Origin of the sequence: Acidovorax sp. SUPP3434 (assembly GCF_030159015.1) — a bacterium.
In the GTDB taxonomy this organism is placed as follows: domain Bacteria; phylum Pseudomonadota; class Gammaproteobacteria; order Burkholderiales; family Burkholderiaceae_C; genus Paracidovorax.
On sequence record NZ_BQXL01000019.1, the window covers coordinates 1 to 55,645 of the forward strand.

A 55,645-nucleotide genomic window follows, 5' to 3' on the forward strand; every position below is an offset into this window, starting at 1 on the left:
CACGCCGATCGGGCTGGTGGATGGCAACGGAGAGAAGGCCGGCGAGATCACCTGGGCGGCCAGCTACGGTGCCTGGGGAGACGTGCAGGAGGAATACAACCCGCACTGGATCGAGCAGAGCATCCGGCTGCAGGGCCAGCAGATCGATGCCGAGACGGGATTGCATTACAACCGCTTCAGGTACTACGACCCACACCTGGGGCAGTACATCACGCAGGATCCGATCGGATTATCTGGCGGCGTGCATCCCAGTACCTATCCGGTCAATCCCGTTCAGTACATTGATCCGCTGGGCCTGTTCGAGTGGACCAATATCGAGATGCCGTCCCTTCCATCGTTCGATGGCAAAGGGGATACGGCTGTTTGCAGCTACTACGATGACATGGCGAAAAGCAAGCCCCAATGCAGTTACTACCCTGCCGGGGCATTGATATGCCGGGGCGAAAATATGAGTGTGAACGCGGTGGTCAAAACGGCCCTCGTCGCAGAGTCCGCCATCCAGGGAAAGTCGCTCAAGCAGTCCGAGGTTTTGACGAGCATCCGGGGGAAACTGGTCGCCTCGGACAAGGCGGCGCAGGCCGCGGGCAAGGTCGATCAAAACGGCTGTACGCAAGGCAATGAAATCGATGCGTACCACGACAAGGCCTTCACCGAATCCGGAGTCAGCAAAAACTTCTATGGCGGTAATTTGTGGCCCCAGGGTACATGGCCGAATCCTGTGCCCCTGGATCCCTCGGCATGGAAATACGACCCCAGGAGAATTTGGAATTGATGAAGAACCCGCGTCCCGAAGCATTGCAGGCCCCTTCGAAATGGATGGCTTACGCGTGTTGGATTCCATTCGCCGTTCTGGGCTTGGGCATCCTCGTGTTCTTTCTGTCGATGGTCGCATCGGCCTTTCAGGAACTGCTGCCCAAATGGGTGGCCGCCCATGATTATTTGCCCAAGGCGATGGCCTATCTGCTGCTGGGCGCCCACGTCCTTCTGACTTCGGGCTTGGCTTTTCTCGTCTTCATCCTGTTTTTCATCAGGAACAAGCAGCCGCGGCACGGGTTTTATGTGGGGATGTTTTTTCTCCTTTATTTTCCCTTGCGGGTGTTTTTCATCTTTATGGTGATGCCGCTTTTCCCGCTGTGGTTGGTCCTGGAATGCGGGGAAATCTGGGTGCTGAAAAAGATCTATCGCAAATTCCCGCAGCGGCTGGCACCCCCCTGACGAGAATCGGCCGTCGCAGCGACGCTTGCCGCTGTGATCGGCCGAGTCGGCGGCGCCCTCACTGCGGCAGGATGCCCGGCAGCAGTGGCCGGTCCAGCCGCTGGCGCCACCATTTGAGCGCCTCGCCCATGTGCTCGGGTTTCCAGGCGAGCCAGAAGGTCTCGTCGGGGCGGGGTTCCTCCACCGGCAGCTCCACCAGCACCCCCGTTTCCAGCTCCACCCGGATGCACGCGCGCGGCAGGAAGCCGTGGCCCAGGCCCGCCGCCTGGCAGGCGATCTTGGCCTGCATCGACGGCACGGTGATGCGGCGCTGGCCCGACTGCAGGCCCACAGTGCGGTCGGTGAGCGACCGCGCGCCGTCGCCCACCACCACGGCGGTGTGGTCCAGCAGGTCGCTGCGGGTGATCGGGCGCTGCAGCTGCGCCAGCGGGTGCGTGGCCGTGACGCAGAACACGAACGCCAGGCTGCCCACGGCCACCGCCTTGTAGCCGCCGCCGGCCGGGCCTTCGCCCGCCGCCACGACGATGTCGGCGCGGCCGTCGCGCAGCGCCTCCCAGGTGCCCGTGAGCGCCTCGCAGCCGATGCGCAGGCGCGTGCCGCAGTGCAGGTCCTCGAAGGCGCAGATGTCTTGGTTGAACGCGCTGGTGGGGATGAGCGAGTCGTGCACCAGCCGCAGCTCCGATTCGAACCCCGTGGCGATCTGCCGCATGCGCGATTCGAGCTGGTGCGCGGCCGTGAGCAGCCAGCGGCCTTCCTTGAGCATTTCCTGCCCCGCGGGCGTGAGCGCCACGCGCGGACCGTTGCGGGTGAAGAGGGCGATGCCGAGCTGTTCCTCCAGCTTGCCGATGGCATAGGAGATGGTGGACGGCACCTTGTGCAGGCGCTCGGAGGCGCCGGCGAACGAGCCGTGGCGGGCGATGGCGTCCACCAGTTCGATGGCTTCAAGGGTGAGTTTCAGCATGGGGGCAGGCCGGTGGATTGAATCATCGAAATTATCGATGATGAACGGCCAAACCTTTCAACCTGCGCCCCATCACGGCGCGGGATACTTTCTTCGCCGCAGCACTGAAGCCCAATGAAATCGAGGCGATTTCAGCGACAGGCCCCCAGTGTGAATTTCATCGAAGAAACCGAAAGAAAACGCACCATGCTCGACATCCGCAAAGCCCACCAGCGCGGCAACGCCAACCACGGCTGGCTGCATTCGCACCACACCTTCTCGTTCGGCCATTACCGCGATGCCAACCAGCAAGGCTTTTCGGACCTGCTGGTCATCAACGACGACCGCGTGGCGCCGGGCAAGGGCTTCGGCACGCACCCCCACCGCGACATGGAAATCTTCTCCTATGTGCTGGAAGGCGCGCTGGAACACCAGGATTCGATGGGCACCGGCTCGGTCATCCGCCCCGGCGACGTGCAGATGATGAGCGCCGGCACCGGCGTGCGCCACAGCGAGTTCAACCACTCGGCCGAAGCGCCCGTGCACTTCCTGCAGATCTGGATCGTGCCCGGCGTGACCGGCGCCACGCCCCGCTACCAGCAGGTGCACTTCAGCGAGGCCGAAAAGCGCGGCCGGTTGCGGCTGATCATCTCGCCCGAGGGGGCCGACGGCTCGCTGGCCGTTCACCAGGATGCCCGGGTGCATGCCGGCCTGTTCGACGGCGACGAGGCCGCCGAGCTGGACGTGGGCCCCGGCCGCAACGTGTATGTGCACGTGGCCCGCGGCAGCCTGGAGGTGAACGGCGAGCGCCTGTCCGAAGGCGACGGCGCCCGCATTCGTAACGCTGGCGCCCTGCGCTTTGCCAGGGGCGAAGGCGCCGAGGTGCTGGTGTTCGACCTGCGCCCCAACGAGCTGCCCGCCATGCCGCACTGACCGGTGAGGGGCGGCGGCACCGCCGCCCCGCCTGCCTTCTTTCTTGTCTTTCGATTCCCCGTTTTTTTGTTTTCTCTCCTCCATTCACTCGATCCACCCAGGAGTTTTGCCATGACCGCCACCGCCACCCGCATCAACGCCCCCGCCAAGCCCGTCGCCACCGCCACGCCCGGCGCCACGCTGCTGAACCCGCAGGACCACACGCTGGTGATGATCGACTTCCAGTCGCAGATGGCCTTCGCCACGCATTCGATCGATGCGATCACGCTGCGCTCCAACGCCGGCCTGGTGGCCAGCGCGGCGGCGGGCTTCGGCGTGTCCACGATCCTGACCACCGTGGCGGAAAAGAGCTTCAGCGGCCCGATGTTCGAGGAGGTGACCACGCCGTTCCCCGGCCAGGCGCTGCTGGATCGCACGTCGATGAACACCTGGGAAGACGAGGCCGTGATCCGCCGCATCAACGAGATCGGCAAGCCGCGCATCGTGCTGGCGGGCCTGTGGACCAGCGTGTGCATCGTGGGCCCGGCGCTGTCGGCGCTCGACCAGGGCTTCGAGGTGTACGTGATCGCCGATGCGAGCGGCGACATCTCCACCGAGGCCCACCACCGCGCCATGGAGCGCATGGTGCAGGCGGGTGCGCGGCCCATCACGGCGCTGCAGTATCTGCTGGAGCTGCAACGCGACTGGGCGCGCACGGACACGTACGACATGACGACCGGCATCGCCAGAAAGTTCGGCGGCGGCTACGGCCTGGGCATCACCTATGCCAAGGCCATGTTCAACGCCCACGAGGGTTGAAAAGAGCGCACCCTTCGCGTTGCCGATCCCCCAAGGAGCCTGCCCATGACCCCGCCCACCCCTCCCGACCTGATCCTGTACAACGGCCGCTTCACCACGCTGGACCGCTCCAACCCCACGGCCAGTGCCGTGGCCATCGCGCAGGGGCGCTTCACCCACGTCGGCATGGACCGCGACGTGCTGGCGATGGCCGGGCCGGGCACGCGGCGGATCGACTTGAACGGCCGCAGCGCGCTGCCGGGCCTGATCGACAACCACCTGCACATCATCCGCGGCGGGCTCAACTTCAACATGGAGCTGCGCTGGGACGGCGTCAAAAGCCTGGCCGATGCCATGGGCATGCTGCGGCGCCAGGTGGCGGTCACGCCCGCGCCGCAGTGGGTGCGCGTGGTGGGCGGGTTCACCGAACACCAGTTCGCGGAGAAACGCCTGCCCACCATCGCCGAGCTGAACGCCGTGGCGCCGGACACACCGGTGTTCATCCTTCACCTGTACGACCGCGCGTTGCTCAACGCCGCCGCGCTGCGCGCCGTGGGCTACACGCGCGACACGCCCGCGCCGCCCGGCGGCGAGATCGTGCGCGATGCAGCCGGCAATCCCACCGGGCTGCTGCTGGCCAAGCCCAATGCGGCCATCCTCTATGCCACACTGGCCAAGGGCCCCAAGCTGCCGCACGCATACCAGTCAACTCCACGCGCCACTTCATGCGCGAGCTGAACCGCCTGGGCGTGACGGGCGCCATCGATGCGGGCGGCGGCTTCCAAAGCTACCCCGACGACTACCAGGTGATCCAGGAACTGGCCGATGCCGATCAGCTCACCATCCGCCTGGCCTACAACCTGTTCACGCAAAAGCCGAAGCAGGAAAAGGAAGACTTCCTGAACTGGACGGCCACGTCGCAATACAAGCAGGGCACGGACTACTTTCGCCACAACGGCGCGGGCGAGATGCTGGTGTTCTCGGCGGCGGACTTCGAGGACTTCCGCCAGCCACGCCCCGACATGGCGCCCGAGATGGAGGACGACCTCGAAGGGGTGGTGCGCATCCTGGCGCAGAACCGCTGGCCCTGGCGCATGCATGCCACCTACGACGAGACCATCGAGCGCGCACTCGACGTGTTCGAGAAGGTCGATCGCGACACGCCCCTGGCCGGCCTGAACTGGTTCTTCGACCATGCCGAGACCATCTCGGAAAAGTTCATCGACCGCATCGCCGCTTTGGGCGGCGGCGTGGCCGTGCAGCACCGCATGGCCTACCAGGGCGAGTATTTCGTCGAGCGCTACGGTGCCGGCGCGGCCGAGGCGACGCCGCCCGTCAAGCGCATGCTGGACAAGGGCGTCAAGGTCTCGGCCGGCACCGATGCCACCCGCGTGGCCAGCTACAACCCGTGGGTGTCGCTGTCGTGGCTCATCACGGGCAAGACCGTGGGCGGCCTGCAGATCACGCCCCAGCGCAACTGCCTGGACCGCGAAGCGGCGCTGCGGCTGTGGACTGAGAACGTCACCTGGTTCAGCAACGAAGAAGGCAAGAAGGGCCGCATCCAGGCCGGCCAGCTGGCGGACCTGACCGTGCCCGACCGCGACTTCTTCGCCTGCCCCGAATCCGACATCGCCGACACCACGGCGCTGCTCACGGTGGTGGGCGGCAAGGTGGTGTATGGCGCCGGTGATTTCGCCCGCTTCGACGACGCGGCACCGCCGCCCGCCATGCCCGACTGGTCGCCCGTGCGCACCTTCGGCGGCTATGCCGGCTGGGGCACGCAGGAGGGCGCGCCGCTGCAGGCCGTGGTGCGCCGCGCCGCCGCCGCGTGCGCCTGCGCCAACGATTGCAACGTGCACGGCCACCAGCACGCCACGGCCTGGAGCAGCCGGCTGCCGATTGCCGACCTGAAGGGCTTCTGGGGCGCCCTGGGCTGCGCCTGCTGGGCGGTGTGACCGTGGCGAACGGAATGGACGCGCTGCGCGGCGCCTTCACCGCGCCCTGGGTGCAATCGCTCGCGCTGCTGTGCCTGTGCGCGGCCTACCTGCAGGGCGGCATCGGCAAGGCGCGCGACTTCGCCGGCGCCGTGGCCGAGATGCGCCGTTTCGGCCTGGCGCCCGCCGCGCCCGTCGCGGCGGCCACCATCGCGCTGCAGCTGGGTGCCTCGCTGCTCATCGTCTCGGGCTGGCACCGCTGGCTGGGCGCGCTGGCGCTGGCCGGCTTCACCGTGCTGGCGGCGTTCCTGGCCGACCGCTTCTGGCAGGTGGCACCGCCCGAGCGGCAGCGCGCCGCCAACGCATTCTTCGAACATTGGGGCCTGGTGGGCGGCATGCTGCTCGTCGCCTGGCACGACCTGGGAGGCCTCCATGGCACATGACCATCACCCACACGATTCACCGTCCGCCGCGGCCACCGCCGCGCCCGCACCTTCGGGCAGCTTCGCGCCGCTGCGCCTGCCGCTGTTCGCGGTGCTGTGGTCCGCCACGGTGCTGGGCAACATCGGCAGCTTCATGCGCGACGTGGCCAGTTCGTGGATGGTGACCGAGCTGTCGTCCAGCCCCACCGCCGTGGCGCTGGTGCAGACGGCGGCCACGCTGCCGATCTTCCTGCTGGCGATTCCGGCCGGCGTGCTGTCGGACATCCTGGACCGCCGGCGCTTTCTGATCGCCGTGCAGGTGCTGCTGGCCTGCGTGAGCGGCACGCTGCTGGTGATGGCGCGCACGAACACGCTCACCGTGGAATCGCTCATCGCGCTCACCTTCGTGGGCGGCATCGGCGCGGCGCTCATGGGGCCCACGTGGCAGTCCATCGTGCCCGAACTGGTGCCCCGCAGCGAGCTGAAAAGCGCCGTGGCGCTCAACTCGCTGGGCATCAACATCGCCCGCGCCATCGGCCCCGCGGCCGGCGGCCTGCTGCTGGCCAGCTTCGGCGCGGCCGCGGCCTACGGCCTGGACGTGGCGAGCTACGGCTTCGTGATCACCGCGCTGCTGTGGTGGAAGCGCCCCAAGGCCGAGCCCACCGGGCTGAACGAGCAGTTCTTCGGCGCCTTCCGCGCCGGGCTGCGCTACGCGCGCGCCAGCCGCGAACTGCACGTGGTGCTGCTGCGCGCGGCGGTGTTCTTTCTGTTCGCCAGTTCCGTCTGGGCGCTGCTGCCGCTGGTGGCGCGGCGCATGCTGGGCGGCACGGCGGGCTTCTACGGCGTGATGCTGGGCGCGGTCGGTGCCGGGGCCATCCTCGGCGCGGTGCTGCTGCCTCGCCTGCGCAAGCGCCTGGATGCCGACGGGCTGGTGCTGCTGGCCTCGCTGCTCACCGCGGGCGTGATGGCCGTGCTCACCCTGGCGCTGCCGCGCGAGGCCGCCGTGGCGCTCATGCTGGTGCTGGGCCTGGGCTGGATCATCGCGCTCACCACGCTCAACGGCGTGGCCCAGGCCGTGCTGCCCAACTGGGTGCGCGGCCGGGGCCTGGCGATCTATCTCATGGTGTTCAACGGCGCCATGGCCGCCGGCAGCCTGGGCTGGGGCCTGGTGGCGGGGCAGGCGGGCCTGCCGACCACGCTGCTGGCCGGCGCGGGCGGCCTGGTGCTGGCGGCGTGGCTCTTTCACCGCGTGAAGCTGCCCACGGGCGAAGCCGACCTGCAGCCCTCCAACCACTGGCCCGAGCCGCTGCTGGCCGAGCCTGTGGCGCACGACCGCGGCCCGGTCATGGTGCAGATCGAATACCGTGTGCGCACGCCCGACCTTCCCGCGTTCCTGCAGGCCATGCAGCACGTGGCGAGCGAGCGCCGCCGCGATGGCGCCTATGCCTGGGGCGTGGCGGAGCATTCCGCCGAGCCGGGGCGGGTGATCGAGTGGTTCCTGGTCGAGTCGTGGGCCGAGCACCTGCGCCAGCACGGCCGCGTCTCCAAGGCCGACGCGGACCTGCAGGCCGAGGCGCTGCGCTACCACGTGGGGCCGGAGCGGCCCGTGGTGCACCACTATCTGGCGCTGGATGGGCAGGGCGGTGCGGCGGGGGTGGCGTGATGCCGGCGGGGCGGGTCAGATGCTGCCAAGCCAGACTTCAGATCGAAAAGGGCTCCAGCAAAATATCCACTAGGGCATGTTGCTATTAAATAAATAGCATTCATTTGTCGGCACTGCAGGGCCGATGGCGCTGGGCTGGAGCGGCGTCTGCGTCAGGCCACCTGCGCTGCGATGCGCGCCGCGTGTCATCGTCAACGCTATTCGAGAACGGATGCAAATTTCGGGAAATGAAGAGTGGCTGACGCGACCGCTCGACAAGGCGAGAGCAGATGATTGCCGAACCCTGCAGACCAAGCGTGGGTTTCTCTCCACGACCCAGCAGTGGTTGTTTAGGCCCGCAGCATTCCAGTCCCTCAGCCGTCACCGGCAGGTCCGCTTTCGGCAGGTCGTGCCAGCCGGTCTCAGTGCGCAGGGAACGCCAGCAGGTACTCCCAGCTCATGCTGGTGGTGCGTGGGTCATTGGCCACCGGCACGCGGCGGATCGCCAGCAACTGATTGATGCCCGCCGTGGGCGTGACCGTCGCAGTGCCGTCTTCAGCCGTCGTGACGGGCGCCCCCTTCTCGCCCAGCGACAGCCGGATGCCGGCGATGGGCTTCCCATCGAACAGCACGCGCACACGCATGGGTTGGCCTGCATCGGGCGTGTCCGCCTCCAGGGCCACGATCTCGAATTGTTGCCCCAATTCCTTCTTTGCGATCACGCCCCACTGGATGATGGTCTTGTGGTACTTGAGCGCATGCACACCACTGGTGGCGCCGGGGTTCTCGGTCATGGGCTTGTTCACCATCTGGCCACCCTCGACCTTGCTGAAGAAACCGTTGTCGAAGTGGGCCGCCAGCAACGCGGCCTGGCGCTCGGGCTTCACGCGCACCCCATCGGGCCGCGGTTCCACCGCCACGTCGATCTTGCGGCCACGGCGATCGAAGGCCTGCAGGCTCTTCAGCTTGTGAGCGGGGTAGGTCTCCAGCTGGCCTTCGTGCCCGCCGAACTGCACGAGGTAGCCGCCGCTGGCATCAGGCTCCAGCCAGACGTTGTGGGCCTGCACGGAGCCCAGGCCCAGGGCCAGCGCTGTGATGGCCAGCAGGCGCAGGAGTGGTGTCGGGGTGGTGGTCTTCATGGCGTTCTCCTGGATTGCCTGAGCTTCCTGGATCGGGTGGTCACAGGTCAGAATTGCAGCTTGGTGCCGAGCTTGAAGGTCCGCGGCGCACCAGGTGCGAAGACCTGCGTGCCCCCGATGACCGAGGCCGAGGTGGCATAGGCCTTGTCGCTCACGTTAGCGATGGCGGCGTAGATCTCATAGCGGTTGGCGACTCGGTACGCAGCGCTCAGGTCCACCGTGGCATAGCCGCCATAGCCCACGCTGTTGTCGGCGTTCACCGCGTAGGCGCCCACCCGGCGCCAGGTGGCGGTGGTGGACCAGTCCGCGGCGGGGCGCCAGGTGGCGCTCACCGTGGCCATGTAGCGCGGCACACCGGCCACTTGCTTGCCGATGAGGGCCGCATTGCCGTTCTCGGTGATGCGCGAATGCGCGCTGCCCCAGGTGAGGGCCAGGTCCACGTCGCGGTGTGCCGCCCACAGGGCGCTGGCCTCCACGCCGCTGCGTCGCGTGGCGCCATTGTTCTCGTACACGCCGGGGGCCACGGTGCGGATCTCGTCGGAGGAGGTGAGGCGGAAGGCCGCTACATCCAGCACCAGGCCCTGCACGGGCTTGAACTGCGCACCCACCTCGGTCTGGCGAAAGACGTTGGGGTCCAGCGTGGCGGCGCCGAGTGCGTACTTGGCGAAGGTGCTGGGCAAGGCAAAGCCCTCGGCCCAGCTGGCGCGCAGCTGCACGCCCGGCGCGACGTTGGAGCGCACGCCCAGCTTGGGGCTGGCATGGGACATCCTGGCCAGCGGGCCGCAGGGGTCGGTACCCGTCTCGGCACCGTTGCGCTCGCAATTGCCGGTGAAACGGTCCCAGCGCAGGCCGGCCGAGGGTTTGAACAGAGGGTGGATGGGCGCTTCGATCTCTCCGAAGGCCGAGACACTGTTCAGCTGCGAGGTGCGGTTGTTGATGGCAGGGGCCAGGCGCGCACGGTTGTCCAGCCCGTCGAAGTACAGGTAGTCGGTGGCTTCGCGGAAAGTCTCCAGCCCGGCCACCCAGTTCAGCAGGGTTCCTGCCACCGGGGTACGGCCGTTCAGGCTGGTGCCCGCACCATGGACATTGCGGTCGTAAGTCTCCTCGCGCTGGCGCCAGGTGGTGGCATTGACCGGGCGGCTGAACCAGCGTGTGAAGTCCTGCTGCGTGGTGTAGGCAAACGTCAGCAGCTTCACGTCGGGCGAGAGTGCGTAGTTCACGTCCGCGCGCAGCGTGGCGAAGTGCTTGTTGGCGCCATCGTTCATGGCGCGCGGGTCCTTGCCATAGGGGTTCTGCGCGAACTGCGCGGCCGTGACGTAGCCGGGCGAATCGCCATCGGCCTCGTGCCAGCGGCCCGACAGCGCTACGTCCAGGTCGGCGCTGATGCGCTTGCTCCAGCGGCCTGCCAATGTGCTGCGGTGATCGTCCGACTGTGCCCGGAAGCCATCGGTGCGGTCGTGCTGCGCCGCCAGGTTCAGGTATTCCCCCTCACCCAGTTTGAGACCCCATGCGCCTTGCAGATCCACCGTGCTATGGGAGCCGAGACTCGCATCCACCTCCCGGTACTCTCCACGCTTGCGCGTCTCTATCGCCATCAGCCCGGCGCGATTAAAGTTGCCGTACAGCGCCGAAACGGGGCCCTTGTAGAGCGTGAAGCGCTCGATCTCCAGCGGCACGATGACATTGAGGTCCACATACCCATCGGCGTGCGACATGGCTTCGTTCAGCGGAATACCGTCGAGCACGACGCCCACGTCGCCGCCATGCCCCCCACCGCCAAAGCCGCGCATCACGATGGTGTCTGCCACGCCCGAGAGCTGGTAGTTCTGCACGTTCATTCCGGGCACATGGCGCAGCAGCTCTGTCGGCTGGCTCACATGCTTGTCGCCGATCTCTTCGCTGTCGAAGCTCGTGCTGGAATAGGCGGAGGCAGCCCCCTTGAGCGCCTGACCTTTGATCTCGATGGAGTCCAGGGTGGGCGAGGCTTCCTGAGCCGCCGCACACTGGGCTCCAAGGGCCAGCGCCATGGCGGCGTACAGGGGGCGACCATGCAGATTGCTGGCCTGGTGCAGGAAGGGACCTCGTGTCATGGGTTTTGCGGTATGAAATGAAGATGCAGGACCGGTGGGCCACGCAGGGGCCATCCCGATCATGGGTCTCGCGCAGTTGCGTCATATGCCCGCGCAGGAGGTCGCGGATGGCGCCATGGCGTTGCAGCGCAGTTCCAAGGCTCGCCGAGTATGAAGAACTGCCGTTTGATCTTCAATACGCCGGATGGCGTATCGCAGCCCCCAGCCGAGGCCCCGGTTCATCCAGGCGCCCAGCGGTGGGGCGGCCGCAACGGGACCCGGCTGGCGCGGCGCGCGGGACACCGAGTGAGGACCTCCTTCGTGGAGGCGAAGGCATCGTGCCCGTTGTTGTGGCCGAGGCAGCCGCCATGCGCGGCGACAAGGCCGCTTGCCGCTTACGCCTTCACATCAACCACCGGTTCGAAGCCCCCAAAGATCATGCGTTTGCCGTCAAAGGGCATGGGCAGGTTGCCGGGAACAGAGGGGTCCATGCGCGGGTCTTCCATCATCTTCTTCATCCCTGCATCGCGCGTGGCCTTGTCGGGCCATTCAACCCAGGAAAAAGCCACCGTCTCCTCTGCCGTGGCCTGCACCGCTCTGCGGAAATCGGTGACTTTGCCGTCGGGGACATCGTCGCCCCAGCACTCGATCACGCGGATCGCCCCCAACTCGATGAATATGGGGTCGAGCGTACGGGCATGCTCGATGAACTTTTGCTTGTTGGCGGTAGGGACTGCGATCACGAAACCATCGATGTACGACATGTCATCACTCCTGTTGGATTGATCGTTGGCGCGCTCGTTGGGGCATGCCCCGTATTCCATCCGCTGGCGGCAGGAGAACCAATTCGATCGTCAGGACGGACCGGGGGCAACGGGTCATGAGAGGCGCAAGAACCGCGCAAAGCCTATCGCTTCCGACAGCGCGGCCCTCTCAGGATAGACCCTCGGGGCGCGTACCGCTGCCGCTGCAAGATTCTTCAATCATGCCGTGGGCTGGCCGGCCTGCACACGGACCATGAATGAAGGTGCACCGTGGTCCGGGCGAGTGGCGCCGTGCGCATCAAGCCTCGGACACCGCCGCCACTTCCACCACGCAGTCGTAGAACGTGGGCGCCGCACCGATGTCGGACAGGGCCTGGCTGGTCAGCTCGTTCACGTTGGTGCCGTTCACGCCGAACTTGCGCCACCAGATGCCCAGGCCGTTGACCACGCCGGGGCGGGCGCGGCCGTTCACGGCGGCGTGGCATTCGTAGCTGCCGCGGTCGTTGAACACGCGCACCCGCGTGCCGTCGGCGATGCCGCGCGGGGCGGCGTCGTCGGGGTGGATCTCCAGCACCGGCTGCGTCTCGATGTTTCGCAGGCTCTGCACGTTCACGAAGGTGGAGTTCAGGAAGTTGCGCGCGGGTGGCGAGATCATGGCCAGCGGGTAGCGGCCGCCGGGCTGCGGCAGCTCGTGGTTGGGCACGTGCACCGGCACGGGCGGCAGGCCCTGGGCCGCCAGCCGCTCGCTGTAGAACTCGCACTTGCCCGACGGCGTGTGAAAGCCGCCTTCGGCGAACGGCGCATCGGGCAGGGGCAGGGGGGCGAAGCCCACTTCCAGCAGCTGCCCGAAGTCGATGCGGTCGCCGTAGGCCTGGCGGCACAGGGCCTCGTCGCTGTCGGCAAAACAGGGCTCGGTGTAGCCCATGCGCTCGGCCAGGTCGCGGAAGATGCGGGCGTTGGAGCGCGACTCGCCCAGCGGCGCGATGGCCGGGCGGTTGAGCAGCACGTCGGTGTGGCCGTAGGAGACGTGCACGTCCCAGTGCTCCAGCTGCGTGGTGGCGGGCAGCAGGTAGTCGGCGTAGTCGGCCGTGTCGGTGCGAAAGTGCTCCAGCACCACGGTGAACAGGTCGTCGCGGGCGAAGCCCCGGGCCACCTGCGCGGAGTCGGGCGCCACGGCCACGGGGTTGCTGTTGTAGACCACGACGGCCTCGATCTTCGGGCCGAACTCCGGCGAGGATTCGCGCAGCAGGTCGTCGCCGATGGTCACCATGTTGATGGTGCGCGGCACCGGGCCCGTGTGCAGGTCGGGGCGCTGCAACTGGGCGCGCTGCACGGGAAAGTGGCCGGAGCTCGACAGCAGCAGGCCGCCCGCGCGGTGGCGCCAGGCGCCGGTGAGCGCGGGCAGGCAGGCCACGGCGCGTGTGGCGTTGCCGCCGCCGCGCACGCGCTGCATGCCGTAGTTCAGGCGGATGGCGGCGGGCCGCGTGGTGCCGTAGTCGCGCGCCAGCTGGCGGATCTGCTCCACGGGCAGGCCGCAGACCTCGGCCGCGCGCTCGGGCGGCCACTGCAGCGCGTTCTCGCGCAGCGCGTCCCAGCCCACGGTGTACTGCGCGATGTAGTCGTGGTCGAGCCAGTCGTTGGCGATCAGCTCGTGCATGAGCGACAGGGCCAGGGCCGCATCGGTTCCGGGGCGCAGCTGCAGGTGTTCGTGGCACTTCTCGGCGGTCTCGCTCTTGCGCGGGTCGATGCACACCAGCCGGGCGCCGTCGCGCTTGGCCTGCTGCGCGTAGCGCCAGAAGTGCAGGTTGCTGCCGATGGAGTTGCTGCCCCAGATGACGATGAGGCGCGATTCGGCGAAGAACTCCACCTTCATGCCCAGCTTGCCGCCCAGCGTGTAGTTCAGGCCCTCGCCGCCGGCGGTGGAGCAGATGGTGCGGCCCAGCTGCGATGCGCCCAGCCGGTTGAAAAAGCGCCGGTCCATGCTTTCGCCCTGCACCAGGCCCATGGTGCCGGCATAGCTGTAGGGCAGGACGGCCTGCGGGGCGCGGGCGGCGATGCGCGTCAAACGCGCGGCGATATCGGTGAGCGCCTCGTCCCATGTCACCGCCTCGAACTGTGCCCCCGGGCCCTTGGGGCCGACGCGCCGCAGCGGCTGCAGCAGGCGGTCGGGGTGGTTCGTGCGCTCGGCATAGCGCGACACCTTGGCGCACAGCACGCCGCCGGTGTGGCCGTGCGCCGGGTTGCCCTGCACGCGGGTGGCCACGCCGTTGTCCACGGTGGTGAGCAGGGCGCAGGCGTCGGGGCAGTCGTGGGGGCAGGCGCCGCGCACTTGCCGGACCGGCTCGGAAAGGGGGGGGATTTCAGTCGTGGACATAGGGGTTTTCCTGTCGATACACTCACCGACCAGCAGCGATGGCGGGGTGGCGACCCCGCGGAACGTCGACGTTTTTGATCGAAGAGGGGATTTCACCATGAAGCATATTGCGTTGGGGCGCAGACGGTTTTCCATCGGCCTGGGGGCCGCCGCGCTCGGCGGTTTCGGGCTGGCACGGGCGCAATCGGAGGCGCCCATCGTGCTGGGACAGTCCGCCCCGTTCAGCGGGCCCGCCGCGCAACTGGGGGTGCAACTGCACCAGGGGGCCCAGCTTTACTTCGAGCAATGGAATGCCCAGGCGGGCTCCGGCCGGCGCACGGTGGAGTTGCGCACGCTGGACGACGGCTACGAGCCCGACCGCTGCGCCGCCAACACGCGCAAGTTCATCACCGACGACGTGTTCGCGCTGTTCGGCTACGTGGGTACGCCCACCAGCCTGGCGGCGATGCCGCTGCTCACGCAGGCCAAGCTGCCGTTCTTCGCGCCGTTCACCGGGGCCGAGGCCTTGCGCCAGCCCTTGAACAAATTGGTGTTCCACGTGCGGGCCTCGTACAACGACGAGACCGCCGCCATCGTGAACAAGCTCACCCACCTGGGCCTGAGCAAGATCGGCGTTTTCTACCAAAACGATGCCTATGGCAAGGCGGGCCTGGATGGCATGGTGCTGGCACTGGGCGCCCACAAGCTCGCCCCGGTGGCGCAGGCCACGGTGGAGCGCAATTCGGTGGACGTGGCCGCGGCGGTACGCACCCTGGTGGCGGCCCGGCCCGAGGCGGTCGTGCAGGTCAGCACCTATGCCGCCAGCGCTGCCTTCGTGCGCGCCGCGCGCAAGGCGGGCTACGGCGGCACGTTCTACAACCTGTCGTTCGTGGGCACGCAGGCGCTGATGGACGAGCTCAAGGCCGATGGCGCGGGCGTGGTGGTCTCGCAGGTGATGCCCTCGCCCTACCAGTCCGCCCGCCAACTCACGCGGGAGTTCCAGGACGCGATCAAGAAGGGCGGCAACAAGGTCCAGGCCAATTACTCCAGCCTGGAGGGCTACCTGGCCGCGCGCGTGTTCACCGAGGGGTTGCGCCAGGCCGGCGGCCGGCCCACGCGCGAATCGCTGATCTCGGCGCTGGAAGGGTTCGGCACGCAGCAGATCGCGGGCTTCCAGGTGGCGTTCGGCCCCGGCAACCACATGGGGTCGCACTTCGTGGAGATGTCGATGCTCACGGGCGACGGCCGCGTGCGCGTCTGAACCGGCGCGGGGCTTTCCTTTCCTACAGCTGGCGCGTCGCCGCCAGCCCCTGCATGAAGGCCTCGCAGCGGGCGAGCTGGTCCAGCGAGACGTATTCGTCGGGCTGGTGCGCCTGCTGGATGCTGCCCGGCCCGCACACCACGGTGGGAATCCCGGCGTTCTTGAACAGCCCCGCCTCGGTGCCGAAGGCCACCAGCGTGGTGCCCTGTTCTCCGGCCAGGCGCTGCGCGAGCCGCGTGACGGCATCGTCCCGGTTGCCCAGGAAGCTCGGGATCTCGCAGATCGTCTCGAAGGTGATGCCGGTGCTGGGCGCCACTTTCTGCATCGCGGGCTCCAGCGACCGGGCATAGGCGATCACCTCGGCCTGCATGCCGGCGGCGTCCGCCGTGGGCAGGTCGCGGAATTCATAGCGGAACTCGGCATCGCGCGGAACCACGTTGTCGGCGATGCCGCCATGGAACTGGCCCACGCTGGCGGTGGAGAAGGGCACGTCGAAGCCTTCGAAGCGCGGTTCGTGCCGCTCGAAGCCCTCGGCCATGTCGCGCACGCGACCCACCACGCGCGCGGCCATCTCGATGGCATTCACCGAATGCGGCGTGAGCGAGGAGTGCGCCTCCTTGCCGCGCACGCAGCACCTGTAGCGGTACACGCCCTTGTGCGCGATGGCCGGCACCATGCTGGTGGGCTCGCCCACGATGCAGGCCAGCGGGCGGATGCCGGCGTCCTTCATGTCGGCGATGAGCTCCTTCACGCCGAAGCAGCCCACCTCCTCGTCGTAGCTGAAGGCATAGTGGATGGCGAAAGGGGCATCGCTGTTCAGGAACGCTTCGGCCTGCGCGAGCGCGATGGCGATGAAGGCCTTCATGTCGGCGCTGCCCCGGCCGTACAGGCGCCCGTCCTGCACGGTGGCGCCGAGCGGGTCGAAGGTCCAGTCCTGGCCGTCCCACGGCACGGTGTCGGTGTGCCCGGACAGGATGATGCCGGCGGGCTTGCCCTCGCCCAGCGTGGCGAACAGATTGGCCTTGGTCTTGCTTGCGTTGTGGGTCACCCGGCACTTCACCCCAAGGCGGGCCAGCGCCTGCTGCACGAAGTCGATGAGCGCCAGGTTCGGGTTCTGGCTGACCGTGTTCATGCGGACCAGGGTCTGGGCGAGGGAAAGGGCGTGGTCGGAGATCATGGGTGGAGTTTCCAATCCCCGGTTGTCGGGCTGCATGCACCGGGGCTAGACTGTGAGATCGCAAGGCAAGGAACAGACAGACATTATGAAACTCATCGATTCCATCGTGACCGAGGCGGCTTCGATCGCCTCCGTGCGCCGCGACATCCACGCGCATCCCGAACTGTGCTTCGAAGAAGTCCGCACCGCCGACGTGGTGGCCGGCAAGCTCACCGAATGGGGCATTCCCATCCACCGCGGCCTGGGCAAGACGGGCGTGGTCGGCATCGTGCACGGGCGCGACGGCGGCGCCTCGGGCCGGGCCATCGGCCTGCGTGCCGACATCGACGCGCTGCCCATCACCGAATTCAACACCTTCGCCCACGCCAGCACCCACCCCGGCAAGATGCACGCCTGCGGCCACGACGGCCACACAGCCATGCTGCTGGCCGCGGCGCAGCACTTCGCCAAGCACCGCGATTTCGACGGCACGGTGTACCTGATCTTCCAGCCGGCCGAGGAAGGCGGCGGCGGTGCCCGCGTGATGATCGAGGACGGGCTGTTCGAGCAGTTCCCCATGCAGGCCGTGTTCGGCATGCACAACTGGCCCGGCATGAAGGCCGGGCAGTTCGCCGTGAGCCCCGGCCCGGTGATGGCCTCCAGCAACGAGTTCAAGATCGTCATCCGCGGCAAGGGCAGCCACGCGGCCATGCCGCACATGGGCACCGATCCCGTGCCGATCGCCTGCCTGATGGTGCAGGCCTTCCAGAACATCATCAGCCGCAACAAGAAGCCGGTGGATGCGGGCGTGATCTCGGTCACCATGATCCACACCGGCGAGGCCACCAATGTGGTGCCCGACAGCTGCGAACTGCAGGGCACGGTGCGCACCTTCAGCGTCGAGGTGCTGGACATGATCGAGCGCCGCATGAAGCAGGTGGCCGAGCACACCTGCGCCGCGCACGAGGCCACTTGCGAGTTCGAATTCGTGCGCAACTACCCGCCCACCATCAACTCGCCGGCCGAAGCGGATTTCGCGCGACAGGTCATGGCCGGCATCGTGGGCGAGGCCAACGTGGTGCGGCAGGAACCCACCATGGGCGCGGAAGACTTCGCCTTCATGCTGCAGGCCAAGCCCGGCGCCTATTGCTTCATCGCCAACGGCGACGGCGACCACCGCGCCATGGGCCATGGCGGCGGCCCCTGCACGCTGCACAACCCGAGCTACGACTTCAACGACGACCTGATTCCGCTCGGCGCCACCTACTGGGTGCAACTGGCACAAGGCTGGCTGGCCCGGCCGGCCGGCTGATCCGCTGGGCCTCCCGCCCCCTTCGGCACCATGGGCGCCGAGGTGGCGTCCCCCCTTTCCACTTCTGCGCACCGGTGCCCGGCGCACCTGGGCCCTGCCGCTTGCGGCGGGGCGTTCGCGCTGCTTTTTCAGCCCCCTCGGCCCTTGAACGGAGATCTTCATGATCGGTATCGTCCCGGCGTTTTCCCCCAGCTACGCGCGCGCCCGCACCCAGTTCCTGGAGGCCGCGGCGGCCGCCGGATTGCTGGTGGAGTCGCACACGCACCCGCTCAAGGGGCGCGACGGCGAGACGCTGGCGATGGACGTGGTGCGCGACGGCCCGCACCACGCGCAGCACCTGCTCATCGTGAGCAGTGCCTGCCATGGGGTCGAAGGCTACTGCGGCAGCGGCGTGCAGGTGTTCGCGCTGCACGACGAGGCCTGGCGCGCCAAGGCCCGCGAGCAGGGCGTGGCCGTGCTCTACGTGCACGGGCTCAACCCGTATGGCTTCTCGCACATCCGCCGGGCCACGCACGAGAACGTGGACCTGAACCGCAATTTCCACGACTTCACTCAGCCGCTGCCGGTGAACGCGGCCTACCGCGAGATCCAGCCGCTGCTGCTGCCCGACCAGTGGCCGCCCACCACCGAGAACCGCGAGGCGGTGTTCCGCTTCATCGCCGAGCGCGGCGAGGCCGCGTGGCAGGCCGCCATCAGCCGCGGCCAGCATGAGTTTCCGGGCGGGCTGTTCTTCGGCGGCACGGCCCCGACCTGGAGCAACCGCACCTTGCGCCAAGTGCTGCGCGAGCAGGGCGAGCATGCCCGCCGCATCGCCTGGATCGATCTGCACACGGGCCTGGGCCCCAGCGGCCACGGCGAGCGCATCTATGCCGGCCGGGACGATGCGGTCTCGGTGCAGCGCGCGCGCGACTGGTGGGCCGGCGGCGGCGCCACGCCGGTCACCTCGATCTACGACGGTTCGTCCACTTCGGCCTTTCTCACGGGCTTGATGTGGAACAGCGTGTACGAAGAATGTCCACAGGCCGAAATTACCGGCATCGCGATGGAATACGGCACCGTGCCGGTGCTGGAGGTCATGCAGGCCCTGCGCGCCGAGCACTGGCTGAACCTGCATCCGGAAGCTCCGGCTGAGCTGGCAACTCAGATCAGGGCTCAAATGCTGGCCGCCTTCTACACCGACACCGATGCCTGGAAAGGCCAGGTGGTGAGCCAGGCGCGGCAGTCGATGTTCCAGGCCGTGGACGGGCTTTGCGGCCCGGCATAGCGCCGCAGCGACAGATTCTTGGCATCCATGGCGACACGGGGGGCTGGCATTTCCCGTGAATAACGCGAACAATGGCCTTCGCGCGCAATCCGCAGCGCCGCGTGGGCCCGCCCTGCTGCAGGCCCGTCAGAACAATCAAATGCAGAGGGGATCGCCATGGAGGTTCGACAAGGACGGAACACGCTCGCACGCCGCCTGATGCTCATCAACGGGGCCATCCTGTTGCTGCTCGGTGCGGTGGCGGTCGCGATCTGGATCATGATGGGGCAGATCAGCGAGGATGCAGAGGTGGTGCGTTCCAGGAACGTGCCGCAGCTGCAGCGGATCGCGGCGCTGGAGCTGAACGTGACGCGCGTGTCGCTGCAGCTGCGGCACTCGATCCTGGCGCGCACGCCGGAGGAGCGCAACGCCACCTTGGCCGACATCGCCGAAAAGCGCCAGCTGCTGCAAAAGACGCTCGACGAGTTCGGCGCCAACATGATCACCGACGACGGGCGCCGCGCCTACGAGCCCCTGCCTGCGCTCATGCGTGCGTTCTGGGCCACTGGCGAGCAGAACCTCGCGCTCATCCAGGCCGATCGCAAGGAAGACGCCTTCGCCTTTCTGGTGGACCAGACCATCCCCGCCCGCAACCGCCTGCTGGCGCCCTTGGGCCTGGAAAAGGACCGCCAGGGCGAGCGCCTGTCTTCCCGCATCAACGACGTGAAGGAATACGCCGCTACGGGCCGTGCGGTGGCGACGGCCGCGGTGCTGGCCGTGGTGGCCTGCCTGGCCGGCCTGAGCGTCTACCTGCGCACGGTGGTGCGGCAACTCGGCGCCGACCCATCAGAGCTCAAGCGTGTCGCGGACGCGGTGGCGGCGGGCGATCTGGCCTCGCGCATTCCCGTGCGGCCAGGGGACACGAACAGCATCATGGCGGCCATGGCCAGCATGAGTGCGCAGCTGGGCACGGTCGTGCGGACCGTGCGGACCAGCGCCGAAAGCGTGTCCGGCGCCAGCAGCGAGATCGACGCCGGCAACCACGACCTGTCCTCGCGCACCGAGCGGCAGGCCTCGGCCCTGGAGCAGACCGCGGCGTCGGCGGAGCAACTGGGCAGCACGGTGCGGCAGAACGCTGACAGCGCGCGCCGGGCCAACGAGCTGGCACAGACCGCCTCCTCGGTGGCCGAGCAGGGTGGCGCGGTGGTGGCCGAGGTGGTGGACACCATGCGCGGCATCCAGGACAGCAGCGGCAAGATCGGCGAGATCATCGGCGTGATCGATGGCATCGCCTTCCAGACCAATATCCTTGCCCTGAACGCGGCGGTGGAGGCGGCCCGCGCGGGCGAGCAAGGTCGGGGCTTCGCGGTCGTTGCGTCGGAGGTGCGCAGCCTCGCGCAGCGCAGCGCCGAGGCCGCCAAGGAGATCAAGGGGCTCATCACCGCCAGCGTGGACCGCGTGGAGCGCGGCAGCGCGCTGGTGGACAAGGCGGGCCACACCATGGCCGAGGTGGTGGCCGCGATCCGCCGCGCCACGGACCTCATGGGCGAGATCAGCGCGGCCAGCGCCGAGCAAAGCAGCGGCGTGGATCAGATCAGCGAAGCCATCACGCACGTGGACCAGGCCACGCAGCAAAACGCGGCCCTGGTCGAGGAGATGGCCGCGGCGGCCAGCAGCCTGAGCGCCCAGGCCAGCGAGCTGGTGCGCGCGACCGCGGTGTTCCACCTGGGCGGCGAGGGCGTGCTGCCTGCCGCGGCGGCGCCTGCGCCGGTACACCGTACCACGCCGGTGGCGGCACCACGGTTCGCAGCTTCCGCTGCCGCCAGGCCGGCGGTCAAGCGCCTGGGGCCGGCCGTGGCCCCCAAGACCGGGCCGCAGGCGTCGGATTCGCCGCCTGCATCGCCACCCACCGCGCCGCCATCCGCTTCGCCAGCGTCCGCAGCCAAGCCTGTGCCGGCCGCTTCGGCACCGGCGGCAGCGCGCGCTGCGCCGCCGGCCTCCCGGACCGGCTCCGAGAGCGACTGGGAAACCTTTTGACGGGATGCAGCGCTGACGCGATGGGGGCTGCGGTGCTCCGGGCGGTCCAGGGGGCAGGAGGAACAGAGGCCCTAAGATGGCAGTTCGACCACCAACGGAGACCTTTTCCATGTCCGATCTGAACACGGCGTTCGAAGCCGCCGTCGCCCAGTCCAAGAACCTCAGCGAGCGCCCCGACAACCCGACGCTGCTCAAGATCTACGCGCTGTACAAGCAGGCCACGGCAGGCGACAACGCCGAGAAGAAGCCGAGCTTTTCCGATGTGGTCGGCCGTGCCAAGTGGGATGCCTGGGAAAAGCTCAAGGGCACGGAGGGCGATGCCGCCCGCCAGCAGTACATCGACCTCATCGAATCGCTGAGCTGACGCCGCACTGAGCGCCAGCGTTTCCATGCGGGGCCGTGCAGTGCGCGGCCCCGCATTTTTGTTACGGTGGCCGATGCGGCTCAGGCCGCGCTGGGCGACGGCCGGCCCAGCAGCTTGTCGAACTGCCCATCGATCTCGGCTGCGATGCGGTCCTTGAAGGCGCTGAACAGGAAGCCCAGCTCCGCCTGCAGTTCGAAGCGGTCGGCATGCACCTGCAGCGTGCCTTCGATGCCCGGGCGCTGAAAGCGCAGCGTGTCCTGCGCCGCGCCTTCTTCGTAGGCGCATTCCATGTCGAACTTGGCCTGGGCTTTCTGGGCCCACAGGCCGGCGATCTTGCGGGCCTCTGGCAGGCCGAGCCGGTGGGGGCGTTGGATGTGGATGTCAGGCAAGGGGTTTCTCCGGGGATGGCGTGGGCAGCAGGGCGCGCATGGCGGCCTGGCGTTGTTCGTGCGGCAGGGCCGCGAGGCGTTTCACCGCATCATAAAAGCGCGGCCAGTCGCGGCCTTCGCGCTCGAACAGCGCCTCGAAGGCCGGCACCCATTCGTCGTAGGCGGCCTGCGCGCCGAACGTGGCGTTGTTGGCCTCTGCTACCCATCGGTCGTAGCCCGCCAGTTGCGCGGGCGTGGCGCCGTCCCCGGCGATCCAGCGCGCGCGCAGGGCGGCGTAATCGGCGCGAAACGCTTGCATGGCCTCCTGTTTCGAGGCTGCCATCTCCGCGCTGGCAGCGGCGTTTTCGGCCGATGCGGCCACCGCAGCGGTGGAGGCCGGGGCTTCCGAAGCATGGGGCGCATGGGGCGCATGGGCCGCGTAGACGGCGGCCAACCGCTCGCGGGCGTTCCGTGTGAGCGCACGGAACGCGTTGCGGCGGCCATCGCCGCGCGCGTAGTCGGCCCGCGCCTGCGGCGTGGCGCGCTCGGCCAGCCAGCGCGCCACGCCCAGGCGCTCTACGGCGGTGGCGAACGATTCATTGAACAGCGTGTCGCCATTGGCGTACACGACCTGGTGCGCCAGCTCGTGGAAGAGCAGCCGCACGAACTCGCCCTCGGGCCAGCCGATGAAGGTGTTGAGCAGCGGGTCGCCGCCCGCCCAGTTCATGTAGCCCAGGGTGGAATAGGCCGGCACGCCGTACACGCCCACTTCCAGGCCTTGGGCGGCGAGCAGCGCGGCCTCGGCGCGCGCATCGGCCTCGTTGAAATAGCCGCGGTAGCCGATGCACCCCGTGATCGGAAAGCACCAGCGGTGCAGCGTGAGCGAATCGGGCGGCGCGGCCACCACGTTCCACACGGCTGCGCGGCGGCCCAGGTCGGCATAACGCCGGTAGCTGGCGTTGTCGGGCAGCGCCAGTTCGGTCACGGCGAAGCGCCGGGCCTCCTGCGCCAGCTGCAGGCGATCGCGCAGCGGCTGCGAGGTGTCGCCCCGCGCGAGCCACGTGTCGATGGGTTCGGCCGCGTGCATGAGCTGCAGGTGCCCGCGCACCGACTGCCAGTAATACGCCAGCGATTGCCCCGTGCTGGCGCAGCCGGAGAGCAGGAGCGAGGCGGCCAGCAGCAGGGGGCGGGGCGACCGCAAGGGTGACTGGGGAAAGGGTGGCAGGGGCATTCGGCAATGGGTCGGCGGTCGGTGGGCCAAGGATAGCGAAAGCCACTGTGCGCCGCCGGGCGCCCCCGCGTTCGGGGCGCGGGCAGAATCCCGGCATGCCCGCCCCTCTTTCCGCTCCCGTTTCCGCCCACCCGTCTCCCAGCCCGGACAGCGGCCTGTTCACCGACGAGGCCGGATGCGCCCGCTGCCAATGGTGCAGTGCCACGCCGCTCTACCGCCACTACCACGACCATGAATGGGGTTTTCCGGTCGCGGACGACCGGCGCCTGTATGAAAAGCTGTGCCTGGAAGGCTTCCAGGCGGGCCTGAGCTGGCTCACCATCCTGAACAAGCGCGAAGCCTTCCGCGCCGGGTTCGCCCATTTCGATGCCGAGCAGGTGGCGCGCTTCGGTGCGGCCGAGGTGCAGCGGCTGCTGGGCGATGCCGGCATCGTGCGCCACCGCGGCAAGATCGAATCGGCCATCCAGAACGCGCAGCGCGTGCTGGAGCTGCGCCGCGAGTTCGGCTCGCTGGCGCACTACGTGTGGCGTTTCGCTCCGGCCGCCGCCGAGGGGCGCCCCGGCCGCATCACGCTGGAGTCGGTGCGCACCATGCCCACCACGCCGGCCTCGGTGGCGATGTCCAAGGACTTGAAAAAGCGCGGTTTCAGCTTCGTCGGCCCCACCACCGTCTACGCCTTCATGCAGGCCATGGGGCTGGTCAACGACCACTTCGAAGGCTGCAGCGTGCGCGCCGCTGCCGAGGCGGCGCGTGCAGCGTTCGTGGTGCCCGGCCCGGGCTGATCACCGGGCCGCGGGCTACACCACCGTGTCGGAGCGGATCACGATGCGGTCGAAGCCCAGGTGCTGCATGCATTCGCGCAGGATGAGGAGCGTGGCGGCGAAGGCGGAGCCCTCCGGCAGCCCCTCCTGGGCGGGTGGGCGGCCCAGGGCCACGGCGGCCAGGCGGTGGAAGGTGCGCTCCACGGCATCGAGCGGCAGCGTCATCTCGGGCTGCGCTTCGATGCCGGCCGCCAGCGCCACCTGGCGGATGCCGGCATCCGCCGTGTAGAGCGTGGTGCCCGGCGGCAGCACCGCGTGCACGGGCATCACGGCCTCTTCCACCACCTGGATGGCGTGCTCCAGTTCGCCCTCGGCCGGGGGATCGTGGCGAAAGCACGCGGCGGCCGTGGCGTAGTAGCCCACTTCCAGGGTTCGCAGCAGCCGGGCCTGGGCCTGGGTGCCGCTGGCGATGGACGAGTGGCCCGCTCCGATGCGCAGCGCCGTGATGGGGCTTCCGGCCAGCGGGCCCGCCTGCAACGCCTGGTACAGGGCGCCGGCGTCGTTCGGTGAAAGGTGGGTGGACATGGTGCGGTCCCGGCAGGTGGAAAAGGGTGGATCGATTGTGCCCTTTGCCGCAGGCCATGGGCCCTGGCGGGTCACCGGCCTGGATCGGCGGGCCGCCTGGGACGGCCGATGGCAGCCCCGGCCCCGACGGCGTGCAGGAGACGCCGGAAGGTGGGGCATTCCATGTGGCTGGGCGCCTTGCAGCGCGCGGCGTGCTGCAGACCGTCGCGCATGGCGGTGAGCTGGCGGATGGTGGTGTCCAGGTCGTCGGCCTGGACCAGGAGCCGGTCGCGGTCGATGCGCGGCTGACCATCCGGGCCGAACATCTGCCCGATGGCGTCGAGCGAGAAGCCGGCCGCGCGCCCGAGCGCGACGAGCGCGAGCCGCTCCACCACGCCCGCATCGAACAGCCGCCGCAGGCCGTGCCGCCCGACGGAGGCGATCAGGCCTTTTTCTTCGTAGAAGCGCAGCGTCGATGCCGGCAGGCCCGAACGGCGTGCCACTTCGGCGATGTCCAGGATCTCCATGGGCTTGACCTCAAGTCGGCTTGAAGTCGCACAGTCTAGCTTTCACTCCCCTTCCGGGCACCCAGGAGATCGCCATGAACCCACCCTTTTCGATCGATTCCCCGCAAGCCGCGCTCTGGAACGGCGCCGCCGGCCACGCCTGGGTCCAGGCGCAACCCCTGCTGGACCGCATGTTCGCGCCCTTCGAGGCCCTGCTCGCCGAGGCGGCCGACGCCCTCGGCGCGGGGCCCGGCATGCAGGTGCTCGACATCGGCTGCGGCACCGGGGCCACCACGCTGGCCATCGCGCGCCGGCTGGGCGAGGAAGGGCGCTGCACCGGAATCGATCTTTCCGCGCCCATGGTCGCCGCGGCGCGCCAGCGCGGCCTGCGCGAGGGGCTGACGGCGCCCCGCGCGGACTTCGTCTGTGCCGATGCGCAGACCCAGGCGTTCGCGCCGGCTTCCGTGGATCGGCTGGTGTCGCGCTTCGGGGTCATGTTCTTCGGAGACCCGGTCGCGGCGTTCGCCAACCTGCATCGCGCGGCGCGCCCCGGCGCCAGCCTGTGCGCCATCGCGTGGCGCAGCGCGGCGGAGAACCCCTTCATGACGGCCGCCGAGCGCGCCGCCGCCCCGCTGCTGCCGGGCCTGCCCGTGCGCCAGCCGGATGCGCCGGGCCAGTTCGCGTTCGCCGACCGCGAGCGGGTGGCGGGCATCCTTCGGGCCAGTGGCTGGGCCGGCATCGAGATCGAGCCCCTCAATGCCGTCTGCTCCATGCGGCGCGACGAATTGGTGCCTTATTTCACCGGCCTCGGCCCGGTCGGCCTGGCCCTGCGCAGCGCCGACGGGCCGACCCGCACCCGGGTCGTCGCGGCCGCGCGAGCGGCTTTCAAGCCCTACGTGCAGGGCGAGGCGGTGCGTTTCGGCGCGGCCTGCTGGCGGATCGCCGCACAGGCCACGGCGGGTGGTTCCCGGGGCTGAGCATCCCGGGCCGAAGAGACGGGGTGCGATGATAAAATGAGATTCATTCGTATTTTCGAGCGGTGGCTTCCAGCCGCTTCCACCCCCCATGCCTGCCGCTGCCTGCCAGGACGTCGAGACCCTCTACCGCGACCACCGGGCGTGGCTGCACGCGTGGCTGGCGCGCCAGCTGGGCAATGCCTTCGAGGCGTCGGACCTGACCCAGGACACTTTCGTCAACCTGATGGCGAGCCGGCAGGCGGAGCGGTTGCAGGAACCCCGCGCGTACCTCACCACGCTGGCCAAGCGCCTGCTCTACAACCGCTGGCGCCGGCGCGACCTGGAGCGGGCCTGGCTGGAGGCGCTGGCCGCGCTGCCCGCCGAGGTGTCGCCCTCGCCGGAAGACTATGCGCTGGTGCGCGAGGCCATCGAGGCCGTCGACCAATGGCTGTCCGGCCTCGCGCCCAAGGTGCGCCAGGCCTTTTTGCTGCGGCGGCTCGACGGCATGAAGCACACGGAGATCGCGCAGGAGATGAACGTCTCCCTGGCCACGGTGGAGCGCTACCTCAAGCAGGCCCTGCTGCACCTGTGCAGCCTGCCGGCCGGCCCGGGCCACCGATGAAAACCGGGCTCCACGCACCGGCCCTGGAGCAGGCCGCCGACTGGCATGTGCGCCTGGACTCGGACCAGGCCAGCGACGAGACCCGGCGCGCCTTCGCCCACTGGCTGCAGCAGGCGCCCGACCACCGCCAGGCCTGGTCGGCCCTGCAGTCCCGCCTGCAAGGGCTGGACGCGGAGCTGCTGCAGATCCGCCAGGCCGATGCCCCCGCCGGCGGCGCCAGCCGGCGCGCGCTGCTGGCGCCGGTGCCGCGCGGCGCGCAGCGCCGCCGCCTGCTGGCCGGCGGCACCGGCGGGGCGCTGGCCGTGGCGCTGGCCGCCTGGCTGCTCGACCGCCAGACGCCCCTGGCCACCCTGGCCGCCGACCTGCGCACGGGCACCGGCCAGCGGCGGGTCCACCGCCTGCCCGACGGGAGCGAACTCACCCTGGATGCGCGCTCCGCCGTGGACATCGCCTATGGAGACCACGAGCGCCTCGTGGTGCTGCGCGAGGGCGCGGTGGCGGTGCGCGTGGCAGCGGCCGGCACCGACCGGCCCTTCGTGGTGCGCAGCGCGCAGGGCACGGCCCGCGCCCTGGGCACCCGCTTCATGGTGCGGCAGGGCGACGGCAGCAGCCTGGTCCACGTGATCGAGCACAGCGTGCGGCTGGCGCTGCCTTCGGGCCCCGAAATGACGCTGCGCGCGGGCGACAGCGCCCGGCTGGTGGGCGGTGCCATCGAGCCCGTGGTGGCACCGCCCCTGGCGCCGGCGGCCTGGGCCGATGGCGTGATCCAGGTGAAGAACGCGCCCCTGGACGAGGTGCTGGCCGCGCTGCGGCCCTACAGCGCGGCGGTGATGCGGGTCAGTCCGGCGGCGGCGCAACTGCGCATCTTCGGCGTGTTCGCGCTGGACCGGCCGGAGGCGACCCTGCAAACCCTGGTGGACACCCATCCCATCGCGGTGCGGCGCTGGGGCCCCTGGCTGGTCCAGGTGGACCTTCGGCCCCAGGTCTGAGGGGGCTGCAGCGGGGGGGGGGGGCAGCCCATGCCGGAATGGGGGATGAATGGGATTGATGAGGGGTTTTGGCGCGCTCGCGTGTCAATGGGAATGCAGCGCTGCCCAACCCTCCGCATCCACCTCCCCCTCATCGAGCAATCCATGGCCTTCCTCTCCCGCGCCGCCGTCTGGCGCCATCTCCCCCGCCCGCCGGGCGCCCTGCTGCCCATCGCCCTCGCGCTTTCGTTGGGCCATGCCCTGCCTGCCCAGGCGCAAGCCCAGGCGGCGCCCCCTGCGGCCGGCGCGGCCGTCCAGGCGTGGGACCTGGCCCCGGGCGCCCTGGACGACACCCTCACCCTGATCGCGCGCCAGGGCGGACGCAGCATCAGTGCCGACCCGGCGCTGCTGGCCGGCAAGCGGGCACCGGCCATCCGGGGCCGCTTCACCGCCGAGCAGGCCGCGCAGCAGGCCCTGACCGGCAGCGCCCTGGTGCTGGGTCGCACCGCCGGCGGCGCCCTCACGGTGCTGCCCGGCAGCGCGCCTGCCGCATCGGCCATCCCCGCCCGGGGCGCGGCCGCCGGAGCCACGCTGGCCGAGGTGCGCGTGGTGGCCGACGCCGAAACCGACGGGCCGTCGGAGGGCACTGGCAGCTATGTGCCGCGCGGCCCCAGCAGCGCCGCCACCGGCCTGGCCCTGAGCGTGCGCGAGACCCCGCAGTCGGTCAGCGTCATCACCCGGCAGCGCATGGACGACGAGCACCTCACGACCATCAACGACGTGCTGGCGCGCACCCCCGGCATCGCCACCGCGGCGCTGGGCACCGAGCGCTCCAACGCCAACGCGCGCGGCTACCCCATCACGAACTACCAGCTCGACGGCATCAGCACCCACACGGAATTCCTGGGGCTGGACGCCTTGCCCGCCCAGGGCATCGCCGACATGGCGCTGTACGACCGGATCGAGGTGCTGCGCGGCGCCTCGGGGCTGACCACCGGCGCGGGCGACCCTTCGGGCATCGTGAACATGGTGCGCAAGAAGCCCACGGCCGAATTCCAGGGCCTGGCCGAACTCGGTGGCGGATCGTGGGGCCAGCGGCGCGGCGTCATCGACCTGTCGTCGCCGCTCAATGCCGAGGGCAGCGTGCGCGCGCGCATGGTAGCGGTGCACCAGGAGGGCGACAGCTACATCGACTTCTACAGCCGCAAGAAGGATGTGCTGTACGGCGTGGTCGAAGCCGACCTGACCCGCACCCTGAAGCTCACCGCCGGCATCGACCACCAGGAAAGCGCCTCGCGCGGATCGACGGCCTATCTGGGCTTTCCGCTCATCAATGCCGCGGGGCAGCAGAACGACTTTCCCGTGTCGTTCAGCAGCGCCAGCCGCAGCAACCGCTTCGACACGAACTCCGACAACGCCTTCGCCTCGCTGGAGCAGGTTTTCGGCAACGGCTGGAAGCTCAAGCTCTCGGTGGACAAGCTGCGCTCGCGCCAGCGCGAGGACGCCACCTACCTGGCCGTGAGCAGCAGCCTGTTCGATCCGGTCACCGGCGATGGCCTGAGGCTGGCCAGCGAGCGGCGCGACTACCGGCTGGACAACGAGACCGTCGACCTCAAGCTCAGCGGCCCGTTCGAGCTGTTCGGCCGCCAGCACGAAGCGCTGGTGGGCATCGACCACACCGACTTCCGCAGCCTGACCACCGGCAGTTTCGACACCACCGGGCTGCGCGACCTGCCGGTCAACATCCATCGCTGGAACAACAGCGGCAGCCCCGTCTTCGGGCCCGACTTCGTCACCTTCGACAGCACCCGCCGGCAGAAAAGCCTGTATGCCGCCGGCCGCTTCGAACTGGCCCCGCAATGGAAGCTCATCGTGGGCGGCAAGCTGATGAATTTCGGCAGCGACTACATCACCGACACCACCGAGGGCTACCACACGACCTCGCCGGTCTCCGAGCGCCGCGTCTTCACGCCCTACGGCGGCATCGTGTTCGACCTGAGCCCGGCGCACACGCTGTACGCCAGCTTCGCGACCATCTACGCGCCGCAGAACGCCCAGGACCGCAACGGTACGCAGCTGGACCCGACCCAGGGCGACACCTACGAGGCGGGCGTGAAGAGCGCCTGGCTCGGCGGCCGGGTGACCACCAGCGCCTCGGCCTACTGGATCCGCCAGGACAACGTCGCCGAGGCCGACAGCGGCTATTTCGTGCCCGGCACCACCAACACCGCCTCCCGCGCGATGAAGGGCGTGAAGACGCAGGGCATGGACCTGGAGGTCAACGGCACCCTGGCGCCCGGCTGGAACCTCTCGGCCTCGTACAACTTCAGCCAGTCCAGGAACGCGGCCGGCACCCGCGTGAACACCACCTTCCCACGGCAGATGGCGCGGGTCTGGACCACGTGGCGCGCGCCGGGCGACTGGAGCCGCCTGACCCTGGGCGGCGGCGTGGACTGGAACAGCGGCATCCACTACGACATCGATGCCTGGCAGATCGACCGCACGGTGACCGCGCGCCAGAAGGCCTACGCCGTGGCCAGCCTCATGGCCCGCTACGAGGTGAACGATCGCTTGTCGGTCGCGCTGAACGTGCAGAACGTGTTCGACCGCAAGTACATCGCCGCGATGTCGGGCTGGTGGTATTCGGGCATGTACGGCGCGCCGCGCAGTGCGCAGGTGACGGCGCGCTACCGGTTCTGATCCGGCGGGCCGAGCGCGCCGCCGCCGCGTTGGCGCGCCACCGTCGCACCATGAAAAAAGCCCTCCGGAGAGGGCTTTGGCGTTGCGCTGGGCGCGAAGGGGGCTTTTCAGCCGCCCTTCTTGGAGCGCTTGCCGGGGTTCTTCTTGCTGCGGGTGGCGACGCCACGCTCCAGGCTCACGCGCTGGCCGCGGCCGGGGGTGGCCAGGGTCACGCCGGGCAGTGGCTGGGGACGGGGGGTGCGCTTGCGGTCGGCTTCGGTAACGATCTTGTTGCCCATTTGGGAGGCTCCTGGAGAGAAAAGTGAAAAACACGCTATTAGGCCACATCGTGCAGCCGTGCCCGGTGCGGGCCGTTTCCGCCCCCGCCGGGGCGCTGGGAAGTGCAGGGGGCCGCGCTCAGTCCGGCAGCACGGCGGTGGCCTCGATCTCGATGCGCGCGCGCGCTTCCATGAGGCCGGCGACCTGCACGCAGGCCATGGCCGGAAAGTGCCGGCCCAGCACCTCGCGGTAGGCGGCGCCCAGCTCTTTCAGGCGCGCGTTGTATTCCTCGCGGTCCACCACGTACCAGGTCATGCGCACCAGGTGCTCGGGGCCGGCGCCGCCGGCCTCCAGCACGGCGCGCACGTTCAGGAAGGTCTGGCGGGCCTGGACGATGAAGTCGTCGCTCTCGAACTCCTGGCGGGCGTTCCAGCCGATCTGGCCGCCCACGAAGAGCAGCGTGCCGCGGGCGGCCACGCCGTTGGCGTAGCCCTTGGGGGGCGCCCAGTCGGGCGGTTGCAGTCGGGTGTGCAGGGTCATGTCTTGGGGGATGGAAGTGGGGCGTTGGCGGCCGCAGCGGCCGCGCTGTCGTGGGCCAGCGCGGCGGCCTGGCGCAGCTTGAAGCGCTGCAGCTTGCCGGTCTCGGTGCGCGGCAGGGCGGTGGCGAACTCCACGATGCGCGGGTATTTGAACGGGGCGATGCTGGCCTTCACGTGGTCCTGCAGCGCCTTGGCCAGGGCGTCGTCGCCGGCATGGCCGGAGCGCAGCACGCAGATGGCCTTGACGACCATGCCGCGCTCGTCGTCGGGCACGCCGATCACGGCGCACTCGGCCACGGCGGGGTGGCGCAGCAGGGCATCCTCGACCTCGGGGCCGCCCACGTTGTAGCCGGCCGTGATGATCATGTCGTCGTCGCGCGCCTGGTAGAAGAAGTAGCCGTCGGCGTCCTGCACGAAGGCGTCGCCGGGGTGGTTCCAGCCGTTCTTCACGTAGTTGGCCTGGCGCGCATCGTCCAGATAGCGGCAGCCCGTGGGGCCGATCACGGCGAGCTTGCCGACCGTGCCGCGCGGCAGCTCGCGCCCGCGCCCGTCCACCACCTTGGCCTGGTAGCCCGGCACCACGCGGCCGATGGCGCCGCGGCGCACCTCGCTGCCGGCCGACGAGATGAAGATGTGGAACATTTCGGTGGCGCCGATGCCGTCGGTCATCTCGATGCCGGTGGCGTCCTTCCACAGCTGGCGCGTGGCGTCCGGCAGGGCCTCGCCGGCACTCACGCAGGTGCGCAGCGCGGGCAGGCCCAGGGCCTTGGCGAAGGATGCCATCTGCCGGTAGAAGGTGGGCGCGGTGTAGCAGACGGTGGCGCCCACCTCGCGCATCAGCCGCACCATCACCTCGGGGGTGTAGGGCACGTCGGGAAAGTACACGCTCGCGCAGGCGGCCATGGGAAAGAGCAGCAGCCCGCCCAGCCCGAAGGTGAAGGCCAGCGGCGGCGAGCCGACCACGATGTCCTCGGGCGTGGAGCGCAGCACATGGTGCGGCCACGCGCCGCAGGCCGCCAGCACGTCGCGGTGGCTGTGCACCGGCGCCTTGGGATGCCCCGTGGTGCCCGAGGTGAAGGCCATGAGCGCGATGTCGTCCGCCGCGGTGGGGCAGGCGGGCAGCGGCGCGCAGCCGGCCGCGCGCACCAGCAGGTCGTCGGCCGCCGGCGCGGTGTGGAAGGGCACGATGGCGCGCAGCACCGGGTGCTGCGCCTGCGCGGCCTGCAGCTCGTCCAGCAGCCGGCCGTCGCACAGCGCGGCGGCGGGCTGGGCGCGCTCGATCACGTCGGACAGCTCGCGCGCGCGCAGCAGCGGCATGGTGGCCACCGCCACCAGCCCGGCATGCACCACGGCCAGCCAGGCGAGCGCCATCTCGGGTGTGTTGCCGCCGCGCAGCAGCACGCGGTTGCCGGGCACCAGGCCCAGGCCGTCCACCAGCACGCGGGCGATGCGCGCGACCTCGTCCTGCGCCTGCGCGTAGGTCCAGGTGCGCGTGGGCGAGCGCAGCAGCGGCCGCCCGCCGTGCCCTGCCTGCGCGGCGCGATCGAACAGCACCTGCACGAGGTTGGCCTGGTCCGGCACCTGCAGCGAGGGCAGGTCGTAGTGCAGCGCGGGCCACTGCTCGCGCGGCGGCAGGCGGTCGTGGACGAAAGTGTCGGTCTGTGCGCTGGGGGTCATGCCTGCTGCTCCTGCAAGACGGCTTTGCCGATGATGAGTTGCTGGACCTCGGTGGCGCCTTCGTAGATGCGCAGCGCGCGGATGTCGCGGTAGAGCGATTCAATCTTGGCGCCCACCTCGACGCCGCGCCCGCCGTGCATCTGCAGGGCCATGTCGATCACGCGCTGGGCGTGCTCGGTGGCGGTCATCTTGGCCATCGCCGCTGCCACGCTGCGATTCCGAGCCTCAGAAGGATCGTGCGCGCGGCCCGCGGACAGCGATTCATCGCGCATCCATGCCGCCCGGTACGTGAGCAGCGCCGCGCCGTCGACCAGCGCCGCCATCTCGCCCAGCTTGGCCTGCGTGAGCTGGAAGTCGCCCAGCGTCTGGCCGAACATGCGGCGCGTGCGCGCATGGTGCACCGCCTCGGCGAGTGCGCGCCGCGCCATACCCAGCGCGGCGCCCGCCACCGAGGCGCGAAAGATGTCCAGCGTGCGCATGGCCAGCTTGAAGCCGCCGTGCAGCTCGCCCAGCAGCGCATCGGCCGGCACGGTGCAGCCGTCGAACGCCAGCGTGGCCAGCGGGTGCGGCGCCATCACCTGGATGTGGCGCGAATCGTCCAGGCCCGGCGTGGGCGCATCGACGATGAAGGCGCTGATGCCGCGCGTGCCGCCGGTCGGGTCGGTCTTGGCGAACACGCAGTAGAAGTCGGCGATGCCGCCGTTGCTGATCCAGGTCTTGGTGCCGCTCAGCGTGTAGGCGCCCATGGCATCGCCAGCCGTTTCTGAGGCGTTTTGGCCCTGTGCCGGCGGAATGTTTGCCTGTGTTGCTATGGTTTGCATAGCGCCGACGTCGGAGCCGGCCTCGGGCTCGCTGAGCGCGAAGGCGGCGATCTTCTCGCCGCGTGCCACCGCGGGCAGGTAGCGTGCCTGCTGCGCGGCGCTGCCGGCCAGCGTGATGGCGCCACTGCCCAGGCCCTGCATGGCGAAGGCGAAGTCGGCCAGGGGCGAGTGGTAGGCCAGGGTCTCGCGCAGCAGCACCAGCGCGCGGGAATCGAGTTCGGCCAGCGCGCCGCCGTGCGCGGCGGGCACGCAGTAGCGCAGCCAGCCGCCGTCGCCCAGGCGGCGCACCCACTCGCGGCAGGCGGCGCGGTCGTCGGATTCGTCCACCGCCTGCGCGGCGGCCCAGGGCACGAGGCCATCCACCAATGCCCGGTGGGCTTCGCCGAAGAACGGCAGGGCGAGGTGCGCCGTGGACGGGGCGGCGGGCGCGGGGGGCGTGGCGGCGTGCATGGCCTCAATCCCCCGCGAACACGGGTTTCTGCTTGGCCGCAAACGCCTCGTAGGCGCGGCGGAAGTCCTGCGTCTGCATGCAGATGGCCTGCGCCTGGGCCTCGGCCTCGATGGCCTGGTCGATGGTCATGCTCCACTCCTGGCCCAGCATGGTCTTGGTCATGCCGTGCGCGAAGGTGGGGCCCTCGGCCAGCGAGCGGGCCGCGGCCTGCACGTGGGCCAGCAGGTCGGCCGATTCGTGCAGGCCGTTGAAGAAGCCCCAGGCCAGCCCTTCCTGCGCCGTCATCGCGCGGCCGGTGAACAGCAGCTCGGAGGCGCGGCCCTGCCCGATCATGCGCGGCAGCAGCGCGCAGGCGCCCATGTCGGCGCCGGCCAGGCCCACGCGGGTGAACAGGAACGCGGTGCGTGCGGCGGGCGTGCCGTAGCGCAGGTCGCAGGCCAGCGCCACCATGGCGCCGGCGCCGGCGCAGATGCCGTCGATGGCGCCCAGCACCGGCTGTGGGCAGGCGCGGATGGCCTTCACCAGGTCGCCCGTCATGCGTGTGAACTCCAGCAGTTCGGGCATGGTCATGCCGGTGAGCGGGCCGATGATTTCGTGCACGTCGCCGCCCGAGCAGAAGTTGCCGCCCGCGCCGGTCACCACCACGGCCTTCACGTCGGTCGCCGTGCGCAGCGCGCCTAAGAAGTCGCGCAGCTCGGCATAGCTCTGGAAGGTCAGCGGGTTCTTGCGCTCGGGCCGGTCCAGCGTGATGGTGCCCACGCCGCGGTCGAACTGCCAGGCGAAGTGCCGTGCCGCGTAGGGGGCCCGGGGCTCGAACTGCGGGCGCATGGGGTTGCCCGCGGAGATGTAGTGCTTCATGCGTTGGTTTCCTGGAGAGTGGGGGTGGCTGCCTGGGCGTGGGCCTTCACCTTGCCGAGCAGCCGGTGCAGGCTGGCGATGTCGCGCTCGCCGAGTGGGCCGAAGGCCTCGACGATCCACTGCGCGTGCGCGTGGGCCATCGCGTCGAACTGTTCGCGCCCGCGCGGCGTGAGCCGCACGAGGAACACGCGGCGGTCGCCCGCCACGTCCACGCGTTCCACCAGCCCTTCGGCGACGAGCTGGTCGGTGATGCCGGTCACGTTGCCGCTCGTGACCATCATGCGGCGCGAGAGGTCCTTCATCTTCAGGCCCTCGGGCGCGCGTTCGAGCTGCGCCATCAGGTCGAAGCGCGGCAGCGTGGTGCCGAACTGGTCGCGCAGGCGGGTGCGCACCTGCTTTTCCACCAGTTGCGTGCAGGTGAGCAGGCGCAGCCACAGGCGCAGGGCCTCGGGGTGCTCGCTGGGGGCGGCGCCGTGAAGGCGGGCTTCGAGGTCCATCGTTTCAGTCCAGCGCATCGTTTGCTATTGTTTTAATAGCGACATGCCCTAGTACCGATTGCGCTGGGGCCTGCTTTTGCTTGGAGGCCTCGCGCAGCAGCTGGTCGCGGCCCGGGCCGTAGGGGCGCGGCCAGTGCACGTGGCGGCTGGCCGTCTCGCCCAGTTGCGCGGCGGCGTGCAGCGTCCAGGCCGGGTCGGCCAGATGCGGGCGGGCGAGGGCGCACAGGTCGGCGCGGCCGGCGGCGATGATGCTGTTGGCATGGTCGGCCTCGCTGATGGCGCCCACGGCCATGGTGGCGATCTCCACCTCGTTGCGGATGCGGTCGGCGAACGGCGTCTGGTACATGCGCCCGTACACCGGCCGGGCGGCGCGCGTGGTCTGGCCGGAGGAGACGTCGATCAGGTCGCAGCCCGCGGCCTTGAACCACCGCGCCATCGCCACGGCGTCGTCCGGCGTGGTGCCGCCGGGTGCCCAGTCGTGGGCCGAGATGCGCACGCTCATGGGGCGCTCGGCGGGCCACACGGCGCGCACCGCCGCGAACACCTCGAGCGGGTAGCGGCAGCGGTTTTCCAGGCGGCCGCCGTATTCGTCGGTGCGCTGGTTGGTCAGCGGGCTGATGAAGCTGGCCAGCAGGTAGCCGTGCGCGCAGTGCAGCTCCAGCCAGTCGAAGCCGCAGGCGGCCGCACGCCGGGCGCTGGCCACGAAGGCGGCGGTGAGCGCGTCCATGTCGGCGCGCGTCAGCGCGGCGGGCGTCTGGTTCTGTGGGCCGTAGGGCAGGGCGCTGGCGGCGCGCAGCGGCCAGTTGCCGTGCGGATCGCCCTCGGGCAGGGGCTCGTCCGTGCCCTCCCAGCCCACGCGCGTGGAGCCCTTGGGGCCGCTGTGGCCCAGTTGCAGGCCGATCTTGGCGCGGCTGCTGCCGTGCACGAAATCCACGATGCGCGTGAAGGCGGCCTGCTGCGCATCGTTCCACAGCCCGGTGCAGGCGGGGGTGATGCGGCCGTCGGGCGTGGGGCTGGTCATCTCCACCATCACCAGCGCCGCGCCGCCGAGGGCGCGGGCGCCCAGGTGCACCAGGTGGAAGTCCTGCGGCACGCCCTCGACCGCGCTGTAGGTGGCCATGGGCGAGACGACGATGCGGTTATCGAGCGTGAGGCCGCGCAGCGCGAAGGGCGTGAGCATGGGCGGCACCGCGGCCCCGCTGTCGGCCGGCACGCCGGCGGGTGCCGGGGCCGGCGCCGCGCCGACCGTGGGGCGCGCCTGGGCCAGCCAGGCCTCGTAGCCCTCCAGCCAGCGCGCGTCGCGCAGGCGCAGGTTCTCGTGGCTGATGCGCTGGCTGCGCGTGAGCAGCGAATAGGCGAACTGCTCCACCGGCAGCCGGCTGTAGCGCGCCACGTTCTCGAACCACTCGGTGGAGTTGCGCGCGGCGTTCTGGATCTTGAGCACCTCGACGCTGCGGCGCGCCTCGTAGTCGTGCAGCGCCTGCTCCAGGGTCGCGCCGGTGGCCAGCGTCTGGGCCAGGTCGATGGCGTCTTCCAGCGCGAGCTTGGTGCCGCTGCCAATCGAGAAATGCGCGGTGTGCGCGGCATCGCCCATCAGCACGATGGGCACCGCCTTGCCGCCGATGGTTTCCCGATGCACCCAGGTGCGGCAGATCACGCGCGGAAAGCGGATCCAGTTGGCCGAGCCGCGCAGGTGCGTGGCGTTGCTGATGAGCGCATGCCCGCCCAGGTAGGGCGCGAAAAGCCGTTCGCAGAAGGCGATGGCCTCGGGCTGCTCCATGCGGTCCAGCCCGTGGGCCTGCCACACGGCCTCGGGCGTCTCGATGATGAAGGTGGAGGTGTCGGCGTCGAACTGGTAGGCGTGCGCCTGGAACCAGCCGTGCTCGGTCTCTTCGAACGCGAAGGTGAAGGCCTCGAACTTCTGGTGCGTGCCCAGCCACACGAAGCGGCACTGGCGCAGGTCGATGTCGGGCTGGAAGACCTCGGCATAGCGCGTGCGGATGCGGCTGTTCAGGCCGTCGCTGGCGATCACCAGGTCGGCGCCGTAGCGCGCGGCGAGCGCCTGGTCGTCGGCCACGTCGGTCTCGAACACCAGCTCCACGCCCAGCGCCAGGCAGCGCTCCTGCAGGATGTTGAGCAGCCGCTTGCGCCCGATGCCGCAAAAGCCGTGGCCGCTGGAGCGCACGCTGCGCCCGCGCAGGAACACCGCCACGTCGTCCCAGTGGTTGAACGCGTCGCCGATCTGCGCGGCGGTTTCGGGATCGGCGGCCTGCAGGTTGGCCAGCGTCTGGTCCGACAGCACCACGCCCCAGCCGAAGGTGTCGAACGGCCGGTTGCGCTCCACCACCACGACGCGGTGCGCCGGGTCCTGCCGCTTCATCAGCAGGGCGAAATAAAGGCCGGCGGGACCACCGCCGATGCACAGGATGTTCATGTGAAAACAGTTTAGGCTTAAACGAATTACTGTCAATGGGGCCTGTGCCGATCGGGCGCGCCCGTGTCGGACAACGGCCATTGACGAGGCGTTGGGGCGGTTCAAGAATCGACGGCCATGAAACCGCTGCTGCACGCCCTGCAAGCCCGGCTGGAATCCCTGCCGGTGGACCTGTCGCTCGAACTGCCCGGCGGGCAGCGGCTGGGCCGCGCGCAGGCCCCGGTGGCGCTGCAGTTCCGCGACCGCCGTTCGCTGGCGGCGCTGCTCTCGGGCGAGGTGGGCGACCTGGGCGCGGCCATCGTCGAGGGGCGCGTGCGCTTCGAAGGCCGCATGCGCGACCTGGTGGCGGCGGCCGCCGCCCTGCTGCACGGCGACCCGGCGCGCGAACAGGCCGGGTGGTGGACGCGCATGATGGCCCGCGCCCGTTCGCGCGCGGTGCACACCATCACGCGCGATGCGCAGCAGGTGCGGTTCCACTACGACCTGTCCGACGACTTCTACGCCCTGTGGCTGGACCCGCGCCGCGTGTATTCGTGCGCCTACTACCGCGACGGCGCCATGGACCTGGCCCAGGCGCAGGAGGCCAAGCTCGACCACATCTGCCGCAAGCTGCGGCTCGCGCCGGGCCAGCGCTTCCTGGACCTCGGCGCGGGCTGGGGCGGGCTGCTGCTGTGGGCGGCCGAGCACTACGGCGAGGACGCCACCGGCATCACCCTGTCGCGCAACCAGCACGCGCACGTGTCGCGCCTCATCGCCGAGCGGGGCCTGTCGGGCCGCGTGCGCATGGAACTGCGCGACTACCGCGAACTGCAGCACCCCGAGCCCGCGCCGTTCGACCGCATCGCCTCGGTGGGCATGTTCGAGCACGTGGGCCGCGCGCACATGCCCGATTACTTCGCCACCGTGCGCCGGCTTTTGCGGCCCGGCGGGCTGCTGCTCAACCACGGCATCACCTCGGGCGGCGTGGACAACGCGCAGCTGGGCGCCGGCCTGGGCGACTTCATCGAAAAGTACATCTTCCCGGGCGGCGAACTGCTGCACGTGAGCGCCGTGCTGCACGATCTGGCGGCCAGCGGCCTGGAGATGGTGGACACCGAGAACCTGCGCCCGCACTACGCGCGCACGCTCTGGGCCTGGTCCGACGCGCTGGAGGCGCGGCTGCAGGAAGCGCTGCGCGTGCTCTCGGCTGGGGTCGGCGCGCCGCAGGGCGAGCGTGCCCTGCGCGCCTACCGCCTCTACCTGGCCGGAAGCGCCATGGGATTCGAGCGCGGCTGGATGGCCCTGCACCAGATGCTGGCCGCGCGGCCCGACGGCGACCTGGCCACCGGCGCCCTGCGCGGGACCCAGTCGGACTATCCTTTCACCCGCGACTACATGCATTCACGCACCGGCCCGGCCGGGCATTGACGGCTGCAAGCCACCCCATCACCCCTACCTACCCACCCACCCTTACCAAGGACCCTCGCCACCCATGCTGTACAAGTTCAAATCCCGCGCCACCGCCGACGTCATCATGCTGGAGGCCAACGGCCGCCAGCTGCTGCAGATCATGGGCAAGGGCACCGACCCGCACGGCATCGTCACCGCCGCGCAGATCCCCGCCGCGCTCCAGGCACTGGAAGCCGCCGTCGCAGCCGACGACGCCAAGGGTCGGTCCGATGCCGGCGAGGCGCCGGGCAGCGAGGACGACGATGCGGGCGAGCGCCCCGACACCGTGCGCCTGCGCCAGCGCGCGGCGCCGATCATCGACATGCTCCAACGCAGCGCCGCGGAAGGGCACGACGTGATCTGGTGAACCAGGCCGGACCGGCGCTGCGGCAGGCCGCCATGAGGCCGGGCACGCGGGCGTCGGCCCCGGCACGCAAGGCCATCCTGGCGAAGAGGGTGAAGGCCAGGATGGAAGCCGGCATGCCGGATTTTTCAGCCGCGAAAGTTTCGAATTTCCGCAGCGCGGCACCCGTGGTGCCGATCGGGCGGGCCCGGCCTTAAAAGTTCTGAAACCTGCTTCAGCGCGGCATGGAAAGCGTGAATTTCAGGACCCGCGCGCCTACAGTTCGAGTCCGAAGCCAGGGGTCGAGCGACCGACACGCGAGACCCGGGCCCACCGCCCACTGTGGGCACCATACCCTGAGTTTTCACCGCTTTTCATGTTGACCCTCGTTCCGCGCGGCATCCGCAACCACAATCCCGGCAACATCGTGCGCGACCACATCGGCTGGCGCGGCATGGCCGAGGACCAGTCGGCCGACCCCCGGTTCGTGGTGTTCTGCGAACCGTACTGGGGCCTGCGTGCCATGGCCCTGCTGCTGCGCAACTACCAGGCCAAGTACCAGCTGTGCACCATCGACGGCATCATCCGCCGCTGGGCGGCCTGCGGCGAGTGCGACCCCTGCGACTACGTAAGGCAGGTCGCCGGCAGCCTGGACATCAGCCCGCACGCCTTCATCTGCCTGAACGCCGCGACCCTGCCGCCGGTCATGCGCACCATCGTGCAGCTGGAAAACGGCATGCAGCCCTACCCGGATGGGTTGATCGCCCGGGCGGTCAGCGGGTACTGAGCACTCACTGGGGGGCGTGCCCCCCGCCACCGCATTCAGTCCACCTTCGCTCCCGACGCCTTCACTACCTTGGCCCACTTGCGGTGTTCGCTGTCGATGTGTTTGGCGAAGTCGGCCGGCGAGTTGCCGCCGGGGATCGCGCCCTGCGCCAGCAGGCGCTCCTTGACGGCCGGGGTGGCGAGGGCCTTGGCGGTTTCCTGCTGGATGCGGGCCACGATCTCGGGCTGGGTGCCGGCGGGAGCGAGCAGGCCGAACCATGAGCTGGCCTCGTAGCCCTTGAGATCCGGGCCGCCGACTTCCTCCACCGTGGGCACGTCGGGCAGGGCGGGCGAGCGGTGGGCGCTGGTCACGGCCAGGGCCTTGAGCTTGCCGGCCTTGATCTGCGCCATGGAAGACGGCAGGTTGTCGAACATCACGTCCATGTTGCCGCCCACCAGGTCCAGCAGCGCGGGGCCGGAGCCGCGGTAGGGCATGTGCAGCATGTAGGTGCCGGTCATGCTCTTGAACAGCTCGCCGGCCAGGTGGATCGAGGTGCCGTTGCCGCTCGATGCCATGTTCAGCTGGCCGGGGTGCGCCTTGGCGTAGCGGATGAAGTCGGGCACGGACTGGATGCCCAGCGCGCGCGCCTTGTCGGCGTTGATCTCCATCACGTTGGGCACGGCCGCCACCAGGGTGATCGGCACGAAGTCCTTGATGGGGTCGTACGGCAGCCTGCTGTACAGCGCGCGGTTGATGCCGTGCGTGCCGACCGTGCCCATCAGCAGCGTGTAGCCGTCGGCCGGCGACTTGGCGACCACCTCGGCGCCGATGTTGCCGCCCGCGCCGCCCCGGTTGTCCACGATGAACTGCTGGCCGAAGGCGCGGCCCAGCTCGGGCGCCACGGCGCGCGCCAGGATGTCGGTGGTGCCACCGGGGGCGAACGGCACGACGATGCGCACCGGCTTGGTGGGCCACGCGCCGGACTGGGCGTGGGCGCCGGGCATGGCGTTCCATAGGCCGGCGGCCAGAAGCAGGGCGGCGAGCGCCAGTGCGCGGCGGCGCGGCGTGACCAGGGGCTGGCGAAGGGTCTTGGACGGGGTGGCGGAAAAGCGCATGGGGATCTGTCCTTGGGGCTGGCGGTCAATCCCCCGTTGTAGGCCCCGCTGCGCGAGGCGGGCAGAGGGATGACCCGTAGGCCGGAGCGCGTTCCACGCCTCGCAAAAATGAAAGCTCCAAGAAAAAACCGCCCGGGGCGCAAGGCCTGGGGCGGTCGGGGCGATGCGCGGGCGCTGGGTGTGGCGCAGTGCCCGGCCCGTCGGTCGGATCAGTCGGCGTAGGTGCCGGCGGCCTTGATGATGGGGCCCCACTTGTCGATCTCGGCCTGCACGAACTTCTTGTGCTCGGCGGGTTCGACGCGCTGGTCCGCCGCCACCACGGCGCCCAGGCCTTCCTGCTTCTTGATGAAATCGGGGTCCTTCAGCGCGGCCTTCAGGGCGTCGTTGAGCTTCTTGAGCACGTCGGCGGGCGTGCCCTTGGGCGCATACAGGCCGTGCCAGATCGTGACCTGGAAGTCCTTGACGCCGGACTCGGCCAGCGTGGGCAGGTCCTTGAGGGATGGCGTGGTGAGGCGCTTGGGCGTGGTGACCGCGTAGGCCTTGACCTTCTTGGCCTCGATCTGCGAGGTGGTGTTGGTGGTCTGGTCGCACAGCAGGTCGATCTGGCCACCGATCAGGTCGGTGATGGCGGGTGCCGTGCCTTTGTAGGGCACGGGGGTCATCTCGACCTTGATCGCGCTCTGGTACAGCAGGCCGCACAGGTGGGACGCGGCGCCCAGGCCCGCATGGCCCAGGTTGATCTTGCCCTTGTTTTGCTCGATCCAGGTGGCCAGTTCCTTGTAGTTGTTGGCGGGCAGCGTGGGGCGGGCGATGAGCGTCATGGGCACGTCGTTCACGACGCCCAGGTATTCGAAGTCGTTGGGCACACTGAACGGCAGCTTGCGGTACAGCGCCGGCATGGTGGCCATGGCAATGTGGTTGAGCAGCAGGGTGTAGCCGTCGGCACTGGCGCGCGCCACCTTGGCGGTGCCGATGCTGCTGCCTGCGCCCGCGGCGTTGTCGATCACCACGCTCACCCCACCCAGCGGCTTGCGCATGGCCTCCGCCAGATCGCGTGCCACGCGGTCGGTCGGGCCACCGGCGGCGAAAGGAACGACGATCGTGACCGTCTTGTCCTTGGAGGGAAAACCCTGCGCCTGCGCGCCGAAAGCGGCGGCCACGGCAACGGCCACCAGTGCGGTCTTGAATGTAGTTTTCATGAGGTTCCTTTGAAAAGACGCGCCATGATAGCCACGGGGTTTTACACCGCCATCAAGGTAATTACTTAGCAGTAACGTGTAGGGGTTTAAAGGTTTATAGGCCTGCAGCGCTTGTCTGTATTGGTTTTTAAGCTATTAATATGGGAGCAGCGGGTGCGGCGATCCGGTGGGCGGCTGCCGGGCTCATCGATAGCTGCGTGCGTCCTCGATCACACGGCCGTCGTTGGGCAGCGTGCCGGGGGCCACCATCTCGACCTCGCCGCGCAGCTTGGTCTGCTCGCGCATCGCCTCGGCCAATTGCACGGCCAGGCCGGCGGCGGTCTCGGTGGTCTCCACGCGCAGGAGCATCTGGTCGTTGGCCATCTCGCCGCTCACCACCAGGCGTGCGCGCAGCACCTGCGGAAAGCGCCGCACGATGTCGGCCACCTGGCCGGGGTGCACGAACATGCCGCGCACCTTGGTGGTCTGGTCGGCGCGGCCCATCCAGCCCTGGATGCGGGTGTTGGTGCGGCCGGTGGGGCAGGCGCCGGGCAGCACGGCCGAAAGGTCGCCCGTGCCGAAGCGGATCAGCGGGTAGTCGGGGTTGAGCGTGGTCACCACCAGTTCGCCCACCTCGCCTTCGGGCACCGGGTCGCCGGTGCCGGGCCGCACGATCTCCACGATCACGCCCTCGTCCAGCACCAGGCCCTCGCGCGCGGTGGTTTCGTAAGCGATCAGGCCCAGGTCGGCCGTGGCATAGCACTGGTAGCCGGCCACGCCCCGCCCGGCCAGCCAGTCGCGCAGCGAGGGCGGAAACGCCTCGCCCGAGACCAGGGCCTTGCCCACGCTGGGCAGCGGCGTGCCCAGCTCGGCCGCCTTGTCCAGCAGGATCTTGAGAAAGCTCGGCGTGCCGATGTAGCCCGCGGGTTTCAGTTCGGCCATGGCCTGCACCTGCTGCTCGGTCTGGCCCGTGCCGCCCGGGAACACCGAGCAGCCCAGCGCATGGGCGCCGGTTTCCATCATCGAGCCGGCGGGCACGAAGTGGTAGCTGAAGCTGTTGTGGATCAGCTCGCCGGGCCGAAAGCCGGCGGCGTGGATGGCGCGCGCCATGCGCCAGTAGTCGCGCCGCGTGCCCTCCGGTTCGTACAGCGTGCCGGGGCTGGCGAACACGCGCGGCATGGCGGCGCCGAACGACAGCGCGCTGAATCCGCCGAACACGTTGGTGGCACGGCCGGCCTGCTGGCGCGCGAGCAACTCGTGCTTGCGCGTGACCGGCAAGGTGGCCAGCGCCTGGCGCGTGGCGATGCCCGCCGGATCGATGCCCTGCAGGATGCCGGCGAACGCGGGCGAGGCCCGCTGCGCATGCGCCACCTGCGCGGGCAGCGCGGCCATCAATGCGCTTTCGCGGGCTTCGGGCGGGCGGGTTTCGAGGTCGTCGTAGAAAACGCTCATGGATATACCTCCGGGGTGCACGTTCTGGGCGTGCTGGGGATGGGAGACAGGCAAACGGTGGGCTGGACTGCGCCGCGCGGTCGCGGCGCGCCGGATTCGCGGTGGACCTATGCCAGCCAGCGCTTGCGGCGCTTGTAGCTCTTGACGTCCTTGAAGCTCTTGCGCTCGCCGCCGCCGACGCCCAGGTAGAACTCCTTCACGTCCTCGTTGTTGGCCAGGTCGCTCGCCGCGCCGTCCATCACCACGCGGCCGCTTTCCATGATGTAGCCGTAGTCCGAGTATTTGAGCGCCATGTTGGTGTTCTGCTCGGCCAGCAGGAAGGTCACCTTTTCCTTGGTGTTGAGGTCCTTCACGATGTTGAAGACCTCCTCCACGATCTGCGGCGCCAGGCCCATCGAGGGCTCGTCGAGCAGCACCATGCTGGGGTTGGCCATGAGCGCGCGGCCGATGGCGCACATCTGCTGCTCGCCGCCCGAGGTGTAGGCGGCCTGCGACGTGCGGCGGGTCTTCAGGCGCGGGAAGTACGCATACACCTTCTCCAGGTTGGCCGCGATCTCGGCGCGGCTGGTGCGGGTGTACGAGCCCGTCATCAGGTTCTCTTCGATGGTGAGGTGGGCGAAGCAGTGGCGCCCCTCCATCACCTGCACCACGCCGCGCTGCACGAGGTCGGCGGGCGAGAGGTTCTCGATGCGCTCGCCCCGCAGCTCGATGCTGCCCTTGGTGACCGCGCCGCGCTCGCCCTGCAGCAGGTTGGAGATGGCGCGCAGCGTGGTGGTCTTGCCCGCGCCGTTGCCCCCCAGGATGGCGACGATGCCGCCCTCGGGCACCTGCAGCGAGACCCCCTTGAGCACGAGGATCACGTGGTTGTAGATGACCTCGATGCCGTTGACGTTCAGAACGATGTTTCTGGGTTCCATGGTGTTGCCTTCGCTGTGCCAATCGAAAGCGCTGCGGTGCAACGCTTTCGATTGGTGGCTGTGAACACAGCCTTTGAAACCGGCGCGGTCCGACGCGGGACGCCGCAGAACCGGCTTTGCCGGGCTGCTGGCGTCGTCCCCCTTCCCGCGGCGCGCAGCGCCAAGAGAGAAGGGGGAAGGCGCGCAGCGCCTCAGGGGGATGTCCTTAGCTCTGGCAGTCCGCCGCATCCCGCCGCGTCATCTTCTTGTCGGCCAGGTACTTGTCGGAGCCGGCCTTGATCATGGGCTTCAGGATCTGCTCGTCGGCCTGGTACCAGTCGGAGGAGAAGTCCCACTTCTTGCCGTCCCAGGTGTGCACGCGCGACCAGGTGGAGCCCATGTGGTCGGAGCAACTCGTGGACAGCGGCCGCATGATCCCGTTGAATCCCAGCGCGTCGAGCTTCTTCTGATCGAGCGCGAGGTTCTCCATGCCCCAGCGCACCTGCTCGCCGGTCATGACCTTGCCCTTGCCGAAGCGCTCCTGCGCGCGGCGCACGGACTCGACGGCCAGCATCTGGATGATCACGCCGCGCGTGTACAGCACCGATCCCACTTCGTCCTTCGGCCCCGTGCCCTGGCCCTTGTCGTGCACGTTCTTCAGGATGTCCTGGATCACCTTGGACTGCGTGCCGTAGCCGTTCAGCGCCAGCGCGTGGTAGCCCTTGGCGCCTTCGCCCACGTCGCGCACGTCCGGCTCGGCGCCGGCCCACCACACGCCATAGAGCTTGTCGCGCGGGAAGCCCGTGGCCTGCGCTTCCTTCAGGGCGGTGGAGTTCATCACGCCCCAGCCCCACAGCAGCACGTAGTCGGGGCGGCTCTGGCGCACCTGCAGCCAGGTGGCCTTCTGCTCCACGCCGGGGGCGGTCACGGGCAGCATCTGCAGCTCGAAGCCGTGCATCCTGGCGCGCTCCTGCAGCACCGGAATGGGCTCCTTGCCGAAGGGGCTGTCGTGGTAGACCAGCGCGATCTTCTTGCCCTTGAGCTTGTCCAGCCCGCCGGCCTGCTTGCCGATGTGCTGGATCAGGATGTCGGCGCCCGTCCAGTAGCTGCCCATGAAGGGGAAGTTCCACTTGAAGGCCATGCCGTCCTGCGCGACCGACAGGCCGTAGCCCAGCGTCATCAGCGGGATCTTGTCCACCGGGGCTTTCTCGGTCAGCGCGAAGGTGATGCCGGTGGCCTGCGGATCGAACAGCGCCACGCCGGGGCGGCCCTTCAGGCGCTCGTAGCACTCCACGCCGCGGTCGGTGGCGTAGCCGGTCTCGCATTCCTCGAACGTGAGCTTGACGCCGTTCACGCCGCCGTCGCGCGCGTTGATCATCTTGATGTAGTCCTGCTTGCCGTTGGCCCATGGCACGCCGTTGGGCGCATACGGCCCCGTGCGGTACGACAGCAGCGGAAAGAACTGCTCCTTGGCCTGCGCGACGGCGCTGGTCGCCACGGACACACTGCCTGCCGCCACGAGGGCGGCGATCACGAGTTTCGAAAGCTTCATTTGTCTCTCCTTGGAAATTGAATGGATTGAAGCGCGGGGGGGAACCGGGTGGATCAGTGTGGGAAGGGCCACAGGCGCAGCTTTTGCTTGGCGGTGGACCACAGCTTGGCCAGGCCGTGTGGCTCGACGATGAGGAACCACACGATGAGCGCGCCGAAGATCATCAGCTCGGCGTGCGACACGCCGGCCGTGGAGATGTTGATGCCGAACAGGCCCATCAGCGCGGGCAGGAACTGGTTGAGCACGATGGGCAGCACCACGATGAAGGCCGCGCCGAAGAAGCCGCCCATGATCGATCCCAGCCCGCCGATGATCACCATGAACAGCAGCCGGAACGACACCTCCACCGAGAACGCCGCGGGCTCCCACGCGCCCAGGTGCACGAAGGCCCACAGCGCGCCGGCCATGCCCACGATGAACGAGCTGACGGCGAAGGCGCTGAGCTTGGCGTACATGGGGCGGATGCCGATCACCGCGGCGGCCACATCCATGTCGCGGATGGCCATCCACTCGCGGCCCACCGCGCCGCGCACCAGGTTCTTGGCCAGCAGGGCCACCACCACGAGCAGGGCGAGGCAAAAGAGGTACTTGGACTGCGCGCTCTCCAGGGCCAAGCCGAACACCTGCAGTCCGTTGACCGACACCGAGCCCGAGTCGGAATTGTTGGTGAACCACTTGATGCGCAGGAACATCCAGTCGCTGAAGAACTGCGCCGCCAGCGTGGCCACCGCCAGGTACAGCCCCTTCACGCGCAGGCTGGGCAGCCCGAAGAGGATGCCGAAGAACGTGGCGCACAGCCCGCCCAGCACGATGGCCGGAATGAGCGGCAGGCCCGGCACGCGCACGAAGAAGTTGTAGGCCCCGTAGGCGCCCACGGCCATGAAGGCCCCCGAGCCCAGCGAGATCTGCCCGCAGTAGCCCACGAGGATGTTCACGCCCAGCGCGGCCATGGACATGATGACCAGCGGAATCAGGATGGCGCGGAAGAAATAGTCGCTCGCCAGCATCGGCACGGCGATGAAGGCCACGGCGAGCAGCACCACCATGGCGATGCGGTCCTGCGCGATGGGAAAGATCTGCTGGTCGGCGCGGTAGCTGGTCTTGAACTGGCCGTTTTCGCGGTAGAGCATGGCGTGTCTCCTGTGTTCTTGTGATGGGTCAGGCGCGATCGATGATCTTTTGCACGGGGGCGCACCTGCGGTGCCACGCGGCGCCTTCGGCCCCGCTGACAACGCGCGGTGCGCGTTGTGCCTCCTTCGAAAAATTATTGGTCGCGTACTTCATACGCGATCAATAATTTTTTCTCCGAACAGGCCCTGGGGCCTGAAGAGTAGAAAGACCAGCGCCAGCACGTACGCGAACCAGATCTCGATGCCCCCGCCCACGAAGGGCCCCAGGTACACCTCGGAGAGCTTCTCGCCCACGCCGATGATCAGCCCGCCGATGATGGCCCCCGGCACCGAGGTGAGGCCGCCCAGGATCACCACCGGCAGTGCGCGCAGCGCCACCGTGGTGAGCGAGAACTGCACGCCCAGCTTGCTGCCCCAGATCATTCCGGCCACCAGCGCCACCACGCCCGCCACGCACCACACGATCACCCAGATGCGGTTGAGCGGGATGCCGATGGACTGCGCCGCCTGGTGGTCGTCGGCCACGGCGCGCAGCGCGCGGCCGGTGGAGGTCTTCTGAAAGAAGATGCTCAGCAGGATCACCAGCCCCGCGGCGATGGCGGCGGCGATCACGTCTTCCTTGTTGATGAGCACGCCGCCCTCGAACATCGATTCGAGGGCGAAGATCGGCTCCTTGGGCATGCCGATGTCGATCTTGTAGATGTCGCTGCCGAACATCGTCTGGCCCAGGCCTTCGAGGAAGTAGGTGATGCCCAGCGTGGCCATGAGCAGCGTGGCGCCTTCCTGGTTGACGAGGTGGCGCAGCACCAGCCGTTCGATGCACCAGGCCACCACGAACATGAGCGCGCCGGCCAGGAGGAAGGCCGCGATGCCGGCCAGCAGCCGGCTGTCGATGCCCGTCCATTGGGGAATCCACTCGGACAGCCGGGCCATCGCGAGCGCCGCGAACAGCACCATCGCGCCCTGCGCGAAGTTGAAGACGCCCGAAGCCTTGTAGATCAGCACGAAGCCCAGGGCCACCAGCGAATACAGCATGCCCGCCATCAGGCCGCCGATCAGGGTTTCGAGAAAGAAAGCCATGGTGTGTGTTCTCCGGTCAGTGCGAGGTGCCGAGATAGGCGCTGATCACGTCGTCGTTGCTGCGCACTTCGTCGGGCGTGCCGTCGCCGATCTTCTTGCCGTAGTCGAGCACGACCACGCGGTCGGAGATGTCCATCACCACGCCCATGTCGTGCTCGATGAGCACGATGGTGGTGCCGAACTCGTCGTTCACATCGAGGATGAAGCGGCACATGTCCTGCTTTTCCTCCACGTTCATGCCGGCCATGGGCTCGTCCAGCAGCAGCACCTGCGGCTCCATGGCCAGGGCCCGGCCCAGGTCCACGCGCTTTTGCAGGCCGTAGGGCAGCTGGCCCACGGGCGTCTTGCGCCAGGCCTGGATCTCCAGGAAGTCGATGATGCGTTCGACGAACGCGCGGTGGCGCATCTCCTCGCGCTCGGCCGGGCCGATGCGCAGCGCCTGCAGGAACAGGTTGCTCTTGATCTTGAGGTTGCGCCCCGACATGATGTTGTCGATCACGCTCATGCCCTTGAACAGCGCCAGGTTCTGGAAGGTTCGCGCCACGCCCATCTCGGCCACCTGGCGCGAGTTCATGTGCGAGAACGTCTTGCCCCGGAAGGTGATGGAGCCGTCCTGCGGCGCGTAGACGCCGTTGATGCAGTTGAGCATCGAGCTCTTGCCCGCGCCGTTGGGGCCGATGATGGCGCGGATCTCGTGCTCGCGCACATTGAACGAGATGTCGGTGAGCGCTTTCACGCCCCCGAACCGCAGGCTGATGTTCTGGACGTCGAGGATGACGTCGCCGATCTTCTTGGTGGTCATGGTGGGGTCTTGCGGCGTTGCGGTCAGGCGGCCTGCTTCGTCGGGGCGAAGGTCCGGGCGTCGTCGAGCTTGAGCGTGGCGCTCACGCTGCCCGTGCGGCCGTCCTCGAACTTGACCTGCGTCTCGATGAACTGTTCGGTGCGGCCTGCGTACAGCGCCTCCACCAGCGTGCCGTACTTGTCGGCGATGAAGCCGCGGCGGACCTTGTTGGTGCGCGTGAGCTCGCCGTCGTCGGCATCCAGCTCCTTGTGCAGCACGAGAAAGCGGCTGATCTGGCTGCCCGCCAGCAGCGCATCGCCCGCGAGGTCGGCGTTCACCTTCTCCACGCAGTCGCGGATCAGCTCGTACACCTCGGGCTTTTGCGCCAGGTCGGTGTAGCCCGCATAGGGCAGGTTGCGGCGCTCGGCCCAGTTGCCCACGGCGTCGAAGTCGATGTTGACCATGGCGCATACCTTCTCGCGCCGGTCGCCCAGGGCCACGGCCTCCTTGATGTACGGAAAGAACTTGAGCTTGTTCTCCACGTACTTGGGCGCGAACATGGCACCGTCGTTGGCGCCGCCCTGGATGCGGCCCACGTCCTTCACGCGGTCGATGATCTTGAGGTGGCCGTGCGCATCGAGAAAGCCCGCATCGCTCGTGCGATACCAGCCGTCGGCCGTGAGCACCTCGGCCGTGGCGGTGGGGTTCTTGTAGTACTCCTTGAGCAGGCCGGCGGACTTGACGAGGATCTCGCCGTTGTCGGCCACCTGGATCTGCACGCCGCGGATCGGCACGCCCACGGTGTCGGCGCGCGCCTGGTGGTCGGGCTGCAGGCACACGAACACCGCCGTCTCGGTGGAGCCGTACAGCTGCTTCAAATTGATGCCGATCGAGCGGTAGAAGGTGAACAGGTCCGGCCCGATGGCCTCGCCGGCCGTGTAGGCCACCCGCACGCGCGAAAAGCCCAGGTTGTTGCGCAGCGGGCCATAGACCAGCAGGTCGCCCAGCGCGTACTTGATGCGGTCCAGCAGGCCCACGGGCTGGCCGTCCATGCGCGCCGGGCCCACGCGGCGGGCCACCGCCATGCAGGCGTGGAACATCTTGCGCTTGAGCGCGCCCGCGTCTTCCATGCGGATCATCACGCTGGTGAGCAGGCCCTCGAAGATGCGCGGTGGGGCGAAGTAGTAGGTGGGGCCGACCTCCTTCAGGTCGATGGAGACGGTGCCGGCCGACTCGGGGCAGTTCACCACGTAGCCGCAGGCCAGCCACTGCGAGTAGCTGAAGATGTTCTGCCCGATCCACGCGGGCGGCAGGTAGGCCAGCACCTCCTCGGCGGACGTCAGGCGGTCGAACTCGGCGCCGGCCTGTGCGCGGTCGAGCAAGGTGGCGTGCGTGTGCACCACGCCCTTGGGGTTGCCCGTGGTGCCCGAGGTGAAGAACATGGCCGCCACGTCGCCGGGCTGCACGCGGTCGATCTGCGCGCGGAACCAGCCGGGGTTCTGCGCCACGAAGGCGGTGCCGGCCTCGACCAGCGCATCGAGCGACGCCAGGCCCGGCTCGCTGTAGTTGCGCAGGCCGCGCGGGTCATCGAAATACAGGTGCGACAGGGCGGGGCACTGCGCGCGGATCTCCAGCAGCTTGTCCACCTGCTCCTGGTCTTCCACCACGCAAAAGCGCACCTCGGCGTTGTTGAGCGGGTAGATGCATTCGGCGGCCACCGCATCCTGGTACAGCGGCACGGGAATGGCGCCCAGCGACTGCGCCGCGAGCATGGTGGCATACAGGCGCGGGCGGTTGGCGCCGACCACCACCAGGTGCTCGCCCGCCTGCAGCCCGGCCTGGTGCAGGCCGGCGCACAGCGTCTCCACCATCGCGGCCAGGCCCGCCCAGGTGTGGGTCTGCCAGATGCCGTATTCCTTTTCGCGCAGCGCCGCGTCGGTGGGCCGTTCGGCGGCGTGCCGCAGCAGCAGTTGGGGGAAGGTGGTCGTCATGCCTGTTCCTACCGGTGGTGTCCGCCGAGGCTGCTGGCGGGGCGCGCAGCCATGCAAGGGAGATGCAACGGATGGTAGGAACCGCTTTGACGTCTTCTTGTCTTGCCGACGACAATTTGCGGGAAACTCCTGACGGGTGTAACCCTGCCCGCGATGAAGGCCGATCGCGGGCTGGCCAAGGGGCGTTCAGTCGATGCGCCATCCAGAAATATCCCTGTTTATCTCATTTTGTATAAAATATCTTTTCGGAGATAAAAGAGGATATTTGCGATGATTGCCTTTCAACGGACCGCCCTGGCACAAGCGCTGGTGTCCGCGCTGCAGGGCAAGGCGTTGCTGGGCGATGCCCACAACGGGCTGTTCCTGGCCGCGCCGCGCCGCACCGGCAAATCCACCTTTCTTCAAGGGGACCTGCGTCCGGCCCTGGAGGCCGCGGGCGTGGTGGTGGTCTATGCGGACCTGTGGGCCGATGCAAGGCGCGATCCGGGAGGTTTGATCGCGGAAGCCATCGCCCGTGCGCTGGAGCCCCGGCTTGGCCTCGTCGCACGCTCTGCCAGAAAGGCCGGCCTGGACAAGGTGAAGGTCGGCGGGCTGGAGGTGGACACCAGCAAGATCGGCAAGGTGGATGGCCTGACCTTGACCGAAGCCCTGCGCCTTCTGCACGAAAGGGCAGGCCAGCCCGTGGCGCTGATCATCGACGAGGCGCAACACGCTTTGACCAGCGAAGCCGGCGAGGCCGCGATGACCGCCCTGAAATCGGCCCGCGACCAGCTCAACCGGCCCGGGGCGGTGAACCTGATGCTCGTCATGTCGGGCTCGGACCGCGACAAGCTGCTGCGTTTGGTGAACACGGCGGCGGCCCCGTTCTACGGATCCCAGATCCAGCGCATGCCGCCCCTGGGTCCCGATTTCATCGCCCATGTGGCCGCCTTGATCGAAGCCCAGCGGCCCGAACTGAAGCCGGTCGATCAGGCTGCGCTGCAGCAGGCGTTCGAGGTTTTCGGCGACCGCCCGCAGTTCTTCATGGCCGCCTTGGGACAGGTGTTGAGCCCCCTGGCGGCGCTGGCCGGGCGTTTCGAGCCCGCGCTGCTGCAAGCCGCGCAGCAGCAGCAGGCGCAGGACGAAGCGCAGATGGAGTCCGACTACCTCGGCCTCAAGCCGACCGAGCAGGCCGTGCTGTGGCGCATGCTGGAGCAGGGCCCGCGCTTTCGCCCCTACGATGCCGAAGCCCTGCGCTTTTACCGGGACAACGCCGGCCACCCGGTGACGGTGCCGCAGGCCCAGAAAGCGCTGGAGGCGCTGCGCCAGCGCATGCCCGCGCTGGTGTGGAAATCGGCGCGCGGCGAATACGCGCTCGAAGACGCGGCCATGCACCGCTGGTTCGAGGCCCGGGGCGCTGCGGGCCGCTGGCCGCCCGCCCCACTGCAAGGCCTGCTGCCGCTGCAAGACGATTGACCCGCGCGCCGGCCGCAGGGCGACCGCCACGGCAGGGCGGTATCCTTGCCGCCATGTACGCCCCGTTTTTCGGCCTGGAGCACGCGCCGTTTTCCATCGCCCCCGACCCGCGCTATCTGTTCATGAGCGACCGCCACCGCGAGGCGCTGGCGCACCTGCTCTACGGCCTGGACGCCGGTGGCGGCTTCGTGCTGCTGACGGGCGAGATCGGCACCGGCAAGACCACGGTGTGCCGGTGCTTCCTGGAGCAGATCCCGGCGCACTGCAACGTGGCCTACATCTTCAATCCGCGGCTCACGGTGGGCGAACTGCTGCGCTCCATCTGCGACGAGTTCGGTGTGGCGCACACCCCGGCGGTGCCGGGCTCCGAGACGGTCAAGGACTGCATCGACCCGCTGAATGCCTTCCTGCTGCAGGCCCATGCGGCGGGGCGCAACAACGTGCTCATCATCGACGAGGCGCAGAACCTCTCGGCCGACGTGCTGGAGCAACTGCGCCTGCTCACCAACCTGGAAACCAGCGAGCGCAAGCTGCTGCAGATCATCCTGATCGGCCAGCCCGAGCTGCGCGGCATGATCGCCGGCCCGTCGCTGGAGCAACTGGCCCAGCGCGTCATCGCACGCTTTCACCTCGATGCCCTGAGCACCGAGGAAACCCGTCAGTACATCGCCCACCGCATGGCCGTGGCCGGCCTGCAGGGCGCGTTGCCGTTCACGGCGCGCGCCCTGCAGCGCGTGCATGCCCTGGCGCGCGGCGTGCCCCGGCGCATCAACCTGCTGTGCGACCGGGCGCTGCTCGGCGCCTATGCCGGCGGCGTGCGCGAGGTGAACGAGGCCATCGTGGACCAGGCCGCGCGCGAGGTGTTCGATGCCGCGCCTGCCGCCCGCACGGGCGCCGCGCGGGCGCCGCGCTGGGCGGTGGCGGGGGCCGGCGCCCTCGCCGGTGCGGCGGCCTTCGCGTGCGCGGGCTGGGCGCTGGGCTGGTGGCCGCCCACGGGCGCTGCGGTGGCGAGCCCGGGCCCGGTGGTGGCGGCTGGGCCGGCGTCCTCCGCGGTACCACCGGTGGCCTCCCACGCGGCCTCCCTGCCCGCCGCCTCGGCCGCGGCCACCGTGCCCCCTTCGGCGTTGCAAGGCTTCCTGGCCTTGCAGCCCGAGGGCGACCACGACGCATGGCGCGCGCTGGCCGCGGCCTGGGGCGCCCCTTCCGCGCCCGGTGCCGATGCCTGCGCGGGCCTGGTTTCCCAGGGCCTGCGCTGCTTTCGCCAGCGCCGCACGGCGCTGGGCCTCGTGCGCCAGCTCGACCGGCCGGGCGTGATCACGCTGTTCACGGCGGACGAGCGCCCGGTGGCCGTCGTGCTGTCGCGGCTGGACGGCGCCGTGGCCACGCTGTCGGGCGCGGGGCGCACGCTGCAGGTGCCGCTGGCCGATCTGGCGCAGGCCTGGCGCGGCGAGTTCGCCACGCTGTGGCGTGCGCCGCCGGGCCTGCAGGACGGCAGCGATCTGGCCGACCAGCCCGCCACGCTGGCGTGGCTGGACGCCCAGTTGCCGCCTGCGGCCGATGCCGCCGCCGCGCGCAGCGCCCCGCGGGCGGAAGCCGCGCAGCGCCGCGCCCGCATCCAGCGCTTCCAGGTCGCGCAGGGCCTGGTGCCCGATGGCCGCGCCGGGCCGCTGACCCTGATGCTGCTCAACCGCGCCGCGGGCGTGGCCGAGCCGCGCCTGAGCACTGCAAATTAGCCCATGCCAGGCCTTCTCCGCACTTTGATGTCCCTGCCCGGCGGGCACCGCCCCACGCACTTTTTTCCATCCTATGTCCTACATCCTTGACGCCCTGCGGCGCGCCGAAGCCGAGCGCGGCCGCGGCGCCGTGCCCGGCCTGCACACGCCGGCCGTGCCGGCGCCGGGCGCGCCGTCTGCGGCCGAACCGGCGCGCACCGGCGCACTGCCGTGGCTGCCGGTGCTGGCGGTCGGCGTGGCCGTCGCCGGCGCGGCGGCGGGTGCGGCCTGGTGGTTCGCGCACCGCACGGCGGTGCCGTCCGAGCCGGTGCGGCTGGCGGCCGCGCCCGCGTCCAGCCCCGCAGGCCCGGTGGCCGCGCCTGCCGCTGCGGTGACGGCACCTTTGCCTGCGCCGGCCCCCGCACCCGCCGAAGCACCCGCCCGCAATCGCGTGGCCCCGTTGCCGGCGCCAGCCCCCGCTCCGGCGCTGCGGCCGGAGCGTGTGGCCCCGGTCGCCGTGCCTTCGGCGGCAGTGGCACCGGCACCGGCGGCTCCTGCTCCCGAACGCGCCGCCGAGCGCGCAGCGTCCGCCCCGCTGTCGCGCGCTTCGGCCGCAGCGGCGGCCACCGCGCGCCTGCTGCCGCCGGCCCAGGCCCCGGCCCAGCCCGTCGTGGCGCAGCGCGATCTGCCGCCGTCCGTGCGCGAGCAATTGCCGGCCATGCAGTTCAGCGGCGCCACCTATTCGGCCAACCCGGCCTACCGCATGGCCATCGTCAACGGGCAGGTGCTGCACGAGGGCGACCAGGCCGCGCCGGGCGTGGTGCTGGAGAAGATCGAGCCGTCCCGCACGGTGTGGGCCTTCCGGGGCTACCGCTACGCCGTGCCGTCGCAGTGAAGGCGAAGCCAAGGGCGAAGTCGAGGGCGCAGCGGATGCGCTGGTACAGGCCAAAACAGGCCCATGCCGGCGGATTGCATGCCTGTATTGCTATATATT

At 69.4% G+C, this 55,645-nt stretch carries 48 protein-coding genes and 1 pseudogene; 23 read left to right on the plus strand and 26 right to left on the minus strand.

Annotated features, from left to right (window positions below; translation table 11 throughout):
- Together AVKW3434_RS21050 and AVKW3434_RS21055 are read left to right on the plus strand one after the other, a co-directional pair.
- A partial coding sequence (locus tag AVKW3434_RS21050) for an RHS repeat-associated core domain-containing protein (protein ID WP_284407379.1) occupies positions 1-772 on the plus strand: 772 nt, incomplete at its 5' end.
- Complete coding sequence (locus tag AVKW3434_RS21055) at positions 769-1,215, plus strand: hypothetical protein (RefSeq protein WP_284407380.1); 447 nt, start codon at positions 769-771, stop codon at positions 1,213-1,215. The genes AVKW3434_RS21050 and AVKW3434_RS21055, both read left to right, overlap by 4 nt.
- 58 nt (positions 1,216-1,273) lie before the next feature.
- On the opposite strand, the gene AVKW3434_RS21060 is transcribed toward AVKW3434_RS21055, so the two are convergent.
- Complete coding sequence (locus AVKW3434_RS21060) at positions 1,274-2,176, minus strand: LysR family transcriptional regulator (RefSeq protein ID WP_272549336.1); 903 nt, start codon at positions 2,174-2,176, stop codon at positions 1,274-1,276.
- Positions 2,177-2,362: 186 nt separating this feature from the next.
- Here AVKW3434_RS21060 and AVKW3434_RS21065 point away from each other — a divergent pair, with 186 nt between their 5' ends.
- From AVKW3434_RS21065 to AVKW3434_RS21085, 5 genes and pseudogenes are all read left to right on the plus strand, one after another.
- Positions 2,363-3,088, plus strand: coding sequence for a pirin family protein (locus tag AVKW3434_RS21065; protein ID WP_284407381.1), 726 nt, complete (start codon positions 2,363-2,365; stop codon positions 3,086-3,088).
- A 111-nt stretch (positions 3,089-3,199) separates the two neighbouring features.
- Positions 3,200-3,886 (plus strand): hydrolase, encoded by a 687-nt coding sequence (locus tag AVKW3434_RS21070; protein WP_284407382.1) that lies wholly within the window; start codon positions 3,200-3,202, stop codon positions 3,884-3,886.
- A gap of 186 nt (positions 3,887-4,072) precedes the next feature.
- A pseudogene (locus tag AVKW3434_RS21075) lies at positions 4,073-5,820 on the plus strand (amidohydrolase).
- Positions 5,821-5,834: 14 nt separating this feature from the next.
- A complete protein-coding gene (locus AVKW3434_RS21080; RefSeq protein ID WP_284401476.1) occupies positions 5,835-6,242 on the plus strand; it encodes a DoxX family protein in 408 nt (135 codons plus the stop codon).
- Positions 6,232-7,884: an MFS transporter gene (locus AVKW3434_RS21085; protein ID WP_284407383.1), complete on the plus strand. Its 1,653-nt coding sequence runs from the start codon at positions 6,232-6,234 to the stop codon at positions 7,882-7,884. The genes AVKW3434_RS21080 and AVKW3434_RS21085 overlap by 11 nt, the downstream gene beginning before the upstream one ends.
- Before the next feature lie 401 nt (positions 7,885-8,285).
- Here the strand turns inward: AVKW3434_RS21085 and AVKW3434_RS21090 are convergent, their stop codons facing one another.
- From AVKW3434_RS21090 to AVKW3434_RS21105, 4 genes are all read right to left on the minus strand, one after another.
- Complete coding sequence (locus tag AVKW3434_RS21090; protein WP_284407385.1) at positions 8,286-9,002, minus strand: DUF4198 domain-containing protein; 717 nt, start codon at positions 9,000-9,002, stop codon at positions 8,286-8,288.
- Positions 9,003-9,049: 47 nt separating this feature from the next.
- Positions 9,050-11,092, minus strand: a complete 2,043-nt coding sequence (locus tag AVKW3434_RS21095; protein WP_284407386.1) for a TonB-dependent receptor — start codon at positions 11,090-11,092, stop codon at positions 9,050-9,052.
- A 374-nt stretch (positions 11,093-11,466) separates the two neighbouring features.
- Positions 11,467-11,835, minus strand: a complete 369-nt coding sequence (locus AVKW3434_RS21100; RefSeq protein WP_284401463.1) for a DUF1428 domain-containing protein — start codon at positions 11,833-11,835, stop codon at positions 11,467-11,469.
- A 298-nt stretch (positions 11,836-12,133) separates the two neighbouring features.
- The gene (locus AVKW3434_RS21105) at positions 12,134-14,209 is read right to left on the minus strand and encodes a molybdopterin-containing oxidoreductase family protein (RefSeq protein ID WP_284407387.1); all 2,076 of its coding nucleotides are present in this window, start codon (positions 14,207-14,209) and stop codon (positions 12,134-12,136) included.
- Between the two features lie 97 nt (positions 14,210-14,306).
- On the opposite strand from AVKW3434_RS21105, the gene AVKW3434_RS21110 reads away from it, so the two are divergent.
- A complete protein-coding gene (locus AVKW3434_RS21110; protein WP_284407388.1) occupies positions 14,307-15,449 on the plus strand; it encodes an ABC transporter substrate-binding protein in 1,143 nt (380 codons plus the stop codon).
- Between the two features lie 22 nt (positions 15,450-15,471).
- Here AVKW3434_RS21110 and argE read toward each other — a convergent pair whose 3' ends face one another.
- Entirely contained in the window at positions 15,472-16,626 is a 1,155-nt protein-coding gene (gene argE, locus AVKW3434_RS21115) for an acetylornithine deacetylase (RefSeq protein WP_284407389.1), read from the minus strand.
- An 85-nt stretch (positions 16,627-16,711) separates the two neighbouring features.
- Here argE and AVKW3434_RS21120 point away from each other — a divergent pair, with 85 nt between their 5' ends.
- The 4 genes from AVKW3434_RS21120 (at position 16,712) to AVKW3434_RS21135 (ending at position 21,561) form a co-directional block, all read left to right on the plus strand.
- Positions 16,712-17,917 carry a M20 aminoacylase family protein gene (locus AVKW3434_RS21120; protein WP_284407390.1) on the plus strand — a complete coding sequence of 402 codons (1,206 nt, stop codon included), beginning with the start codon at positions 16,712-16,714 and terminating at the stop codon, positions 17,915-17,917.
- Between the two features lie 160 nt (positions 17,918-18,077).
- On the plus strand, positions 18,078-19,181 hold the full coding sequence (locus AVKW3434_RS21125; protein ID WP_284407391.1) for a M14 family metallopeptidase: 1,104 nt from the start codon (positions 18,078-18,080) through the stop codon (positions 19,179-19,181).
- A 156-nt stretch (positions 19,182-19,337) separates the two neighbouring features.
- Positions 19,338-21,197 carry a methyl-accepting chemotaxis protein gene (locus AVKW3434_RS21130; RefSeq protein ID WP_284407392.1) on the plus strand — a complete coding sequence of 620 codons (1,860 nt, stop codon included), beginning with the start codon at positions 19,338-19,340 and terminating at the stop codon, positions 21,195-21,197.
- A 109-nt stretch (positions 21,198-21,306) separates the two neighbouring features.
- Positions 21,307-21,561, plus strand: a complete 255-nt coding sequence (locus AVKW3434_RS21135) for an acyl-CoA-binding protein (RefSeq protein ID WP_272567015.1) — start codon at positions 21,307-21,309, stop codon at positions 21,559-21,561.
- A gap of 80 nt (positions 21,562-21,641) precedes the next feature.
- Here AVKW3434_RS21135 and AVKW3434_RS21140 read toward each other — a convergent pair whose 3' ends face one another.
- Together AVKW3434_RS21140 and AVKW3434_RS21145 are read right to left on the minus strand one after the other, a co-directional pair.
- Entirely contained in the window at positions 21,642-21,950 is a 309-nt protein-coding gene (locus AVKW3434_RS21140) for a polyhydroxyalkanoic acid system family protein (RefSeq protein ID WP_284407393.1), read from the minus strand.
- The gene (locus AVKW3434_RS21145) at positions 21,943-23,160 is read right to left on the minus strand and encodes an aminopeptidase (RefSeq protein ID WP_284407394.1); all 1,218 of its coding nucleotides are present in this window, start codon (positions 23,158-23,160) and stop codon (positions 21,943-21,945) included. Before AVKW3434_RS21145 ends, AVKW3434_RS21140 begins: the two co-directional genes overlap by 8 nt.
- 95 nt (positions 23,161-23,255) lie before the next feature.
- Between AVKW3434_RS21145 and AVKW3434_RS21150 the strand changes: the two genes are divergently transcribed.
- Complete coding sequence (locus AVKW3434_RS21150) at positions 23,256-23,942, plus strand: DNA-3-methyladenine glycosylase I (RefSeq protein ID WP_284407395.1); 687 nt, start codon at positions 23,256-23,258, stop codon at positions 23,940-23,942.
- 15 nt (positions 23,943-23,957) lie between these two features.
- Here the strand turns inward: AVKW3434_RS21150 and AVKW3434_RS21155 are convergent, their stop codons facing one another.
- Both AVKW3434_RS21155 and AVKW3434_RS21160 read right to left on the minus strand, forming a co-directional pair.
- Positions 23,958-24,506, minus strand: a complete 549-nt coding sequence (locus AVKW3434_RS21155) for a hypothetical protein (protein WP_272567020.1) — start codon at positions 24,504-24,506, stop codon at positions 23,958-23,960.
- Between the two features lie 71 nt (positions 24,507-24,577).
- Positions 24,578-25,012, minus strand: coding sequence for a helix-turn-helix domain-containing protein (locus AVKW3434_RS21160; protein WP_284407396.1), 435 nt, complete (start codon positions 25,010-25,012; stop codon positions 24,578-24,580).
- A gap of 74 nt (positions 25,013-25,086) precedes the next feature.
- Between AVKW3434_RS21160 and AVKW3434_RS21165 the strand changes: the two genes are divergently transcribed.
- The 4 genes from AVKW3434_RS21165 (at position 25,087) to AVKW3434_RS21180 (ending at position 30,237) form a co-directional block, all read left to right on the plus strand.
- The gene (locus AVKW3434_RS21165) at positions 25,087-25,968 is read left to right on the plus strand and encodes a class I SAM-dependent methyltransferase (protein ID WP_284407397.1); all 882 of its coding nucleotides are present in this window, start codon (positions 25,087-25,089) and stop codon (positions 25,966-25,968) included.
- A gap of 88 nt (positions 25,969-26,056) precedes the next feature.
- Positions 26,057-26,569 carry a sigma-70 family RNA polymerase sigma factor gene (locus tag AVKW3434_RS21170; protein ID WP_284407398.1) on the plus strand — a complete coding sequence of 171 codons (513 nt, stop codon included), beginning with the start codon at positions 26,057-26,059 and terminating at the stop codon, positions 26,567-26,569.
- Positions 26,566-27,558, plus strand: coding sequence for a FecR domain-containing protein (locus AVKW3434_RS21175; protein WP_284407399.1), 993 nt, complete (start codon positions 26,566-26,568; stop codon positions 27,556-27,558). Before AVKW3434_RS21170 ends, AVKW3434_RS21175 begins: the two co-directional genes overlap by 4 nt.
- Positions 27,559-27,702: 144 nt before the next feature.
- Entirely contained in the window at positions 27,703-30,237 is a 2,535-nt protein-coding gene (locus AVKW3434_RS21180; RefSeq protein WP_284407400.1) for a TonB-dependent siderophore receptor, read from the plus strand.
- Positions 30,238-30,344: 107 nt separating this feature from the next.
- Here the strand turns inward: AVKW3434_RS21180 and AVKW3434_RS21185 are convergent, their stop codons facing one another.
- The 7 genes from AVKW3434_RS21185 to AVKW3434_RS21215 all read right to left on the minus strand — a co-directional run bounded on the left by AVKW3434_RS21185 (position 30,345) and on the right by AVKW3434_RS21215 (position 37,772).
- On the minus strand, positions 30,345-30,515 hold the full coding sequence (locus AVKW3434_RS21185) for a hypothetical protein (RefSeq protein WP_272567028.1): 171 nt from the start codon (positions 30,513-30,515) through the stop codon (positions 30,345-30,347).
- Positions 30,516-30,633: 118 nt separating this feature from the next.
- Positions 30,634-31,029 carry a RidA family protein gene (locus AVKW3434_RS21190; protein ID WP_372588286.1) on the minus strand — a complete coding sequence of 132 codons (396 nt, stop codon included), beginning with the start codon at positions 31,027-31,029 and terminating at the stop codon, positions 30,634-30,636.
- Between the two features lie 2 nt (positions 31,030-31,031).
- Positions 31,032-32,711, minus strand: a complete 1,680-nt coding sequence (locus AVKW3434_RS21195; protein ID WP_284407402.1) for an AMP-binding protein — start codon at positions 32,709-32,711, stop codon at positions 31,032-31,034.
- Positions 32,708-33,982 (minus strand): acyl-CoA dehydrogenase family protein, encoded by a 1,275-nt coding sequence (locus tag AVKW3434_RS21200; protein ID WP_284407403.1) that lies wholly within the window; start codon positions 33,980-33,982, stop codon positions 32,708-32,710. The genes AVKW3434_RS21195 and AVKW3434_RS21200 overlap by 4 nt, the downstream gene beginning before the upstream one ends.
- A 4-nt stretch (positions 33,983-33,986) precedes the next feature.
- A complete protein-coding gene (locus AVKW3434_RS21205) occupies positions 33,987-34,841 on the minus strand; it encodes an enoyl-CoA hydratase family protein (protein ID WP_284407404.1) in 855 nt (284 codons plus the stop codon).
- Entirely contained in the window at positions 34,838-35,338 is a 501-nt protein-coding gene (locus AVKW3434_RS21210) for a MarR family winged helix-turn-helix transcriptional regulator (protein ID WP_272567036.1), read from the minus strand. Before AVKW3434_RS21210 ends, AVKW3434_RS21205 begins: the two co-directional genes overlap by 4 nt.
- A 4-nt stretch (positions 35,339-35,342) precedes the next feature.
- Entirely contained in the window at positions 35,343-37,772 is a 2,430-nt protein-coding gene (locus tag AVKW3434_RS21215; RefSeq protein WP_284407405.1) for a bifunctional salicylyl-CoA 5-hydroxylase/oxidoreductase, read from the minus strand.
- 117 nt (positions 37,773-37,889) lie between these two features.
- Here AVKW3434_RS21215 and AVKW3434_RS21220 point away from each other — a divergent pair, with 117 nt between their 5' ends.
- From AVKW3434_RS21220 to AVKW3434_RS21230, 3 genes are all read left to right on the plus strand, one after another.
- Positions 37,890-39,179 carry a class I SAM-dependent methyltransferase gene (locus AVKW3434_RS21220; RefSeq protein ID WP_284407406.1) on the plus strand — a complete coding sequence of 430 codons (1,290 nt, stop codon included), beginning with the start codon at positions 37,890-37,892 and terminating at the stop codon, positions 39,177-39,179.
- 64 nt (positions 39,180-39,243) lie between these two features.
- Positions 39,244-39,567 carry a DUF1840 domain-containing protein gene (locus tag AVKW3434_RS21225; RefSeq protein WP_284407407.1) on the plus strand — a complete coding sequence of 108 codons (324 nt, stop codon included), beginning with the start codon at positions 39,244-39,246 and terminating at the stop codon, positions 39,565-39,567.
- Between the two features lie 352 nt (positions 39,568-39,919).
- Positions 39,920-40,330, plus strand: a complete 411-nt coding sequence (locus AVKW3434_RS21230) for a structural protein P5 (RefSeq protein ID WP_272567044.1) — start codon at positions 39,920-39,922, stop codon at positions 40,328-40,330.
- Positions 40,331-40,365: 35 nt separating this feature from the next.
- Here the strand turns inward: AVKW3434_RS21230 and AVKW3434_RS21235 are convergent, their stop codons facing one another.
- The 9 genes from AVKW3434_RS21235 to AVKW3434_RS21275 form a co-directional block, all read right to left on the minus strand.
- A complete protein-coding gene (locus AVKW3434_RS21235) occupies positions 40,366-41,424 on the minus strand; it encodes a Bug family tripartite tricarboxylate transporter substrate binding protein (protein ID WP_284407408.1) in 1,059 nt (352 codons plus the stop codon).
- Positions 41,425-41,633: 209 nt separating this feature from the next.
- Positions 41,634-42,623 (minus strand): tripartite tricarboxylate transporter substrate-binding protein, encoded by a 990-nt coding sequence (locus AVKW3434_RS21240; RefSeq protein WP_284401408.1) that lies wholly within the window; start codon positions 42,621-42,623, stop codon positions 41,634-41,636.
- A gap of 183 nt (positions 42,624-42,806) precedes the next feature.
- Positions 42,807-44,054, minus strand: coding sequence for a phenylacetate--CoA ligase family protein (locus AVKW3434_RS21245; RefSeq protein ID WP_284407409.1), 1,248 nt, complete (start codon positions 44,052-44,054; stop codon positions 42,807-42,809).
- A 107-nt stretch (positions 44,055-44,161) separates the two neighbouring features.
- Positions 44,162-44,971, minus strand: coding sequence for an ABC transporter ATP-binding protein (locus AVKW3434_RS21250; protein WP_272567047.1), 810 nt, complete (start codon positions 44,969-44,971; stop codon positions 44,162-44,164).
- 205 nt (positions 44,972-45,176) lie between these two features.
- A complete protein-coding gene (locus AVKW3434_RS21255) occupies positions 45,177-46,502 on the minus strand; it encodes an ABC transporter substrate-binding protein (RefSeq protein ID WP_284401404.1) in 1,326 nt (441 codons plus the stop codon).
- A 53-nt stretch (positions 46,503-46,555) separates the two neighbouring features.
- On the minus strand, positions 46,556-47,632 hold the full coding sequence (locus tag AVKW3434_RS21260; RefSeq protein ID WP_284401403.1) for a branched-chain amino acid ABC transporter permease: 1,077 nt from the start codon (positions 47,630-47,632) through the stop codon (positions 46,556-46,558).
- 150 nt (positions 47,633-47,782) lie between these two features.
- Entirely contained in the window at positions 47,783-48,712 is a 930-nt protein-coding gene (locus tag AVKW3434_RS21265) for a branched-chain amino acid ABC transporter permease (protein ID WP_284407410.1), read from the minus strand.
- Between the two features lie 16 nt (positions 48,713-48,728).
- Positions 48,729-49,514, minus strand: a complete 786-nt coding sequence (locus AVKW3434_RS21270; RefSeq protein WP_284401399.1) for an ABC transporter ATP-binding protein — start codon at positions 49,512-49,514, stop codon at positions 48,729-48,731.
- A gap of 23 nt (positions 49,515-49,537) precedes the next feature.
- The gene (locus AVKW3434_RS21275) at positions 49,538-51,484 is read right to left on the minus strand and encodes an AMP-dependent synthetase/ligase (RefSeq protein ID WP_284407411.1); all 1,947 of its coding nucleotides are present in this window, start codon (positions 51,482-51,484) and stop codon (positions 49,538-49,540) included.
- A 270-nt stretch (positions 51,485-51,754) separates the two neighbouring features.
- Between AVKW3434_RS21275 and AVKW3434_RS21280 the strand changes: the two genes are divergently transcribed.
- The 3 genes from AVKW3434_RS21280 to AVKW3434_RS21290 all read left to right on the plus strand — a co-directional run bounded on the left by AVKW3434_RS21280 (position 51,755) and on the right by AVKW3434_RS21290 (position 55,546).
- Positions 51,755-52,939 (plus strand): ATP-binding protein, encoded by a 1,185-nt coding sequence (locus AVKW3434_RS21280; protein ID WP_284407412.1) that lies wholly within the window; start codon positions 51,755-51,757, stop codon positions 52,937-52,939.
- A gap of 53 nt (positions 52,940-52,992) precedes the next feature.
- Complete coding sequence (locus AVKW3434_RS21285) at positions 52,993-54,672, plus strand: ExeA family protein (RefSeq protein ID WP_284407413.1); 1,680 nt, start codon at positions 52,993-52,995, stop codon at positions 54,670-54,672.
- 73 nt (positions 54,673-54,745) lie between these two features.
- Positions 54,746-55,546: a general secretion pathway protein GspB gene (locus tag AVKW3434_RS21290; protein WP_284407414.1), complete on the plus strand. Its 801-nt coding sequence runs from the start codon at positions 54,746-54,748 to the stop codon at positions 55,544-55,546.
- The last annotated feature ends 99 nt before the right edge of the window (positions 55,547-55,645 follow it).

Excerpts from the sequence above, each read along its gene's own strand:
- AVKW3434_RS21135 (WP_272567015.1), top strand. The coding sequence starts at position 21,307 with ATGTCCGATCTGAACACGGCGTTCGAAGCCGCCGTCGCCCAGTCCAAG.
- AVKW3434_RS21250 (WP_272567047.1), bottom strand. The coding sequence starts at position 44,971 with ATGGAACCCAGAAACATCGTTCTGAACGTCAACGGCATCGAGGTCATC.
- AVKW3434_RS21200 (WP_284407403.1), bottom strand. The coding sequence starts at position 33,982 with ATGCACGCCGCCACGCCCCCCGCGCCCGCCGCCCCGTCCACGGCGCAC.
- AVKW3434_RS21260 (WP_284401403.1), bottom strand. The coding sequence starts at position 47,632 with ATGCTCTACCGCGAAAACGGCCAGTTCAAGACCAGCTACCGCGCCGAC.
- AVKW3434_RS21195 (WP_284407402.1), bottom strand. The coding sequence starts at position 32,711 with ATGACCCCCAGCGCACAGACCGACACTTTCGTCCACGACCGCCTGCCG.
- AVKW3434_RS21070 (WP_284407382.1), top strand. The coding sequence starts at position 3,200 with ATGACCGCCACCGCCACCCGCATCAACGCCCCCGCCAAGCCCGTCGCC.
- AVKW3434_RS21145 (WP_284407394.1), bottom strand. The coding sequence starts at position 23,160 with ATGCCCCTGCCACCCTTTCCCCAGTCACCCTTGCGGTCGCCCCGCCCC.
- AVKW3434_RS21120 (WP_284407390.1), top strand. The coding sequence starts at position 16,712 with ATGAAACTCATCGATTCCATCGTGACCGAGGCGGCTTCGATCGCCTCC.
- AVKW3434_RS21180 (WP_284407400.1), top strand. The coding sequence starts at position 27,703 with ATGGCCTTCCTCTCCCGCGCCGCCGTCTGGCGCCATCTCCCCCGCCCG.
- AVKW3434_RS21090 (WP_284407385.1), bottom strand. The coding sequence starts at position 9,002 with ATGAAGACCACCACCCCGACACCACTCCTGCGCCTGCTGGCCATCACA.
- AVKW3434_RS21110 (WP_284407388.1), top strand. The coding sequence starts at position 14,307 with ATGAAGCATATTGCGTTGGGGCGCAGACGGTTTTCCATCGGCCTGGGG.
- AVKW3434_RS21270 (WP_284401399.1), bottom strand. The coding sequence starts at position 49,514 with ATGACCACCAAGAAGATCGGCGACGTCATCCTCGACGTCCAGAACATC.
- AVKW3434_RS21235 (WP_284407408.1), bottom strand. The coding sequence starts at position 41,424 with ATGCGCTTTTCCGCCACCCCGTCCAAGACCCTTCGCCAGCCCCTGGTC.
- AVKW3434_RS21205 (WP_284407404.1), bottom strand. The coding sequence starts at position 34,841 with ATGAAGCACTACATCTCCGCGGGCAACCCCATGCGCCCGCAGTTCGAG.
- AVKW3434_RS21220 (WP_284407406.1), top strand. The coding sequence starts at position 37,890 with ATGAAACCGCTGCTGCACGCCCTGCAAGCCCGGCTGGAATCCCTGCCG.
- AVKW3434_RS21060 (WP_272549336.1), bottom strand. The coding sequence starts at position 2,176 with ATGCTGAAACTCACCCTTGAAGCCATCGAACTGGTGGACGCCATCGCC.
- AVKW3434_RS21105 (WP_284407387.1), bottom strand. The coding sequence starts at position 14,209 with ATGTCCACGACTGAAATCCCCCCCCTTTCCGAGCCGGTCCGGCAAGTG.
- AVKW3434_RS21280 (WP_284407412.1), top strand. The coding sequence starts at position 51,755 with ATGATTGCCTTTCAACGGACCGCCCTGGCACAAGCGCTGGTGTCCGCG.
- AVKW3434_RS21080 (WP_284401476.1), top strand. The coding sequence starts at position 5,835 with ATGGACGCGCTGCGCGGCGCCTTCACCGCGCCCTGGGTGCAATCGCTC.
- AVKW3434_RS21150 (WP_284407395.1), top strand. The coding sequence starts at position 23,256 with ATGCCCGCCCCTCTTTCCGCTCCCGTTTCCGCCCACCCGTCTCCCAGC.
- AVKW3434_RS21100 (WP_284401463.1), bottom strand. The coding sequence starts at position 11,835 with ATGTCGTACATCGATGGTTTCGTGATCGCAGTCCCTACCGCCAACAAG.
- AVKW3434_RS21085 (WP_284407383.1), top strand. The coding sequence starts at position 6,232 with ATGGCACATGACCATCACCCACACGATTCACCGTCCGCCGCGGCCACC.
- AVKW3434_RS21215 (WP_284407405.1), bottom strand. The coding sequence starts at position 37,772 with ATGAACATCCTGTGCATCGGCGGTGGTCCCGCCGGCCTTTATTTCGCC.
- AVKW3434_RS21255 (WP_284401404.1), bottom strand. The coding sequence starts at position 46,502 with ATGAAGCTTTCGAAACTCGTGATCGCCGCCCTCGTGGCGGCAGGCAGT.
- AVKW3434_RS21170 (WP_284407398.1), top strand. The coding sequence starts at position 26,057 with ATGCCTGCCGCTGCCTGCCAGGACGTCGAGACCCTCTACCGCGACCAC.
- AVKW3434_RS21175 (WP_284407399.1), top strand. The coding sequence starts at position 26,566 with ATGAAAACCGGGCTCCACGCACCGGCCCTGGAGCAGGCCGCCGACTGG.
- AVKW3434_RS21285 (WP_284407413.1), top strand. The coding sequence starts at position 52,993 with ATGTACGCCCCGTTTTTCGGCCTGGAGCACGCGCCGTTTTCCATCGCC.
- AVKW3434_RS21265 (WP_284407410.1), bottom strand. The coding sequence starts at position 48,712 with ATGGCTTTCTTTCTCGAAACCCTGATCGGCGGCCTGATGGCGGGCATG.
- AVKW3434_RS21240 (WP_284401408.1), bottom strand. The coding sequence starts at position 42,623 with ATGAAAACTACATTCAAGACCGCACTGGTGGCCGTTGCCGTGGCCGCC.
- AVKW3434_RS21230 (WP_272567044.1), top strand. The coding sequence starts at position 39,920 with ATGTTGACCCTCGTTCCGCGCGGCATCCGCAACCACAATCCCGGCAAC.
- AVKW3434_RS21125 (WP_284407391.1), top strand. The coding sequence starts at position 18,078 with ATGATCGGTATCGTCCCGGCGTTTTCCCCCAGCTACGCGCGCGCCCGC.
- AVKW3434_RS21155 (WP_272567020.1), bottom strand. The coding sequence starts at position 24,506 with ATGTCCACCCACCTTTCACCGAACGACGCCGGCGCCCTGTACCAGGCG.
- AVKW3434_RS21160 (WP_284407396.1), bottom strand. The coding sequence starts at position 25,012 with ATGGAGATCCTGGACATCGCCGAAGTGGCACGCCGTTCGGGCCTGCCG.
- AVKW3434_RS21165 (WP_284407397.1), top strand. The coding sequence starts at position 25,087 with ATGAACCCACCCTTTTCGATCGATTCCCCGCAAGCCGCGCTCTGGAAC.
- AVKW3434_RS21065 (WP_284407381.1), top strand. The coding sequence starts at position 2,363 with ATGCTCGACATCCGCAAAGCCCACCAGCGCGGCAACGCCAACCACGGC.
- argE (WP_284407389.1), bottom strand. The coding sequence starts at position 16,626 with ATGATCTCCGACCACGCCCTTTCCCTCGCCCAGACCCTGGTCCGCATG.
- AVKW3434_RS21290 (WP_284407414.1), top strand. The coding sequence starts at position 54,746 with ATGTCCTACATCCTTGACGCCCTGCGGCGCGCCGAAGCCGAGCGCGGC.
- AVKW3434_RS21210 (WP_272567036.1), bottom strand. The coding sequence starts at position 35,338 with ATGGACCTCGAAGCCCGCCTTCACGGCGCCGCCCCCAGCGAGCACCCC.
- AVKW3434_RS21095 (WP_284407386.1), bottom strand. The coding sequence starts at position 11,092 with ATGACACGAGGTCCCTTCCTGCACCAGGCCAGCAATCTGCATGGTCGC.
- AVKW3434_RS21185 (WP_272567028.1), bottom strand. The coding sequence starts at position 30,515 with ATGGGCAACAAGATCGTTACCGAAGCCGACCGCAAGCGCACCCCCCGT.
- AVKW3434_RS21130 (WP_284407392.1), top strand. The coding sequence starts at position 19,338 with ATGGAGGTTCGACAAGGACGGAACACGCTCGCACGCCGCCTGATGCTC.
- AVKW3434_RS21275 (WP_284407411.1), bottom strand. The coding sequence starts at position 51,484 with ATGACGACCACCTTCCCCCAACTGCTGCTGCGGCACGCCGCCGAACGG.
- AVKW3434_RS21245 (WP_284407409.1), bottom strand. The coding sequence starts at position 44,054 with ATGAGCGTTTTCTACGACGACCTCGAAACCCGCCCGCCCGAAGCCCGC.
- AVKW3434_RS21225 (WP_284407407.1), top strand. The coding sequence starts at position 39,244 with ATGCTGTACAAGTTCAAATCCCGCGCCACCGCCGACGTCATCATGCTG.